The organism is Micromonospora sp. NPDC003816 (assembly GCF_042874705.1).
In the GTDB taxonomy this organism is placed as follows: Bacteria; Actinomycetota; Actinomycetes; order Mycobacteriales; family Micromonosporaceae; genus Micromonospora.
Window position 1 is genome coordinate 170341 of sequence record NZ_JBIANP010000006.1, and the last position, 56271, is coordinate 226611.

The following is a 56271-nucleotide window of genomic DNA, read 5'->3' on the forward strand; positions in this document are numbered from 1 at the left end:
GAACCTCACCGCCATGCAGGCCGGGATCGCGGCGGCCGGTCGGCTCCGTGAGATCGAGGCGGTCGAGGCCGAACCCGGTTCGTCGCCGACCGTCACCGCGTCCGCCGCGCCGGAGCCGGTACCGCCGGTCGTCACCGCCGGCCACCGCGACCGTTCCGGGCCGGTGCTGACGCTGCGGGGCGTCACCGCCCGGTACGCGCCCTCGGCGCCACCCGCCGTGCGCGACATCGACCTGGAGATCCCCCGCGTCGGCCACACCGCGCTGGTCGGGCCCTCCGGAGCCGGCAAGACCACACTCTTCTCCCTGCTGCTGCGCTTCCTCGAACCGGAGCACGGGGAACTGCTGCTCGACGGCCGGCGCTACCCGGACCACACCCCGGCGCAGATCCGTGGGCGACTGGCCTACGTGGAGCAGGAGGCGCCGGTCGTGCCCGGCACCATCGGGGACAACCTGCGCTTCACCCACCCCGACGCGAGCGACGACGAACTCTGGGCCGCGCTGCGGGCGGTGAACCTGCACGAGAAGGTGAGCGGGCTGGAACTCGGGCTGGACACGCCGCTGGCGGCCACCACCGTCTCCGGCGGCGAACGGCAGCGCATCGCGCTGGCGCGGGCGGTGCTGCGGACGCCGGACGTGCTGTTGCTCGACGAGGCCACCTCGCAGGTCGACGGCCTGACCGAGGCGGTGGTGAGCCGGTGCGTCCGGCAGCGGGCCGAGGAAGGGGCGGTGGTGACGATCGCGCACCGACTCTCCACCGTGCTCGACGCCGACCAGATCGTGGTGATGGAGCGGGGCCGGATCCGCGCCGTCGGGGACCACGCCACCCTGCTGCGCACCGACGAGCTGTACCGGGACCTGGTGGCGTCGCTGCGGATCGGCACCGCCGAACCGGTGCCCGCCGGGCCCGCCCCGGACACCGACGGGCGAATCGGGTCGGGCACACTGCTCGTGCCCTTCGAACGTCTCCCCCAGGAGTGAGCCACGCCGATGTCGCTGCTCGCCAGATTCAGCCTCGCCAACCGAGGGCTGGTCGCCCTCATCGCGGTGGTGACCACGGCGTTCGGTGCGTACGCCGTGCCGTCGCTGAAGCAGCAACTCCTGCCCTCGTTGGAGTTCCCCGCCGCGTTCATCGTGGCGTCCTACCCCGGTGCCGGACCCGAGGTCGTCGAGTCCCAGGTGACCGTCCCGATCGAGAACAGCCTCCGGGGCATCCCCGCGCTGGACAGCGTCACCTCCACATCCCGTGAGGGCCTGAGCACCATCCAGGTGCAGTACGAGTTCGGCACCGACCTGGACGACGTGGTCAACCGGATGCAGACCGCGCTCAACCGCACCCGGTTGCCCGACGACGTCGAGCCGCAGGTGATCGCGGGCAGCACGGACGACCTGCCGGCCGTGGTGCTGGCCGCCAGCGGCGGTGACGACGAGCGTGCCCTCGCGGCCAAGCTGCGGGACACGGTGGTGCCCGAGCTGGCGGCCATCGAGGGCGTACGCGGTGTCGAGCTGACCGGCGTCCGTGACGACCTGGTGGTCATCACCCCCGACCCGGCCAAGCTGTCCCGGGCCAAGGTGCAGCCGACCGCGATCGGCACCGCGTTGCAGGCCAACGGGGTGTCGGTGCCCGCCGGGGCGGTCCTGGACGGCAACCGGGCGCTGCCGGTGCAGGTGGGCTCGCCCCTGACCACGCTGGACGACCTGCGGGCCGTCATCGTCGCGCCGCCGAAGGGCAAGACCGGTCCGGTCCGCCTGGGTGACGTCGCCACCGTCTCCGAGCAACTCGCCCCGGCCACCGCGATCACGCGTACCAACGGTCGCGAGAGCCTCGGCATCACGGTCACCGCCGACCCGGACGGCAACGCGGTGCAGATCTCGCACGAGGTGGCCGACCGGCTCGACGGACTGCGGGCCGCCACCGGTGCCGAGTTGACCGTCGTGCTCGACCAGGCCCCGTTCGTGGAGAAGTCGATCAAGACGTTGAGCACCGAGGGTCTGCTGGGCCTGATCATGGCCGTGGTGGTCATCCTGGTGTTCCTGCTGTCGATCCGCTCCACCGTGGTCACCGCGGTCTCCATCCCGCTGTCGGTGGTGGTCGCGCTGCTCGCCCTCTGGATCGGCGACTACTCGCTCAACCTGCTCACCCTCGGCGCGTTGACGGTCGCCGTCGGGCGGGTGGTGGACGACTCGATCGTGGTGCTGGAGAACATCAAACGGCACCTGACGTACGGCGGACCGAAGCGGGAGGCGATCCTCACCGCCGTCCGCGAGGTGGCCGGAGCAGTCACCGCCTCCACCCTGACCACGGTCGCGGTCTTCGCGCCGATCGCCCTGGTCGGCGGCTTCGTCGGCCAGCTCTTCGCGCCGTTCGCGATCACGGTCACGGTGGCGCTGCTGGCCTCGCTGCTGGTCTCGCTGACGGTGGTGCCGGTGCTCGCGTACTGGTTCCTCAAGCCGGTGACCGGCGCCCACGGGGCGACCGTGCGCCGCGCCGCCGAGGAGCGGGAACTGCGCAGCCCGTTGCAGCGGGCGTACCTGCCGGTGATCCGGTTCGCCACCGGCCGGCGGGCGTTCCGCCTGGCCACCCTGGCGGCCGGTCTGGTGGTGCTGCTCGGCACGTTCGGCCTGGCCCGGCAGTTGGAGACCAACTTTCTCGACGACTCCGGCCAGGACACCCTGAACATCCGGCAGGAGTTGCCGGTGGGCACCGGGCTGGGCGGCACCGATGCGGCGGCCCGCCGGGTCGAGGCGGTGCTGGCGGAGACGCCGGGGGTGCGGTCGTACCAGGTCACCGCCGGTGGCGGCGACTCGCCGTGGGGTGGTGGCGCCGGCAACAACGTGGCCAGCTACGCGCTGCTGCTCGGCGAGGGGACCGATGCCAAGGAGATGCGCGGCATCCTGCGGGACCGGATCGGCGCGCTCGGCGCCGACGCGGGCGAGATCACGTTCCCGGCGGGCCAGGGCGGCGCGTCCGCGAACGAGCTGGCCGTGGTGGTGCGGGCCGCCGACCCCGAGGCGCTGACCCGCGCGGCCGAGCAGGCGCAGGCGGTGCTGACCCGCCTGCGGGGCGTCGAGGACGTCTCGTCCACCCTGACCGAGCAGGTGCCACGGGTGGAGGTGACCGTTGACCGGACGGCCGTCAGCCGGGCCGGGCTCACCGAGGCCGCGGTCGGTCAGCTCGTCGCGCAGGCGTTCCGGGGTACGCCGCTGGGCCAGGTGAGCCTGGACGGCGGTGCGCGCGACGTGGTGCTGCGGCTCTCCGCGCAGCCGCCGACGACCGTGACCGAGCTGCGCGAGATGCGGGTCGGCGCGGTCAAGCTGGACGACATCGCCGAGGTCACCGAGACCACCGGACCGCAGCAGGTGCGACGGATCGACGGTGAGCGCAGCGTCTCGGTCACCGGCACGGTCACCGGCTCCGACCTGGGGGCGATCAGCGCCGAGCTGCAACGCGAGCTGGACGCGATCGACGTACCCGGAGCGACCCTGACCATCGGTGGCGTCAGCGCCGAGCAGCGGGACACCTTCGCCGATCTCGGTCTGGCCGTGCTGGCGGCGATCGCGATCGTGTTCCTGATCATGATGGCGACCTTCCGCAGCGTCGTACAGGCGCTGATCCTGCTGGTCTCGATCCCGTTCGCGGCCACCGGCGCGGTCGTCCTGCTGCTGGCCACCGGCACCGCGTTGAGCGTGCCGGCGCTGATCGGCGTGCTCATGCTCGTCGGCATCGTGGTGACCAACGCGATCGTGCTGCTGGACCTGGTCAACCAGTACCGCGCCCAGGGGATGGGCGTGCGGGAGGCGGTGGTCGAGGGTGGACGCCACCGGCTCCGCCCGATCCTGATGACCGCCATCGCGACCATCTTCGCGTTGACACCGATGGCCTTCGGGCTCACCGGCGAGGGCGGGTTCATCTCCCGGCCCCTGGCGATCGTGGTGATCGGCGGTCTGCTCAGCTCCACCCTGCTCACGCTGATCCTGGTGCCCACGCTGTACGCCATGGTGGAGGACACGAAGGAGTCGGTGCTGGCCCGGCGTCGGGGCCGGTCCGGCCCGTCGTCCGAGGACGAGCCGCGCGACGCCGACCCGGACGACGCGCCCGGCGACGAGCCCGCCGGACGGGAGGCGACGGCGACCGCGCCGCCCGCCGAGGAGCGCAGACCGGAGAGCCGGCCGGTGCCGGCGGCACCCTCCGGCGCCCTGATCGAGAGCACCGACCAGTTCGAGGTGCTCCGGCTGCCGAAGACCCGCAACTCACCGTTCCCACCCACCGAGTGAAAGGAGGGGTCCCCTGCTAACGCCTCGTGCATAGCAGGGGACCCCTCCTTACATCCGGGTGTCCGCGCCCCGACTCACCGGGGGAGTACGGCCGGGTAGGGTCCGGCTCGTGGCGTCCACCGTCGGGGTCATCACCCGCAACCGGAACTTCCGCAGTCTCTTCCTGGCTCAACTGGTGGTCTTCGGCGCCGACTGGTTCGTGATGGTGCCGCTGTTGGTCCTGTTGCCGCAGCTCACCGGCAGTGGCGTGTGGGGCGCGCTCGTGTTGGCCGTGGACACCGGCATCGTGGCGCTGCTGCTGCCGTACACCGGGACCGTCGCCGACCGCTTCGACCGTCGTACGATCATGATCGCCGCGAACGTCGCCGCGCTCGTCGGTGCCCTGCTGCTGCTCGGCGTACGCGATGCCGGCACGGCCTGGCTGGCGATGCTCGGTATCGGCGTGATCGCGGTGGCCAAGGCGTTCTACTCCCCGGCCGCGCAGGCGGCCCTGCCGAACGTGCTCGACGCGGACGAGCTGGCGGCGGGCAACGCGGTGGCCGGGTCGGCCTGGGGCACCATGACCGTCGTCGGTGCCTCCCTCGGCGGGGTCCTCAGTGCCGCTGCCGGGCCGTACGTCTGCTTCTGGGTCGCCGCGGTCGCGCTGGTGCTCGCCGCGCTGCTGGCCACCCGCATCCGCCGGCCCCTCCAGGCGGCGCGCGAGCAGGACCAGGCACCGCCGCAGACCTGGGCGGCGATCCGCGAGGCGCTGGGCTACATCGCGCACCGCCCACGGGTGCTGGCCCTGGTGACGGTGAAGTCGGCGGTCGGCCTGGGCAACGGCGTGCTGACCGTCTTCCCGTTGCTGGCCGGGGTGTACGGGGTCGGCGCGCTCGGCACCGGCCTGCTGTTCGCGGTACGCGGCGCGGGCGCGCTGGTCGGCCCGATCCTGATGCGCCGGGTACTGACCAACCGGGCCTGGCTGCTGCCCGGACTGGCACTGTCCATGTCGGCGTACGGGCTGGCCTATCTGGGCACTTCGGTGGTGCCCTGGTTCCCGCTGGTGCTGGTGCTGGTCTTCGTGGCGCACTTCGCCGGCGGCAGCAACTGGGTGATGTCGAACTTCGCGTTGCAGGGCGAGGTGCCGGACCGGTTACGGGGCCGGGTGTTCGCCACCGACATGATGCTGGCGACCCTGGCGATCTCGGTCAGCCAGCTCGCGGTCGCCGCCGTGGTGGACGTGGTGGACGAACGGATCGTGCTGGCCAGTTGCGGCCTGGTCACGTTGACGTACGCGATCGGTTGGCGGGTGGCCACCCGACGGCTCTCGCTCGCCGCCCCGACGCCGACCGTCGCGGAGACCGGGACCCGGTAGAACCGCCCCGTTAGCGCGTAACGGTGGGCGGCCGGTACGGGTCCGCCGAAGGTCCGTACGGGTCGGCCGGCGGCTGGTGCGCGTCCGCCGGAGGTCGGTACGCGTCGGCTGGCGGCGGACCCCAGGCCGTGGGGGCGCCCGGTGCGGCGGTGCCCGGTGCCGGCGCCCTCCGGTGGCCGACCAGCGCGGCCGCGATCAGCAGCCCGACTCCGGCCGGGAAGAGCAGTGCGTTGATCACCCCGACGACCAGGGAGAGCGCGCTGAACCGGGCGGTACCCCCGGTGACCGCCCAGGGCAACGCGACCGACCACACGAGGCTGATCAGCGTGGCGGCCAGCAGGACGGCGAGCCCGGCCAGCAGCAGACGACGGGCCGCTCCCGGCAGCCGCCCCCGGGCGGACGTCGCCAGCACGCCTCCGGTGATCAGCACCATCAACGTCGGCAGATCCATCGCCACCTGCACCAGCAGATATCTGACGTCGCTCACGCAGTCCTCCCGAAGCCGTCGGTCTGGGCAGACTAGGACCTGTGGGCAAGGGTGCCGGGCGCGAGGTGCGTCCCAGGGGGCGGGCAGCGCGTCGGGCGTCGCCGGTGGGGCCCTAGCATGGGTGGCGTGCCGACCACATTCGCCGCCGGCCCGGTCCGGGTCCGGGTCCCCGCCACCAGTGCGAACCTGGGTCCCGGCTTCGACGCCCTGGGCCTCGCCCTCGCGCTCTACGACGACGTCGCCGCCGAGGTGACGGCGGGTGGCGTGACCGTGTCGGTGGCCGGTGAGGGCGCCGACGACCTGCCGGTCGACGACGGACACCTGGTGGTACGCGCCATGCGGGCGACCTTCGACGAGCTCGGCGGCCAGCCGTCCGGGCTGGCGTTGGAGTGTGTCAACCGGATCCCGCAGGCGCGTGGCCTCGGTTCCTCCTCGGCCGCGATCGTGGCCGGTGTGCTGCTGGCCCGTGCCCTGGTGGTCGACGGGGAGCAGCGGCTCGACGAGGACGCCGCGTTGCGGTTGGCCGCCCGGATCGAGGGGCATCCGGACAACGTCGCGCCCTGCCTGCTCGGCGGGTTCACGCTGGCCTGGACGGAGTCCGGCGGTGCGCGGGCGGTGTCGTTGCCGGTGGCCGAGGGCGTACACCCGACGGTGCTGGTGCCGACCGAGCGCGGACTGACCGCGTCGGCGCGGGCGGCGTTGCCGGCGACCGTGCCGCACGCCGACGCCGCGCTCAACGCCGGACGGGCGGCGCTGCTGGTGCACGCGTTGACCACGGAGCCGGGTCTGCTGCTGCCGGCCACCGTCGACCGGTTGCACCAGAGTTATCGCGCATCGTCGATGCCGGGTACGGCCGCAGTGGTCGAGGAGTTGCGTGCGGCCGGTGTGGCAGCCGTGGTCAGTGGTGCCGGACCGACCGTGCTCGCCCTGTCTGAGCTGCCGGAAGGCTTCGACGCGGGAACAGAATGGCAGATTCTGCGGTTGCCGATAGACGTGCCCGGCGCGCAGGTCGAGCAGGGTAGACTCGGACACGCGGAGCGGGACCCTGTTGCCGCAGGTCGGAAGAGTTGATTACGCTCTAGACTTAGCACAGCCGCGAAGCATGCGATCTCCTGCGGGTCGGCGCACCCCCGAAGCTCTCGGCGGTAAGCCCGTCACCCCTGCCTAGGCACACGCCGCACCGCAGTCTTCACTGGTCGCCGCAGACGGCGAAACCCGCTCACCAGCTTCCTGGTGGGTCGGGCGACCGACCGGCTGCTGTGTCACAGACTCCCGCGAAGCGTCATGCGAGGCGGGTGCACCGAGGCCGCCCGGCCACCTGTTAGTCGATTCCGGGCAGTCCCGGCCTTATCGAGGGAAGGAATCCATTGAGCGACACCACCGACGTGACGTCGGATGTTTCCAACGTCGCTGGCGATGCCACCACCGCTGCCCCTGCCCGGCGTCGGCGCAGCGGCACCGGCCTGTCGGCGATGCTGCTGCCGGAGCTACAGAGCCTGGCCGCGTCGCTCGGCATCTCGGGTACGGCTCGTATGCGCAAGGGCGAGCTGATCAGCGCGATCTCCGAGCGCCAGGGCAGCGCCGCCGGGGCCCCTCGACCACGGGCCGAGGTCGCGGCGGCCGCCGCACCGGTCCGCGAGGAGGTTCACGCGGAGGTCCGCGACGCGGGTGAGCGGCCGGAAGCCGAGCGCCGCACCGAGCAGCCGGCGGCGAGCGTCGAGACCGAGGGACGTAGCCGGACCCGGCGCAGCCGGACCGCCGCTGCGGAGCCCCGGACCGAGGAGCCCCGGACCGAGGAGCCCGCCGCCGAGACCGGCGAGCGCACCGAGGGCCGGTCCGGCCGCGAGCGCGGCGCCGAGCGTGCGGAGCGGAGCGACCGCGCCGAGCGTGGCGACCGTGCGGAGCGGGGCGAGCGCAACGAGCGCGGCACCGACCGCGCGGAGAAGACCGACCGCGCCGAGCGTGGCACCGACCGCGCCGAGCGTGCGGAGCGGGGCGACCGTGGCGACCGCACCGAGCGGGGCGAGCGCACTGACCGCACCGAGCGGGGCGAGCGCACCGAGCGGGGCGAGCGCACCGAGCGGGGTGACCGCGGCGAGCGCAACGACCGCAGTGACCGGGGTGACCGCAACGACCGCAACGACCGGGGTGACCGGGGCGAGCGCGGGCAGCGGGTCGATCGGGACAACGACGGTGACGACGACGAGGGCGGCGGCCGGCGTAGCCGGCGCAGCCGCTTCCGGGACCGCCGACGCGGTCGTGGCGACCGTAACGAGGGCGGCGGCACCGACAGCGGTCGTGAGCCGCAGGTCAGCGAGGACGACGTACTCGTCCCGGTGGCCGGCATCGTCGACGTGCTCGACAACTACGCCTTCGTCCGGACCACCGGCTACCTGGCCGGTGCCAACGACGTGTACGTCTCGATGTCCCAGATCAAGAAGTACGGACTGCGGCGTGGTGACGCGATCACCGGCGCGGTCCGCGCGGCACGCGACGGCGAGCAGCGGCGGGACAAGTACAACCCGCTGGTCCGGCTGGACACCATCAACGGGATGGAGCCGGACGAGGCCAAGCGTCGGCCGGAGTTCTACAAGCTCACCCCGCTGTACCCGCAGGAGCGGCTGCGGCTGGAGACCGAGCCGCACATCCTCACCACCCGGGTGATAGACCTGGTCATGCCGATCGGCAAGGGCCAGCGGGCACTCATCGTCTCGCCGCCGAAGGCGGGTAAGACGATGGTGCTCCAGGCGATCGCGAACGCCATCACGCACAACAACCCGGAGTGCCACCTGATGGTGGTGCTGGTGGACGAGCGGCCCGAAGAGGTCACCGACATGCAGCGGTCGGTGAAGGGCGAGGTCATCGCGGCCACGTTCGACCGTCCGCCGCAGGACCACACCACCGTCGCCGAGCTGGCGATCGAGCGGGCCAAGCGCCTGGTCGAGCTGGGTCACGACGTGGTCGTCCTGCTCGACTCGGTGACCCGGCTCGGCCGGTCGTACAACCTGGCGGCGCCGGCCAGCGGCCGGATCATGTCGGGTGGTATCGACTCCACCGCGCTGTACCCGCCGAAGCGGTTCCTCGGCGCGGCCCGGAACATCGAGAACGGCGGCTCGCTGACCATCCTCGCCACCGCGCTGGTGGAGACCGGTTCGATGGCGGACACGGTCATCTTCGAGGAGTTCAAGGGCACCGGCAACGCGGAGCTGAAGCTGGACCGGAAGATCGCCGACAAGCGGACCTTCCCGGCCATCGACATCCACCCGTCCGGTACGCGCAAGGAGGAGATCCTGCTCGCGCCGGAGGAGCTGGCCATCGTGCACAAGCTCCGCAAGGTGCTGCACTCGCTGGACTCGCAGGCGGCGCTCGACCTCCTGCTGGACCGGCTCAAGCAGTCCCGCACCAACATCGAGTTCCTGATGCAGATCGCCAAGTCGACGCCGGGGGAGTGACCTCCACCGGGTGACACTCGTCGAAGGGGCGCGGCCGACACGGTCGCGCCCCTTCGACGTACCCGCCGGGGTTCTCTCCTGCGCCACGGCGGCCCCATCGACCTCTCGCGTACCGCCTCCGGCAGGTCGGAATGCGCGAGCCCGCGCGGGGAATGCCGGGGACGGGTCCGGCGTTGACCTGGTCGATCAGCCGGTACGGCCCGCTTCGCGGGTCTGCCGAGCCCCATGGCAGACTGGTCAATCGGCCACCGGTTCCGGTTCACGCCCCGTTCGCGCGTACTGGCGCGCGAGGGCGACCCGGCGACCACGACGAGAGGACCGAGGCGAGATGAAGTCCAACATCCACCCGGAGTACGTGACCACGAACGTCACCTGCTCCTGCGGCAACACCTTCACCACCCGCAGCACCGCGAAGGGCGGCGCGATCCACGTCGAGACGTGCAGCGCCTGCCACCCGTTCTACACGGGCAAGCAGCGTGTCCTGGACACCGCGGGCCGGGTCGCGAAGTTCCAGCAGAAGTACGCCAAGGTTCAGGCCAAGAAGGCCAAGTAGCTCCTGGTCCGACGCCCGCGTCCGGTTTCTCCCGGACGCGGGCGTCGTCCGTCTGTCGTCCGGTCTCCCCGCCGTCCAAGGAGCGATCCGCAGCATGAGCAGCGAGCGCCTGGCCGCCCTCCTCGACGAGTACGCCGAGTTGGAGAAGCGCCTGGCCGACCCCGCCATCCACGCCGACCAGGGCACCGCCCGTCGGGTCGGCCGCCGGTACGCCGAACTGGTGCCGCTGCACAAGGCCGCCGGGGAGTTGGCGCAGGCCCGGGCCGACCTGGTCGCGGCACGGGAGTTGGCCGCCGAGGACGCGTCGTTCGCGGCCGAGGCGGAGACGATCGCGTCGACGCTGCCGGCCCTGGAGGAACGGCTGGCCGAGCTGCTCATCCCGCGTGACCCGCACGACGCCAAGGACGTCATCGTCGAGATCAAGGCCGGTGAGGGCGGCGAGGAGTCGGCGCTGTTCGCCGGTGACCTGCTGCGGATGTACACCCGGTACGCGGAGCGGCGGGGCTGGCTCACCGAGGTGATCGACGCCCAGGACTCCGACCTCGGTGGGGTCAAGGACGTCTCGCTGGCGATCAAGACCAAGGGCGTACCCGACGGCGGCAACGGCGTCTGGTCCCGGCTCAAGTGGGAGGGCGGCGTGCACCGGGTGCAGCGGGTGCCGGTGACCGAGTCGCAGGGGCGGATCCACACCAGCGCGGCCGGCGTCCTCGTGTTGCCGGAGGCCGAGGAGGTCGACGTCACCATCGACCCGAACGAGCTGCGGATCGACGTGTTCCGGTCGTCCGGTCCCGGTGGCCAGTCGGTCAACACCACCGACTCGGCGGTGCGGATCACCCACCTGCCGACCGGCATCGTGGTCTCCTGCCAGAACGAGAAGTCCCAGTTGCAGAACCGGGAGCAGGCCCTGCGGATCCTGCGCGCCCGGCTGCTCGCCGCCGCCCAGGAGCAGGCCGACGCCGCCGCGTCGGACGCCCGCAAGGCGCAGGTCCGCACGGTGGACCGCTCGGAGCGGATCCGCACCTACAACTTCCCGCAGAACCGGATCACCGACCACCGGATCGGCTACACCGCGTACAACCTGGATCTGGCCCTGGCCGGCGACCTGGACGGCGTGCTCGACGCGCTCAGTGAGGCGGACCGGGCCGCCCGCCTGGCCGGCGACCCGGAGCTGACCCGCCGCTGACGCCGCTCAGGCGCTGCGCGGCCGGACCTTGGCCTGCAACATCTCGCGGTCGGCGGCCTCGAACGCGGCGCCGAGCGCGTCGCGTTGTCCCGGCCCGGCGGCGCCCACCTCGGCGAAGCCGATGCTGACGCCGACCGGCGTGCCGGGCACCAGCGACTCCCAGTCCTCGGTCCGGATCGCGGCGTCGATCCGGCGCGCCACCTCGGCGGCCTCGGACATCCCGGCACCGGCCAGCACCACGACGAACTCGTCGCCGCCGTAGCGGGCCACGAAGTCGCCCCGGCGCATCACCCGGTTGATCACCCCGGCGACGCGCTGGAGGACCAGGTCGCCCGAGTGGTGGCCGTGCCGGGTGTTGACCGCCTTGAAGCCGTCCAGGTCGCAGACGCCGATCACCACCCGTTCGCCCCGGGCGACCACCGCGGCGATGTACCGCTCCAGACGGCGCCGGTTCGGCAGCCCGGTCAGCGGATCGGTCAGCGCCTCGCCCTCGAACCGGGCCGCCTCGCGACGCATCTCCTCGTGGTCGATCCGGGCGGCGATGCCGTCGATGTAGACGTCGCGGAGCCGGTCGTGTCGTTGCGCGGCGAGCCGGAAGGCCAGCCGGTCGGCGCGGTGTGCCGCCGCGTGGTCACCGGCGCGGGCCAACGCGATGCTGCGCAGGCGTGCCGGTTCGGCCGCGCCGAGCGTCTCGGCGGAGACCTGGACGGCGTCCAGGCGGGTGACCGCCTCGATCGGCCGACCGGCCGCCACCGCCAGGCATGCCTGGCCGAGTTGGCGCATGTCGCGGGCCCGGGCGCTGTCCGCGCCGTGGCCGAGCAACCGGGCCGGGTCGGCCCCGGACGGCGAGTCGATCACGTCGCCGAGGGCGGCCCGGCGGGCCGCCGCGTAGCCGTACGCGGCCAGGCTGCTCGGCCGCAGCCGGTCGGCGCGGCCGGCGGTGACGAACCGGTCCAGGTCGGTGGCGACGTCCCGCAGGACCCGCAGGCACCCGTCGCTGTCGCCGGTGTGGTCCAGGGCGACCGCGTTGCGCAGCCGGATCCCGGGGGCGGCGAAGGTCTCCTCCGGGATTCCGGCGGCGGTGCCGAGCTGACGGGCCCGTTCGATCGCACCGAGCGCGTACCCGTGGAAGCTGAGATAGGAGTACGCCATCGCCAGGTCGTGCCAGCCCCAGGCGGTGTCGCGGTCCGGGTCGTCGACCGCGCCCAGCGCCCGGGCGGCCTTCACCAGGTGCGTCACGCAGCGGTCCAGCGCGCCCTGGTGGTGGGCGGCCAGCGCGGCCAGCGCGTTGAGGTGGCCGTGCAGGTACGGCTCGGCGAGGTCGCGGACGGCGGCGGACGCCTCCTCGATCGCCCGGGTGTACTCCGCCGTACGACCGAGATTGATCAACGCCGAGAGCCGCTGGACGAGCGCGTCGGCGCGGACCCGGGAGTCGCTGCTGGTGCACAGCACCCGATCCAGGAGCGCGGACGCCTCGGCCGAGCGGCTCACCTCCTGCAACGCCCGCGCCTTCGTCAGGGCGTCAACCTGGTCATCGACCCGGTCGAGCCAGCCCACCCGCGACCTCCCGTCGGTGTGTCGCCGGATGCACCCGCTTATGCACGTGCACCGCGACGACTCATGATTATGGCGTGACCTCCGTGCCGCAACACCCGTCCGAAGGGACGAGACGTGAGCGCCCCACCGTCGTGCTGGCGTGGGCCGCCCGTGCGCTGGCCGACGCCGGGGTGCCCTCGGCCCGCGTCGAGGCGGAGATTCTGGCCGCGTACGTGCTGGCCGTGCCCCGGGGACGGCTGGCGCTCGCGGACGGCTTCACCGACGAGCAACGGGCCCGCTTCGAGGCGTTGGTGACCCGGCGTGCCCGGCGGGAGCCACTGCAACACCTCACCGGGAGCGCCGGCTTCCGGCATCTGGAACTGGCCGTCGGGCCGGGCGTCTTCGTGCCCCGCCCGGAGACCGAGCTGCTCGCCGGCTGGGGTGTCGAGCGGGCGGCCGAGCGGGTGGCCGACGGGGTGACGCCGGTGGTGGTGGACCTGTGCAGCGGGTCGGGGGCGATCGCGTTGGCGGTGGCGCAGGAGGTGCCGACCGCCCGCGTGGTGGCGGTGGAACGTGCGCCTGCCGCGCTGGCCTGGCTGCGTCGCAACGCGGCGACCCGGGCGGCGGCGGGGGACCGGCCGATCGAGGTGCTGCCGGCCGACGTGACCGCACCGGACCTGCTGGCGGACCTGCTGGCGGAGCTGGTCGGCCGGGTGGATGTGCTGCTCTGCAACCCGCCGTACGTGCCGCTCGCGGTGGTCGTACCGCCGGAGGTGGCCGGGCACGACCCGGCGGAGGCGGTGTTCGGCGGGGACGACGGTCTGACCGTGATCCGTCCGGTGCTGCGGCGGGCGGCGGCCCTGCTGCGGCCCGGTGGTGCGCTCGGGGTGGAGCACGACGACACCCACGGCGCGTCGGTGCCCGACCTGCTCGCCGCCGACGGCCGGTACACCGCGATCACCGCGCACCACGATCTCGCCGGCCGCTCCCGTTTCGCCACCGCGTTCCGTCGCACGGACCACCGGCGACCCGCGACGTCCGACACGTGGCAGACTGGCTCCTCGTGATGCTCTACGACTGCCGGTCCCTCGCCGACCGGGACCGCGGCATCGCTGCGGCCATCGAGGCGGTGCGCAACGGCGAACTGGTCGTCCTGCCGACCGACACCGTGTACGGGGTCGGTGCCGACGCCTTCACGCCGTACGCGGTAAAGGCGTTGGTGGACGCCAAGGGTGGGACGCAGGCGTCGCCGCCGGTGCTGATCGGCTCCCGACACACCCTCGACGGTCTGGTCTACACGCTGCCGCAGGCCGCCCGGGATCTGGTGGAGGCGTTCTGGCCGGGGGCGCTGACCATCCTGGTGAAGCACTCGGCGAGCCTGCGGTGGGATCTCGGTGACGACAGCGGGGTGGTGGCGGTCCGGATGCCGCTGCACCCGGTGGCGCTGGAGGTGCTGCGGGAGACCGGGCCGATGGCGGTCGCCTCGGCCAACAAGATCGGCCGTCCGGCGGCGCAGACCGCCGACGAGGCGCGGGAGCAGCTGGCGTACTCGGTGCGGGCGTACCTGGAGGCCGGACCGGCCGTCGACCCGCTGCCCAGCACGATCGTCGACCTGACCGGCGAGGTGCCGACGATGGTCCGCGAGGGCGCCATCGACCTGGCCCGGCTGCGCGACGTGGTGCCGGAGCTGGTCGAGAGCCGGGTGGCGTGAATGCCTCCGTTCACCGTCCTGCACGTCTGCATGGGGAACATCTGCCGCTCGCCGATGGCGGAGCGGCTGCTCACCCTCGCGGTGGGCCAGCGACTGGCCCGCCGTGACCTGGACCCCGGCCGGGTGGAGGAGCTGCTGCACAGCCACAGTGCGGGCACCGGGGGCTGGCACGCGGGCGAGGAGATGAACCCGCCGGCGGCCCGCCAGGTGACCACCCGTGGCGGCACCGTGAGCGGCTTCGCCGCGCGGAAGCTGCGTTCCGACCACATCGACGCCGCGGACCTGGTCCTGACCGCCACCGCCGACCAGCAGGAGTACGTGGTGGCGTTGCGCCCCGACGCCGCCGCGCGCACCTTCGTGCTGGGTGAGTTCGGTCGGCTGCTGACCGCGCTGGACCGCGACGGGCTGCCCCCGGTCGAGGCCACCCCGGACGCGGTGTACGCCCGGGGCGTGGCGGTGGTGGAGGCCGCGAACGTCGCCCGTCAGGGCACGTCGTTGCTGCCCAGCGACGACCTCGACGATCCGTGGGGACGCGGCGACCAGTGCTTCAGCCGGGTGGCGGACGAGATCGAGGAGACGATCCATCCGCTCGCGGCGATCCTGCTGCCCTGATCGGTGAATTACCTCCGGGTTTGAGCAAAACCGAGGCGTAAAGGGTGGTTAGCGCCATTCTGGGAGGGTCCTGACGGCTCCTGCGGGGAGAGCTGATGACCCGGGCGTTCCTGCCGAAAGTGTTCACCGTTCTGCTGGCCGGCACGCTGGCCGGCCTGGCGCTGGCGGTGGCGGCACTGCCGGCCGCGCTGGTGTTCGGGATCGGCTTCTCGGCGGTGGCCGAGCCGTACACCGAGCTGCCCAACACGCTCCGAACGCCACCCACGGCCCAGCGGTCCAACCTGTACGCCAAGGACGGCACCACCCTGATCACCTCCTTCTATCAGGAGGACCGGGTGGACGTGCCGCTGGACGAGGTGGCCCCGGTGATGCGCCAGGCCATCATCGCCGCCGAGGACGTCCGGTTCCACGAGCACAGCGGCGTCGACCTGCGGGGCGTGGCGCGGGCCTTCGCCGCCAACCAGGGCTCCGGCGGCACCCGGCAGGGTGCCTCCACGCTGACCATGCAGTACGTCCGCAACGTGTTGAGCACGGACCCCCGGTTGACCGAGTCGCAACGGGCGGCGGCCACCGAGGTGAGCACCGCCCGCAAGATCCAGGAGATGCGGTACGCGCTGGCGCTGGAACGGGAGCTGACCAAGGACCAGATCCTGGCCCGGTACCTCAACATCGCGTACTTCGGTGCCGGGGCGTACGGCGTCGCCGCCGCCAGCAAGCGCTACTTCTCCACCTCGCCGGACCGGCTCACGCTGGCACAGGCGGCGATGCTGGCCGGGCTGGTCCGTTCCCCGCACACCGACGACCCGATCAACGGTGACGCGGACGCGGCCACCGCCCGCCGGGGGTACGTGCTGGACCAGTTGGTCGCCACCGGTCAGGTCACCGCCGAGGTGGCGGACGCGGCCCGGGCGGAAGCGCTGAACCTGCGCCCCAGCGAGACGCCGAACGACTGCACGGCGGTGCCCTCGGGACACAACGACTGGGGCTTCTTCTGTGACTGGTTCACCCGCTGGTGGAACGAGCAGAAGGCGTTCGGCGGCACGGTCGACGAGCGGCAGCGCACCCTGCGCCGGGGCGGCTTCACCATCGTCACCTCGCTCGACCCGAGCGTGCAGCGGGCCACCACCGAGCAGGTGCGGCGGGTCTACTCGGTGGACGAGCCGCATGCCATGCCGACGGCGGTCGTCGAGCCCGGCACCGGTCGGGTGCTCGCCATGTCGGTCAACCGCAACTACAGCGTCGCGGCCAACCCGCCCGGCCAGACCAACTACCCGAACACGGTCAACCAGCTCGTCGCCGGGGGCGGCACGATCGTCGGGTACCAGGCCGGTTCGACGTTCAAGCTGTTCACCATGCTGGCCGCGTTGGAGGCCGGGATGCCGCTGCGGACCGTCTACGACGCGCCGACCCGCATCCTCACCGACTACCGGATCAGCGGCGAGACGAACTGCGGCGGGTACTGGTGCCCGTCGAACGCCAGCGCCTCGATGCGCGGCGAGCACGACATGTGGTCCGCGTTCGGCGAGTCGGTCAACACGTACTTCGTCTGGCTGACCGAGCGGGTCGGCGCGGACCGCGTGGTGGAGATGGCCGAGCGGCTCGGCATCGTGCTGCGGGCCGAGGACGACGTCCGGCTGGCCCGGCACGGCGCGCGCGAGTGGGGGCCGTTCACCCTGGGGGTGGCCGCCACCACCCCGCTGGACCTGGCCGGGGCGTACGCCACGCTGGCGGCCGAGGGGACGTGGTGCGCGCCCACCCCGGTCACCTCGATCGTCGACGGCACCGGCCGCCGGGTGACCGCCGGCCAACCGGACTGCCGCCAGGTGCTCGACGTGGACGTGGCCCGCGCGGCGGCGGACGCCGCCCGCTGCCCGGTCGGGGACCAGTCGATGTACCAGGGCTGCCACGGCGGCACCGCCACCGCCCTGCGCGGACAGCTCGGTCGGCCGGTGGCCGGCAAGACGGGCAGTTCCGAGCGGTACGCCACGGAGACCGTGGTGGCCTTCACCCCGCAGCTCGCGGCGGCGGCGATGGCGGCCAACCCGGACGATCCGCAGGACGCGGTCGGCCGGGCGGTGCAGAGCCGGATGGTGGAGGGGGTGGGGGAGATCCTCGCCTTCGCGCTGCGCGACGTGCCGTCCCGGGACTTCGTGCCGCCCAGCGAGACGACCGCGTGGCGGTACACCACCACCCGCAGCGGCGACTGAGCGAGCGGGCGACGGTCAGCGCGCCGCCGGTGGCGCCTCGACGGCGGTCCGCTCGGCGTCGGCGGCGATGTTGCGGGCCATCCCGCCGAAGACCACCGCGTGGAACGGCGCCACCGCCGCCCAGTACGCGTGCCCGGCCAGGCCCCTGGGAATGAAGACGGCCCGCTGGCGGTACCGGACCTGCCCGTCGTCGTCGCGCCGCACCTGCATCTCCAACCAGGCCCGGCCGGGCAGCCGCATCTCGGCCCGCAGCCGGAGCAGCTCACCGGGGAGGATCTCCTCCACCCGCCAGAAGTCCAGCGCCTCGCCCACCCGCAGCCGGTGCGGATTCCGCCGGCCCCGGCGCAGCCCGACGCCGCCCACCAGCCGGTCCAGCCAGCCGCGCACCGACCAGGCCAGCGGGAACGAGTACCAGCCGTGCTGGCCGCCGACCCCCTCGACGACCCGCCACAGCGCCTCCGGCGAGGCCGCCACCGGCTGCTCCCGCACGTCGGTGTAGACGCTGCCGCCGCTCCAGTGCGGGTCGCTGGGCAGCGGCTCGGCCGGGGCGTCCCGGCCCGCCGCCGACGACCAGCGGGTCTCCACCTCGGCGTCGCGGACCTTGGCCAGCGCCAGATCGACCGCCCGGTCGAAGCCGGTCAACCCCTCCGGCGGGTCCGGCAGGTACGCCGCGATGTCGTGCTCGTGCGCCACCGCCTCGTGCACCAGGCTCTCCACCAGCGGACGGGCGAGGGCGTTCGGTACCGGGGTGACCAGACCGACCCAGTGCGAGGAGAGCCGGGGCGTCAACGCGCGGACCGGCAGCAGGACCCGGCGGCTTAGTCCGGCGACCCGGGCGTACCGCTGCATCATGTCGCCGAAGGTGAGCACGTCCGGCCCGGCGATGTCGAAGGCCCGGTTCACCTCCGGCGGCAGGCCCACGCAGCCGACCAGGTAGCGCAGCACGTCCCGGACGGCGATCGGCTGCACCCGGTTCGACACCCAGCGCGGGGTGACCATCACCGGCAGCCGTTCGGTCAGGTAGCGCAGCATCTCGAACGAGGCCGAGCCGGAACCGATGATCACCGCCGCGCGCAGCACCACCGTGGGCACGCCGCTGCCCAGCAGGATCCGGCCCACCTCGGTCCGCGAGCGCAGGTGCGCCGAGGAGGCGTCACCGGCCGCCGGTTCCGGCCCCCCGAGATAGACGATCCGGCGTACGCCCGCCGCGTGGGCCGCCGTCGCGAAGGCCGACGCGGCCTGCCGGTCGGCGTCCTCGAAACCGGCCTGCCCGAGCGAGTGCACGAGGTAGTACGCGACGTCGACGTCGTCGAAGACCCCGGCCAGGCTCTCCGGCCGGCTCAGGTCCCCCTCGGCGATCTCGACCTGCCCGGCCCACGGCACGTCCCGCAGCCGTCCGGCCCGCCGGGCCAGGCAGCGCACGGTGTGTCCCTCGGCCAGCAGGTGCGGCGCCAGCCGCCCGCCGATGTAGCCTGTCGCACCGGTCACCAGACATCTCACGGCCTCCAGTCTGCGGCCGAATAGACTCGGGCGCTGTGGAGACCGGTAAGGGCACCTTCTGGGGGCCCGACTTCGAGCAGCTCAGCACCACGGATCCGGAGATCGCGGAGGTGGTGCTCGGCGAGCTGGACCGGCTGCGCGGCGGTCTGCAACTGATCGCCAGCGAGAACCTCACCTCCCCGGCGGTGCTGGCCGCGCTCGGCTCGACGCTGACCAACAAGTACGCCGAGGGCTATCCGGGTCGGCGCTACTACGGCGGGTGCGCCCAGGTGGACCGGGCCGAGGAACTCGGCATCGCCCGGGCCCGGGAGCTGTTCGGCGCCGAGCACGCCAACCTCCAGCCGCACTCGGGCGCGAGCGCCAACCTGGCCGCGTACGCCGCGCTGGTGCAGCCGGGTGACGCGGTGCTGGCGATGGAGTTGCCGCACGGCGGGCACCTGACCCACGGCAGCCGGGTGAACTTCTCCGGCACGTGGTTCGACACGGTCGGCTACACCGTCCGGCGGGACACCGAGCTGATCGACTACGACGAGGTCCGGGACCTGGCCCGGACGCACCGACCGAAGATGATCATCTGTGGTGCGACGGCGTACCCGAGGCTGATCGACTTCGCCCGGTTCCGGGAGATCGCCGACGAGGTGGGCGCGTACCTGATGGTGGACGCGGCGCACTTCATCGGACTGGTCGCCGGGCAGGCCATCCCCTCCCCGGTGCCGTACGCCGACGTGGTCTGCGCGACCACGCACAAGGTGCTGCGCGGTCCACGCGGCGGGATCATCCTCTGCCGCGAGTCGCTGGCCGAGCGGATCGACAAGGCGGTCTTCCCGTTCACCCAGGGCGGACCGTTGATGCACGCGGTGGCGGCCAAGGCCGTCGCGTTGCGCGAGGCGGCGCAGCCGGAGTACCGCACGTACGCCGCGCAGGTGGTGGCCAACGCGCAGGCGCTCGCCGACGGGTTGGCGGCGGAGGGGATGCGGCCGGTCTCCGGCGGCACGGACACCCACCTGGCCCTGGTCGACCTGCGGGAGACCGGGGTGACCGGGGCGCAGGCGGAGGCCCGCTGCGACGCGGCGACCATCACGCTGAACAAGAACGCCATCCCGTACGACCCGCAGAAGCCGATGGTCGCCTCCGGCATCCGGGTGGGCACCCCGAGCGTCACCACGCAGGGCATGGGCGAGCCGCAGATGCGCCAGGTCGCCGAGCTGATCGCCCGCGCGGTACGCACCGACCCGGCGGCTCCGGGTGGCGCCGACGAGCTGGCCCGCGTCGCCTCCGACGTGGCCGAGCTGGTCGCCGAGTTCCCGGCGTACGCCCGATGACCGCGCCACGTGCGGGGGAGCCCGGCGCCATCCGTGCCCGCCTGCCGCACCTGCGCCTGCCGCTGCTGGCCTGTGCCGGGCTGGCCGTGGTCGGCGTGCCGGTCGCCGCGCTGCTGCGGGGCCCGACCGGCGCGGCCGGGGTGGCCGCCGGGATCGGTCTGGTGATGGTGAGCTACCTGGTCTCCGGGTTCTCGGTGGCCTGGGCGGACGCGGTGAGCCCGAAGATGGTCATGCCGGTGGGGCTGGTCACCTACGCCACCAAGATGGTCTTCCTGGGCGTGGTGATGGCCGCCGTGGCGCGGACCGGCTGGCCCGGGCTGCCCGACATGGGGGTGGCGATCATCGCGGGCGTGCTGGTGTGGATTGTCGCGCACACCACCTGGGCCTGGCGCTCCCCGCTGCCCACCGTCGACCGGGCGTCGGGTCACTGACCGTACGGCCGGTGTTCGCCCGGCGTTTCGCCCCCCTTCCCGGCGGGCCGTGCAGGAGTAAGCTGAGCGCGGCTGAGGCGCCGTATCGATTGCCCGCACGCTGCTCGCAGTGTGGGGGGTGCCGCACACTCGCGAAACCCCCGGCTGATAAAGTTCGCCTCGTCATGGCCGACAACCCTCATCGCGGAAGCTCCGACGAGCACTCGTCGGAAGGCGTTGCCGGAGCCGTTCTTGGCTACCTGCTCGCCGGCATCCTCGTGTGGGGATTCCTCGGCTGGTTGGCGGGGACGCTCCTCGGCCTGCCGACCGGCATCGGGATCGGCGTGGGCATGATGCTCGGCGCAGCCGGAGCGATCTACCTGATCATGAAGAGGCTCGGTGCCTGAGTTTCGGCACGCGCGGGTCTGTCGAGTGCGGAGGATGACACGGTGAGCGCACAGCTTGTCGCCGCTGAAGGGCTGCCCTGGCCCCCGGGGGTCAAGGACTTCTACCTGCCGGAAGTGGCCGGCCCATTCGTCACCAAGTTCACCCTCATGATCTGGCTGGCCGTCGGCCTGCTGATCATCTTTTTCATGGTCACCTATCGGAACCCGAAGCTGGTGCCGACCAAGGGCCAGTGGATGGCGGAGTCGATCTACGGCCTGGTCCGGGACAACATCGCCAAGGAACAGATGGGCAGCGCGGGCGTCAAGTTCGCGCCCTATTTCACGGTGCTCTTCTGTTACATCGCGTTGACCAACCTCTTCGGCATCATCCCGGGGTTGCAGATCTCGCCGAACTCGCACATCGCCTTCCCGATCGTGCTCGCGGCGATCACCTACGTGATGTACATCTACATGGGCATGCGCACGCACGGTGTGGGTGGCTACCTCAAGCAGAGCCTGATCCTGCCGGGCATCCCGTGGCCGATGCACATCCTGCTGATCCCGATCGAGTTTCTGCAGACCTTCATCAACCGGCCGGTCACGCTGGCGGTGCGTCTCTTCGCCAACATGTTCGCCGGTCACCTGATCCTGCTGGTCTTCACCATCGGCGGCTTCGTGCTGCTCGCCTCGGACAACATCTTCATCCAGGCGACCTCGATCTTCTCGTTCATCATGGCGATCGTGATGGCCTTCTTCGAGGTGCTGATCGCGCTGTTGCAGGCATACGTCTTCGTCACGCTGAGCGCCAACTACATGGGATCGGCGCTCGCAACCGAACACTGATCCTTTTCGCGGGGCACCCGCCCAAAGCTTCAGGTACGACCGGTACGCGTGAGATCTCACGTGTCAAACAGGAGGAATACCCGCAATGACTGTTCTTGCCGAGATCAGCGGTAACGTCAACACGATCGGCTACGGCCTCGCCGCTGTCGGCCCCGCGATCGGCGTGGCCCTGATCTTCGTTGCGTACATCAACTCCAGCGCCCGTCAGCCCGAGTCGGCCGGCTACAACCGGACCTGGCTGGTCCTGGGCTTCGCCCTGGTCGAGGCGCTCGCCCTGTTCGGCCTGGTGCTCGCCTTCGCCGTTAACTGACCGTCCGCTTCCCGACCCGGAGGTCTGAAATGTTTGTCGCCGCCGAAGGTGTGGAGCACCACCCGCTCGTGCCGCTGTGGCAGGAGCTGGTCATCGGGACGATCGCCTTCGCCCTGCTCTGCTTCGTGCTGCTGAAGTTCGTCATGCCGCGCATCGAGGCGATGTACCAGGCGCGGGTCGAAGCGATCGAGGGTGGCCTCAAGCGCGCCGAGGCGGCGCAGGCTGAGGCCAACCAGCTGCTCGAGCAGTACCGGGCCCAGCTCGCCGAGGTGCGTACCGAGGCGGCACGGATCCGGGACGACGCCCGGGCCGACGCCGAGTCGATCCGCACCGACATCCTCGCCAAGGCGCGGGAGGAGTCCGACCGGATCATCGCCGCCGGCCGGGACTCGTTGGCTGTGGAGCGTGAGACCATCGTGCGCGAGCTGCGCGCGGAGGTCGGCGGTCTCGCGGTCGACCTGGCCGGCCGGATCGTGGGCGAGTCGCTCGCCGACGAGGCCCGCCGCAAGGGCACCGTCGAGCGGTTCCTCACCGACCTCGAGAGCGCGGGGGCCCGCTGATGCAGGCCGCCAGCCGGGAGTCCTACACCGCCGTGAGTCAGCGGCTGGAGGAGTACGTCCGGGGCGCCGATTCGACGGCTCTCGCCACCACCGGTGCCGAGCTGCTCGCCGTGGCGGACCTGCTGCGGCGGGAGGTCCGGCTGCGTCGGGCTCTCTCCGACCCGGCCCGTTCGGGTGCGGACCGCAGCGGCCTGCTCACCTCGGTGCTCTCCGGCAAGGTCGGCGCGGACACGCTCGACCTGCTCGGTGCACTGGTCGCCGGCCGGTGGTCGGCACCGTCGGAGCTGCTCGACGGTGCCGAGCGTCTCGGTGTGCAGGCGCTGCTCGCCAGCGCGGACCGCGCCGACGAACTCGGTGAGGTGGAGGACGAGCTGTTCCGCTTCGGCCAGGTGGTCGCGGCGGACCGGCGGCTCTCCAACGCCCTGTCCGACCCGGCGGCACCGGTGGCCCAGCGGGCCGAGCTGATCGGGATGCTCCTGACGGGCAAGGCACGGCCGGTGACGGTGCGACTGGTGGAGGCGGCACTGGCCGGCTTCGGCGGTCGGTCGTTCTCCGCCGCGCTGTCCCGGCTGGTGGAGCTGGCGGCCGAGCGCCGTGACCGTCAGGTCGCGTACGTGACCGTCGCGGCCCCGCTGACCGCCGAGGAGGAGAGCCGGCTCACCAACCAGCTCTCGGCCATCTACGGCCGGGCGGTCGCGGTGAAGCTTACGGTTGACCCGACGATCCTCGGCGGAGCGAGCGTCCGGGTGGGTTCGGACCTGTACGACGGGACGATCCTGCGTCGCCTCAACGAGACCCGCAACGCGCTCGCGAAGCGCTGACCAGCACCCCGCGAAGCGCCCGGAATAACAGTCGACCCGAGGACCGGTCGGTACTAGGTATCCCGGGCCCCTGATACTTAAGGAAGCAGAGGATGGCCGAGCTGACCATCTCGACGGAGGAGATCCGCGGCGCCCTGGAGCGCTACGTCTCCTCCTATTCGCCCGACGTCTCCCGTGAAGAGGTCGGTACCGTCGCTGACACCGGCGACGGTATCGCCCACGTCGAGGGCCTGCCCTCGACCATGACCAACGAGCTGCTCGAGTTCGAGGACGGCACGCTCGGCGTGGCGTTGAACCTCGACGTCCGCGAGATCGGTGTCGTCGTCCTGGGCGACTACGCCGGCCTCGAAGAGGGCCAGCGGGTCAAGCGCACCGGCCGGGTGCTCTCCGTGCCGGTCGGTGACGCCTTCCTGGGGCGCGTGGTCAACGCGCTCGGCGTCCCGATCGACGGCCTCGGCGAGATCGCCGACGAGGGCTACCGTGAGCTGGAGCTCCAGGCCCCGAACGTGATGGCCCGGCAGTCCGTCTCCGAGCCGATGCAGACCGGCATCAAGGCCATCGACGCGATGACCCCGATCGGTCGTGGCCAGCGGCAGCTGATCATCGGTGACCGGAAGACCGGCAAGACCACGGTCGCCCTGGACGCCATCCTCAACCAGCGCGAGAACTGGGCCTCCGGCGACCCGACGAAGCAGGTCCGCTGCATCTACGTCGCCATCGGCCAGAAGGCCTCCACCATCGCCTCCATCAAGGGGCAGTTGGAGGAGGCGGGCGCGATGGAGTACACCACCATCGTCGCCTCCCCGGCCTCCGACCCGGCCGGCTTCAAGTACCTCTCCCCGTACACCGGCTCGGCCATCGGTCAGCACTGGATGTACGGCGGCAAGCACGTCCTGATCGTCTTCGACGACCTGAGTAAGCAGGCCGAGGCGTACCGGGCCGTGTCGCTGCTGCTGCGTCGCCCGCCGGGCCGTGAGGCGTACCCGGGTGACGTCTTCTACCTGCACTCCCGCCTGCTGGAGCGCTGCGCGAAGCTCTCCGACGAGATGGGCGGCGGGTCGATGACCGGTCTGCCGATCATCGAGACGAAGGCCAACGACATCTCGGCCTTCATCCCGACCAACGTCATCTCGATCACCGACGGTCAGATCTTCCTGGAGACCGACCTGTTCAACCAGGGCGTCCGGCCGGCGATCAACGTCGGTACCTCGGTCTCCCGGGTCGGTGGCGCGGCGCAGGTGAAGCCGATGAAGAAGGTCTCCGGTTCGCTGCGGCTGAACCTGGCCCAGTACCGCGAGCTGGAGGCGTTCGCCGCCTTCGCCTCGGACCTGGACAAGGCCTCCCGCGCCCAGCTGGATCGTGGTGCCCGCCTGGTGGAGCTGCTCAAGCAGCCGAACTACTCGCCGTACTCCGTGCAGGAGCAGGTCATCGCGGTCTGGTCCGGCACCGAGGGCAAGCTGGACGACGTTCCGGTCGGCGACGTGCGGCGCTTCGAGACCCAGTTCCTGGAGCACCTGCGGCGCAAGCACAACGCCACGCTGCTGGCGATCGCGGACAACAAGTGGGACGACGAGATCATCGCCACCCTCGACGCGGCCGTCGCGGAGTTCAAGCAGGGCTTCCTCGGCCGGGAGGACGAGCGCACGATCAACGAGGCGCCGGCGGCGCCGCTGGAGGGCGAGGCCGAGCAGGAGACGGTCACCCGCTACAGCGCAGCGCCGGCCCAGAAGCGTTAGGGCCGGGCCATGGCGGCGCAGGTACGTGTTCTTCGTCAACGCATTCGCTCGGCGAAGGGGATGAAGAAGATCACCAAGGCGATGGAGCTCGTGGCGACGAGCCGGATCGCCAAGGCCCAGGCCCGGGTGGAGGCGTCCCTGCCGTACGCCCGGGCCATCACCGGCGTGCTCACGGCGCTGGCGTCCAACGCGTCGGTCGACCACCCGTTGCTGACCCCGCGCGAGCGGGTGCGGCGGGCGGGCGTGCTGCTGGTGACCGCCGACCGGGGTCTGGCCGGCGGTTACAGCTCCAACGCCATCAAGACGGCGGAGTCGCTGGTCGCGCGGCTCAAGGAGGACGGCAAGGAGCCGGTGCTCTACGTCGTCGGTCGCAAGGGCGTCTCGTTCTACCGGTTCCGTAACCGGCCGATCGAGGCGAGCTGGACCGGCTTCTCCGAGCAACCGTCGTTCGCCGACGCCCGCGAGGTGGGCGAGACGCTGGTCAAGGCGTTCTCGGCCGGCGCGGACGACCTCGACGGCGGTCCGGGTGCGGACGGGGTGCTCGGGGTGGACGAGTTGCACATCGTCTTCACCGAGTTCAAGTCCCTGATGACCCAGACGCCGGTGACCCGGATCATCGGTCCGCTGCAGGTGGAGGAGCGGCCTCGGTCGGAGGCGGCCCCCGGGCTGCTGCCCGACTACGAGTTCGAGCCGAACCCGGAGGAACTGCTCGACGCGTTGCTGCCGAAGTACATCAACACGCGGATCTACGCGGCGTTGCTGGAGTCGGCGGCGAGCGAGTCGGCGGCCCGGCGGCGGGCGATGAAGAGCGCCACCGACAACGCCGAAGAGATGATCGACAAGTACACGCGTGAGATGAACTCGGCCCGCCAGGCCGGGATCACCCAGGAGATCAGTGAGATCGTCGGCGGCGCCAACGCGCTGGCCGCGTCGGGAAGTGAAGTGTGATGACTGTTTCCACTGCTGGAGGACCAGCCGAGACCACGACCGCCACCGGTCGCGTGGTCCGGGTCATCGGCCCGGTCGTCGACGCCGAGTTCCCGCGCGACGCCATGCCGGACCTCTTCAACGCCCTGCACGTGAACGTGTCCCTCTCCGGTGGCGAGAAGACGCTGACCCTGGAGGTCGCCCAGCACCTGGGTGACAACCTGGTCCGCGCGATCTCGATGCAGCCGACCGACGGTCTGGTCCGGGGCGCCGAGGTGCGGGACACCGCCTTCCCGATCCGGGTGCCGGTCGGCGACGCGGTCAAGGGCCACGTCTTCAACGCGATCGGCGAGTGCCTCAACCTCACCGAGGGCGAGACCATCTCCGCCGACGACCACTGGGGCATCCACCGCAAGGCCCCGGCCTTCGCGGACCTGGAGCCGAAGACCGAGATGCTGGAGACCGGCATCAAGGTCATCGACCTGCTCGCCCCGTACGTCAAGGGCGGCAAGATCGGCCTGTTCGGCGGTGCCGGCGTGGGCAAGACGGTGCTTATCCAGGAGATGATCACCCGAGTCGCCCGGAACTTCGGTGGTACCTCCGTCTTCGCCGGTGTGGGGGAGCGGACCCGTGAGGGCAACGACCTCATCCACGAGATGACCGAGTCCGGCGTCATCGACAAGACCGCGCTGGTCTTCGGTCAGATGGACGAGCCGCCGGGCACCCGGCTGCGCGTCGCGCTCTCCGCGCTGACCATGGCGGAGTACTTCCGTGACGTGCAGAAGCAGGAGGTGCTGCTCTTCATCGACAACATCTTCCGCTTCACCCAGGCCGGGTCCGAGGTCTCCACCCTGCTGGGCCGGATGCCCAGCGCGGTGGGCTACCAGCCGACCCTCGCCGACGAGATGGGCGAGCTCCAGGAGCGGATCACCTCCGTCAAGGGCCAGGCCATCACCTCGATGCAGGCGATCTACGTGCCGGCGGACGACTACACCGACCCCGCCCCGGCCACCACCTTCGCCCACCTGGACGCCACCACCAACCTGGAGCGGTCCATCTCCGACAAGGGCATCTACCCGGCGGTGGACCCGCTGGCGTCCTCGTCGCGGATCCTCGCCCCGGAGTTCGTCGGCCAGGAGCACTTCCAGGTGGCCAGTGAGGTCAAGCGGATCCTCCAGCGCTACAAGGACCTGCAGGACATCATCGCCATCCTCGGTATCGAGGAACTCTCCGAGGAAGACAAGATCACGGTCCAGCGGGCCCGTCGGATCGAGCGCTTCCTGTCGCAGAACACCTACGCGGCGGAGCAGTTCACCGGTGTGCCGGGCTCGACGGTCCCGATCAAGGAGACCATCGAGGCGTTCCGGAAGATCAGCGAGGGTGAGTACGACCACTTCCCCGAGCAGGCGTTCTTCATGTGCGGTGGGCTCGACGACCTGGAGAAGAAGGCCGCCGAGCTGATGAAGGGCTGACCCTTCGGTTCGAACGAAGAAAGGCCGTCCCGGTTCACGCCGGGACGGCCTTTCGTTCATCTACGGGACGTACGATCCTGGCTGCCCGGTTTCCCGTGCTCGGCGATCACGCCGTGCCCGAGATACCGTCTAGTGCAGCTCAGGCGCGGATGAGCGGCGAACGACTTAAACCTTTCGGCTACGCGGACCCGTACACCTCCCGGGGACGCGACGAACGGAGAAGCTTGTGGGCAAGGCCGGCAGGGGCGGTACGCGCGGCACGCGTGGTGGCAAGAAGACGTCGATCTGGCGGGGCGTACCGCTGTGGGCGAAGCTCTGCACCATCTTCGGTGTGGTGCTGATGATGGTCAGCGGCACGTCGCTGGTGGGTGCCGAGGCGCTGATGGCCCGTTACGAGGGGGCGATCGGCAAGGCCGACCTCTTCGGTGACCAGGCGGCGGGCGAGGCCAAGAGCGACATCGAGGGCCCGCTCAACATCCTGCTGGTCGGCATCGATCCGGTCCGGGACGACCGGCCGCCGCTGAGCGACGCCATCATGATCCTGCACGTGCCGAAGGAGATGGACCGGGCGTACCTCTTCTCCCTGCCCCGGGACCTCTACGTCGAGATCCCCGCGTTCCCCAAGGCGAACTTCAACGGCAGCACCACCAAGCTGAACGCGGCGATGTCCTTCGGCAGCCGGGTGCCCGATGGGAAGCCGGACGCCGCGCGCGGCTTCGAGCTGCTCGCCCTCACCGCGCAGAAGGTCACCGGCATCGAGCGGTTCGACGCCGGTGCGATCATCAACTTCTCCGGCTTCCAGAAGATCGTCGACGCGATGGGCGGCGTCACGATGAACATCGAGCGGGAGGTCCGTTCCCGGCACCGCCAGCCGGACGGCAAGCACCGTGAGGGCCGGCCCGGCGGTGGGGGCTACATCGGGCCGCAGGCGATCTATCCGAAGGGCAAGCAGCACCTGCAGGGGTGGCAGGCGCTGGACTACGTCCGCCAGCGCTACCCGGAGAACGGTGTGCCGGACGGCGACTACGGCCGGCAGCGGCACCAGCAGCAGTTCGTCAAGGCGATGGCCGGTCAGGCGCTCAGCGCCGACGTGGTGACCAACCCGGTGAAGCTGGACCGGGTGCTGCGGGCGGCCGGTGAGTCGTTGATCTTCAGCGGCCGGGGGCACAGCGTGATCGACTTCGGCCTCGCGCTCAAGGACATCCGTCCCGGCAACATTCAGATGATCAAGCTGCCGGGTGGCGGGATCCTGCAGAACGGCAACTACCTCGGCGAGCGGTTCGAGCCCGAGGTGGACGACTTCTTCGTCGCGTTGGAGCGGGAACTCCTGGACCCGTTCCTGCTCGAACATCCCAAGTTCGTCAACAAGGGCTGATCGCGGCGTGGCTCCCGGCACCCGCATGAAGCACAGGTCAGGGCCGCGACTAGACTTTCCCCAATCCGCCGCCTCAGCAAGGAGACAGCGTGGCACAACACCTTAACGTCCAGCTCGTGGCCGTCGAGGAGAAGGTCTGGTCGGGCGAGGCCGAGATGGTCATGGCCCGTACGACCGAGGGTGAGCTGGGTGTGCTGCCGGGGCACGCGCCCCTGCTCGGCCAGCTCGCCGACTCCGGCCAGGTCCGCATCAAGCTGCCCGGCGGCGAGCAGGTCGTCTACGAGGTGGCCGGCGGCTTCCTCTCGGTGAACGAGCGGGGCGTGACTGTGCTGGCCGAGACCGCGACCCGGGCCTCCGCCGCTCAGGGCAACTGAGCCGACCCGCCGATGGAGATCGTCGAAGGGGTCGGAATCGGCGTCGCCGTGATCCTCGGCGCGATCCTGGTCCTCTTCGCCCGGCGGGCGCTGGTGACCCGTAGCGGAGGGATCATCCGGCTCAGCGTGCGGACCTCCACCATGCTCGACGGCCGTGGTTGGGCGCCCGGCTTCGGTCGCTTCGCCGGTGACGAGCTCCGCTGGTACCGCCTGGTCAGTTTCGCGGTGCGGCCCAAGCGGGTGCTGTGCCGCGAGGGGCTGACCGTGGATCGACGGCGCCTGCCCGAGGGGCAGGAGCGAATGTCCATGCCCTCGGACTGGATCATCCTCCGGTGTAGCAGCGGACATGCTCCGGTCGAGATCGCCATGGCGCGATCCACCGTCACCGGATTCCTCTCCTGGCTCGAGGCCGCCCCTCCGGGGGCGGCCTCGCCGCGTCTGGCCTCGTCGCAGGACTGGCCCGCCGCCTGATCGATCTCGTGTCTCAACGGCACGCACCGGGTGTGTGCCGTGTCCGGCCGTGTCCCGGTGTGCCACTCCCGCCCGTCTGACCGGTCCCGGTAACCGACCTCAGCGCCACCACCGTGCCCGTGCGGTGGTGGCACATCCGTGCCAGATCTCGCCCGGGTGTCCGGTGGAATCGCCTAGAGATCTTCCCTTCATCGATATCTAGTGATATCAATCTCCGAACGTCCCCCTGCTACCCCGGAGTAACGACGTGCGGAGAACCCGTCTGGCGACGCTTGCCACAAGCATGGTCGTCGCCCTCGCCACCACCCTCAGCCTGACCGCCGCCCCCGCCCAGGCGGCACCGAGCGACCACTACGTGGCCCTCGGCGACTCGTACGCCTCCGGAGTGGGCGCCGGCAGCTACACCTCCGAGAGCGGCTCCTGCCAACGCAGCACCGCCGCCTATCCGGCGCTCTACGCGACCCGTGTCGGCCCGGCGTCGTACCGCTCGGTCGCCTGCTCGGGCGCCACCACCACCAGCGTGGTCAACACCCAGCTCTCGGCGCTGGCCAGTCGGACCACGCTGGTCAGCGTCACCGTCGGCGGCAACGACGTCGGCTTCGGCACCATCATGAGCACCTGCGTGCTCCAGGGCACCACGGAATGCGTCGCCGCGGTCGACGCGGCACAGGCCAAGGCCCGAGCCGACCTGCCGAGGCTGCTCCGGGCCGTCTACGACGGGATCAGGAGTCGGGCACCGTCGGCCCGGGTGGTGGTCACCGGCTACCCGGTCTTCTATCAGCTCGGCACGATCTGCGCGGGACTCAGCGCGACCTCCCGCACGAAGATCAACGAGGGCATCAACCTGGTGAACGACATCATCCGCACCGCCGCCCTGGCCGCCGGCTTCGCGTTCGCCGACGTCCGCTCCCAGTTCGTCGGCCACCAGCTCTGCAGCTACGGCGAGAAGTGGCTGCACGCGCTGAACTTCGCCAACATCGGCGTCTCCTACCACCCGACGGCGGCCGGCCAGTCCGGCGGGTACTACCCGGTCTTCCGTACCGTGGCCGGCTGAGCGAGGCTCGTCCCGGCCGGTCGGGCGGGGGTCACGAGGTGGCGGCGACCAGCTCCACCTCGTACCCCTGCCCGTCGGTCAGGTAGGCGGCGTACGTGTCGGGGCCACCGGCGTGCGGGTGGCGGTCCGGGAACAGCAGCGTCCAGCCGTACCCGGGAGCAGTGGCCACCAGGCGGTCGACGGCGGCCGGCGGGCCGGCGTGGAAGGCCAGGTGGTTCAGGCCGGGCGCGAGACGGTCATGACGCCGCCCGGAGAGCGCGGGGGACTCCTCCAGGACGAGGTACGTCGGGCCGAGCCGCCAGGACCGACCGGCCGGCCACTCCTGGAAAGGGGTCCAGCCCAACTGGCCGAGGAGCCAGCCCCAACTGCGCATCGAGACGCCCAGGTCGGGTACCCAGACCTCCACGTGGTGCAGTGCTCCGAGCGTCAACGACCTCCGCCCGGAACCCATAGCACGTCTCCGTCCGGATTTGCCGTTCTTGCCAGAATAAAGAGTAGATCCGACAACCGGTTGAGATACTTTGCCGGGAGATGGCTGGTCCGGTCGGGGTCGTGTGCGACGAGGGCCCATGCCGACCGCTCGGCGCGCCGGGCGACGGTCCGCGCCGCGTGCAGCAGTGCCGCACCCGCGGTACCGCCGGGGAGGATGAAGGAGTCGAGCTTGCTCAGGCGCCCGTTGTACTCGTCGCACCAGCCCTCAAGGCGCTCGACGTACTCCTCGGTCACCCGCAGGGGCGGGTACTTCGGGTCCGGTTCGACCGGGGTGGACAGATCCGCCCCCACGTCGAACATGTCGTTCTGGATCGGCCCCAGCACCGCTCGCAACCCGTCGTCGAGCCCGCCCAGGGCGAGCGCCATGCCGATGGTGGCGTTGCACTCGTCCACGTCGGCGTACGCGGCGATCCGTGGATCGTTCTTCGGCACCTGCTCGTTGTTGCTCAGCCTGGTCATGCCGGCGTCGCCGGCCTTGGTGTAGATGCGCGTGAGGTGGACGGCCATGACGCACAGCCTACGGATACCGGACCTGACGATCCCGACCCGGCCGACAGCCGGTACGGGCTGGTCCAGCGGGGTCGGCCCGGGTGACGCGGGTGACGCGGCGGTCGCCGACGTCGACGTCATCCGGGTACGCGGCGGAGCCCGGCTCGCCGGCACCGTGCACGTGGTGGGGGCGAAGAACTCCGCGCTGAAGTTGATGGCCGCCGCGCTCCTGGCGCCGGGCCGGACGGTGATCACCAACGTGCCCCGGATCACCGACATCGCCATCATGGGCGAGGTGCTGCGCCGACTCGGCTGCGGCGTGCGCTTCGACGCCGACGAGCCGGTGGACCCGATGGTCGCCGTCGGCGGGGTGGCCCGGTCCCGCTCGGTCACCATCGACGTGCCGGAACAGCCCGGCGTCGAGGCCGACTACGACCTGGTCCGCCGGTTGCGGGCCTCGATCTGCGTACTCGGGCCGCTGCTGGCCCGGCGCGGCTACGTCCGGGTGGCCCACCCGGGCGGCGACGCGATCGGTTCGCGCGGTCTGGACATGCACATCTCCGGGTTGACCCGGATGGGCGCCGACATCTCCGGCGAACACGGCTTCGTGATCGCCGCCGCGCCGGACGGCCTGCGGGGCGCGGAGATCACGCTGGACTTCCCGAGCGTCGGCGCGACCGAGAACCTGGTCATGGCCGCAGTGCTGGCCGAGGGCACCACCGTGATCGAGAACGCCGCCCGCGAGCCGGAGATCGTGGACATCTGCACCATGCTCCAGCGGATGGGCGCGGTGATCGAGGGGGAGGGGACCTCCACGATCACCATCGTCGGCGTACCCCGGTTGCAACCGGTCCGGCACGCCACGGTGGGCGACCGGATCGTCGCCGGGACCTGGGCCTTCGGCGCGGCGATGACCTGTGGCGACGTGACCGTGACCGGTCTCGACCCCGGCTTCCTGGAGGTCGCGCTGGACAAGGTCGTCGCGGCCGGCGGCCTGGTGGAGACGCGGCCGGACGCCTTCCGGGTACGCATGGACGACCGCCCCCGGGCGGTGGACGTGGTGACGCTGCCCTACCCGGGCTTCGCCACCGACCTGTTGCCGATGGCGATCGGGCTCGCCGCGCTCAGCGAGGGCGCGTCCCTGATCACCGAGAACATCTTCGACGGCCGGTTCATGTTCGCCAACGAGATGATGCGACTGGGCGCGGACATCAAGACCGACGGCCATCACGCCGTCGTACGCGGACGCGAGCAACTCTCCGGCGCACCCGTGCGCGCCACCGACATCCGTGCCGGCGCGGGACTGATCATCGCCGGGCTCTGCGCCGACGGGGTGACCGAGGTGTCGCACGTGCACCACGTCGACCGGGGGTACCCCGACTTCGTGGCCGACCTGCGGGCGCTCGGCATCGAGGTGGAGCGGGCCACCGCGCCGGAGGAACCCGAACTGACCATCTGAGCCTCCTTAGCCTTCGTTCAGGCTCGCCGACTAGGGTGCAGGAAGACACTCGAAATCGCAGCGAGGGAGTATCAGATGGCGGGTCGACTCGCGGTCGTGGGCGCCGGGCTGATGGGCTCGGGCATCGCACAGGTGGCGGCACAGGCGGGCTGGCAGGTGGTGCTGCGGGACCTGGACGACGCGGCCACCCGGCGCGGTCTGGACGGCATCCGTACGTCGCTGGGGAAGTTCGCGGAGAAGGGCCGGATCTCCACCGACGACGCCGAGGCGGCGCTGGGACGGATCACGGCCACCACCGACCTGGAGGCGGCGGCCGACGCGGACATCGTGGTCGAGGCCGTCTTCGAGCGGCTGGAGATCAAGCACGAGGTGTTCCGCGCGCTGGACAAGATCTGCAAGTCCGACGCGGTGCTGGCCACCAACACGTCGGCCATCCCGGTCACCCAGATCGCGGCGGTCACCGAACGGCCCGAGGCGGTCGTCGGCACCCACTTCTTCTCGCCGGTGCCGATGATGAAGCTCTGCGAGCTGATCCGGGGCTACAAGACCAGCGACGCCACGCTCGACACGGCGAAGTCGTTCGCCGAGGAGATCGGCAAGACCGTGGTGGTGGTCAACCGGGACATCGCCGGTTTCGTCACCACCCGGCTGATCACCGCACTGGCGATGGAGGCGGTCCGGCTGGTCGAGACCGGCGTGATCTCCGCCGAGGACCTGGACACCGCCTGCAAGCTCGGCTTCGGGCACGCCATGGGGCCGCTCGCCACCGTCGACCTGACCGGCGTGGACGTGCTGCTCAACGCCACCCGCAACATCTACACCGACACCGGTGACGAGAAGTTCTTCCCGCCGGAACTGCTCCAGCGCATGGCCACTGCCGGCGACCTGGGCCGCAAGACCGGCCAGGGCTTCTACTCGTACTGACCGGATGAAAGGAGGGGTCCCCTGCTAACGCCTCGTGCATAGCAGGGGACCCCTTTTAACGGCGCTGCCCGTCGAGGGCTGCCGGGCTGTTAGCAGGGGACCCCTGCTCTACCGCAGGCGTTAACAAGGTGCCCTTCCTTGCACCTCAGCCGTCGCGGCGGGTGGTCCAGCGGAAGGTGGTCAGGCAGAGCACCAGGCCGATCACGCACCAGGCGCCCAGCACCAGCGCGACCCGGGTCAGCTCGAACGAACCACCCGGTTCGTTGGCGCCGAAGCTCTCCGGCAGGAACACCGCCCGCAGCCCCTGGCACATCCACTTGAGCGGGAAGATGGCCGCCACCTGCTGCATCCAGCTCGGCAGGTTGGTGAAGACGAAGAACACCCCGGAGATGAACTGGAGCACCAGGGCGACCGGGGTGACCACGGCCGAGCCGCTGCGTGCCGTACGGGCCAGGGACGAGATGGCGATGCCGCAGAGGGTGCAGGCGGTGATGCCCAGCGCGCTGACCCAGCCGAAGGTGACCCAGGCGGTCGCGGTGGTCGGCAGGTTCAGGTCGAACAGCAGCACCGAGACCGTGAGCAGCAGTGCGGTCATCACCACGCCGGTCACCAGCACCATGATCACCTTGCCGGCGAACCAGACCCACTTCGGCATCGGCGTGCCCCGGTACCGCTTGAGCACGCCCCGGTCCCGCTCGATCGGGATCCAGATGCCGAGGTTCTGGAAGCTGACCGTCATCAGGCCGGTGGCGATCATTCCGGTGATGAAGTACTGCGTGTAGCTGACACCCTCGCCGAGGTCGCCGTCGAAGATCGACGCGAAGATCAGCACCATGATGATCGGGAAGCCCAGCGTGAAGACGACGGACTCCCGGCTGCGCAGGAACTGCCGGATCTCCATGCGGCCCTGGCGCAGGGCGAGACCGCCGGGTCCGGGGCGGCGGGTGGCGGGGGCGGCGACCGGGGCGTCCGGTCGGGTGGTGGTGGTCATGAGTGTCCGATCATCCGCAGGTAGATGTCCTCCAGCGTGGGCCGGGTGACGGTCAGGCCGGGCACCTCGCCACCGAAACGCGCGGCCAGTTCGGCCACCAGCGCCGTCGGCGTCGCGCTCTGCGCGCTCTCCGACGTGCCCTCCGGGGTACGCCAGGAGACCGTGGCCAGCGCGTCCTGCCGGTTGCCCAGCTCGGCGGGTACGGCGACCTCGACCAGCCGGCCGCCGGCGATGACGCCCACCCGGTCGGCGAGCGCCTCGGCCTCGTCCAGGTAGTGCGTGGTGAGCACGATGGTGGTGCCGGCCGCGGAGAGGTCCCGGATCAGTTCCCAGAACTCGCGGCGGGCCTCCGGGTCGAAACCGGTGGTCGGCTCGTCGAGGAAGAGCAGTTCGGGACGGCCGATGATGCCCAGCGCCACGTCCAGGCGACGCTTCTGCCCGCCGGAGAGGGTGTGCGTACGGGCGCCGGCCTTGGCGGTCAGCCCCACCCGGGCGATCACCTTGTCCGGGTCGTCGCCGTCGGGATAGAAGCCGGCGAAGTGGTGGACCACCTCGGCCACGGTCAGCTCGTCGAACTCGCCGGTGCCCTGGAGCACGATGCCGACCCGACCCCGCCAGTCGCGCACCGAGCGGCCCGGTGCGCGGGATCCGCCCGACCGGGAGCCGTGGGCGAAGGAGGGGTCGGCGTCCAGTACGCGTACCTCACCGGCGTCGCGCTGCCGGTAGCCCTCCAGGATCTCCACGGTGGTGGTCTTGCCGGCGCCGTTCGGGCCGAGCAGAGCGAACACCTCGCCCCGCTGGACGTCGAGGTCCAGATCGGCCACGGCGACGTTGTCGCCGTACGCCTTGCGCAGGCCCCGGACGTGGATCGCGACGTCGTCACTCATGCCGTCAAGTGTGCGGGTCGCCCGGGTCCGCCGTCCGCACCGGGGGGTGGTGGTTCCTCCCCGTCACGGGCGACTCGGACCCGGGCGTCACCGTCGTTCCGCTGTGCGGTTCTGCACAGTTCCGGGTCCGTCCGCCCGGCGGACGCCACCCGGAGGTCGATCAGCGGTGGCTGTACGTCATGCAGTCGGCCATGTCGGCGTCCGGGCCGACCTTGATCGACGGGGCCTGGCACTCCAACTGCTGGTTGTGCCGACAGTCGGCCCGTTGGCACGCGCCCACCTGGGCCACCTGGCCGTCGATGCCGGCGCGGACGGCCGGCATCTCGATGAACGTGTGGCAGTGCGCGTGGTCCATGCTGCCGATCGTGATGGCGAAGGCGTTGCAGTCGCCGGTGTGGTTGTACGCGCAGGCGGACACCACGCACTCCTGGACCCGGGGCATCTCCATCGCTGCGGTCATGACCCACCCTCCTCCGTTGATTTGCCCTAATTTTAGGCTTTCGGAGGGCTGGGCTGGACCGATTCGCCGGTCCTCAGGGGCAGACGCGCCACTCGCCGTCCTCGCGGAGCAGGCTGATCGACTCGTTCGTCTCGCCGTTGGCCGTCTCCAGGCGTACCGACGCGGCCCCGGTGGTCCGGCCGTTGTTGGTGGAGACCCGCATCCCGGTGATGTCGTACTCCACCAGTTTCGGCATCGCCTGCCGTTGCCGGGCGAACTCGTCCGCCGTGACCTCGTCGCGTTGCCGCTGGCAGAGACGGTCGTAGGCGCGCTGGTGGTCGCCGTCCCGGAGGGCGTCCAGATACTCGCCGGTGGCGCTGCGGGCCGGACCGACCGCGTCCTGCACGGTCTGGTAGAGGAACCAGCCGCCGACCGCACCGCCCAGGCAGCAGAGGGCGACGACCACCCCCACCACGACGAGCACGATCCGCAGCGGGCGGTTGTTGCGGGGCGGGACCGGAGTCGGGTGGTACGTCATGCGGGGCAGCGTAGATCCACTACGCAACCGGTCTGCCCCGCGTACCTGAGGATCAGACCCGGAAGCCGGCGTCCCGGGCGGCCTGGCGTTCCCGGCGTCGGTCCGCGCGTCGGCGCAGGAACCACGGCAGATAGAGGGCGAACGCGACCAGGAACACCAGCACCAGCACCGGCAGCACGATCGCCACCAGGGACATCACCACGCTGGTCGCGTCCTCGGCGGTGCTCGCCACCGGGGCGCCGAAACCGGCCGTGGTGGCGTTGATGACCGGCCGGGCGGCGGACTTGAGCAGGTGTACGCCGAGCGCGATCAATACCCCGACGACGACCGGTAGCCACTGGCCGCCGTCGGTGAAGAAGCTGTCCGGGTCGCTGACCGTCACCGTCTCCGAGGCGGAGCCGGCACCGAAGGCCAGCCCACCGGCGGTCGGGCGGACCACCGTCTGCACCAGGTCGTTGACGTGGTCCACCACCGGCACCTTGTCCGCGACGACCTCGACGACGAGCAGCACGGCGAGGATGCCCAGCACCCAGTCGTTACCGAGCCACTGCCAGCCGCCGGGCAGGTCGATGACGCTGGTGAAACGGGCCAGACCGCCCATCAACAGCAGCGGGATGTAGGCGTTGAGCCCCGCCGAGGCGGCGAGGCCGGTACCGGTCAGCACTTCGAGCACCATCTCAGCATGGCACCGGCGCGCCAGTGCCGCTCGGCGGCGATGCCCGGCCTCTCCGCTACCCTCGTCGGGTGCGGTTGGTGATTGCGAAATGCTCGGTGGACTATGTCGGACGCCTCTCGGCCCACCTGCCGCCGGCCACCCGGCTGCTCATGGTGAAGGCGGACGGCTCGGTGTCCATCCACGCCGACGACCGGGCCTACAAGCCGTTGAACTGGATGAGCCCGCCCTGTCGGCTGGAGGAGGCGCCCGGGGTGTGGCGGGTGGTCAACAAGGCCGGTGAGGAACTGCGGATCACCCTGGAGGAGATCTTTCAGGACACCTCGTACGAACTCGGCGTCGACCCGGGGCTGCGCAAGGACGGGGTGGAGGCACACCTCCAGGAGCTGCTGGCCGCCAACCCGGAGACGCTGGGCGAGGGGTACACGCTGGTCCGCCGCGAGTACATGACCGCCATCGGGCCGGTCGACCTGCTCTGCCGCGACGCCGACCAGGGCACGGTCGCGGTCGAGGTGAAGCGCCGGGGCGAGATCGACGGCGTCGAGCAGCTCACCCGCTACCTCGAACTGCTCAACCGCGATCCGTTGCTCGCACCGGTGGCCGGCGTCTTCGCCGCGCAGGAGATCAAGCCGCAGGCGCGGGTGCTCGCCCGGGATCGCGGCATCCGGTGCGTGGTGGTCGACTACGACCGGCTGCGCGGCATCGAGCGCGACGAACTGACCCTGTTCTGAGGGTCGGCGGCGCGGTCAGGTGGTGCGTTGGCGGGGGATCGTGGTGCGGACCGCGATCAGCGACTTCGGCAGGCCGCCGACCCGTTCTATCAGAATGCGGGACTGCGGGAAGTAGTGCCGCATCTGGGACCGGTCCAGCAGCTCGGTCCAGAGCACCTGGTGGATGGCCGCGTCGTGGGAGTGGGTGGCCTTGTGCCCGAGCGGCCAGCGCCGGGCGACCGCGGTGCGCAGGCGTACCGGCAGGAACTGCATGCCCGGGGCGATCCAGTGCGGCTCGATCGGGAAGTAGCGGTACGGCGTCTGCACCCAGTGCCGCTCGGCCAGCGTGTGCACCGCCTCGGCGAACCGCAGCCGGCGCTCGTGTCCACCCACGTGTTCCAGCACCGAGTTGGAGAAGACCAGGTCGTAGCGGCGCCCGGTGATGTGGGCCGGCAGGTCGCAGGCGTCGGCCTGGTCGACCTCGGCCCACTCGGGCACGTCGACGGCGGGTCGCTCCAGGTTGACCACGTGTACGCGGGCCGGCCGGACGGCCGCGCGGGTCCAGGTGCCGAGGCGTCCACCAAGGTCGATCACGTTCATCTCGGACAGCCGGGGAAACGTGCGGACCAGCCATTCGGCGCGGCGTTGGCGTTGCCGCGCGGCCCATGAGCCGTCCTTGTCGACGAGATGGAATCGCAATCGATGGGGGCGCATTTAACGGAATGTACCGTCGCGGCTACCGACGCTAAACCTCTGTCCCGTATCGAAGCCGACGATGATCGGCTTTCCGACAGTGGCGGCTTTCGGACCGCCTGCTCACCTGCCGTAGAGCATCTTGACCGCTTTGACGAGACGGGCCACGTCAGCAGGGGTGCGGTCGAAGGTGGTCGACGGCAGGAGCGTCCGGCCCCGGCGACGGGTCACCGCCTTGGCCCGGCCGAACTCGCGCAGCCCGTCCTCGCCGTGGATCCGGCCGAACCCCGACTCGCCGACCCCGCCGAAGGGCAGGGTGGACATGCCGGCGAAGGTGAGCGCCGAGTTGATCGACGCCATGCCGGACCGGAGTCGACGGGCGATCGCCACCGCCCGACGCCGCCCGAAGACCGAACCGCCCAGACCGTAGGGCAGGGCGTTGGCCCGGGCGAGCGCCTCGTCCGCGTCCCGCACCCGGTTGACGGTCAGCGTCGGGCCGAAGGTCTCCTCGCGTACGGCCGCGGAGTCCTCGGGCACGTCCACCAGCACGGTCGGGTGCGCGTACGGCGGCCGGACCGCGTCCCGGCCGCCGAGGGCGGCGCGTCCGCCCCGGGTCAGCGCGTCGTCGATGTGCCGTCGGATGACGTCGAGCTGGCTGGGCATGGTGATCGGGCCGACGTCGGCGTCGTCGGGGCCCACGGTGAGGCGGCCCGCCCGCTCGACCACCTTGTCGACGAACGCGTCGAAGACCGGCTCCACCGCGTAGACCCGCTCGATGCCGATGCACGTCTGCCCGGCGTTGGTCATCGCACCCCAGACGGCGGCCTCGGCGGCGGCGTCCAGGTCGGCGTCCGCGTCGACGATCATCGCGTCCTTGCCGCCGGCCTCCAACAGCACCGGGGTCAGCGACTCGGCGCAGGCCGCCATCACCTTCTTCGCGGTGGCGGTGGAGCCGGTGAAGGCGAGCTTGTCGACGCCGGACCGGCACAGTGCCGCGCCCACGTCGGCGAGGCCGTGCACCGCGCTGAACACCGGCTGCTCGGGCACCACCTCGGCGAACGTGTCGACCAGCCACTGCCCGACCACCGGGGTGTACTCGCTCGGTTTGAGGACCACGGCGTTGCCGGCGGCCAGCGCGTACGCGGCGGAGCCGATGGGGGTGAAGACCGGGTAGTTCCACGGCCCGATCACCCCGACCACCCCGTACGGCTGGTACTCCAGGTGGGCCGAGAACTCGGCCAGGATGAGCCGGGACCGGACCCGGCGGGCGCCGAGCACCCGGCGCGCGTTGTTCGCCGCCCAGTCGACGTGCTCCACCGCGGTCACGATCTCGACCAGCGCGTCCGCGATCGGCTTGCCACCCTCGGCGTGGACCAGCTCCGCCAGCGTCTCCATCCGCTTCGCGAGCAGCCGCCGCCAGCGCAGCAGCCGTTCCCGCCGCCCGTCGAAGCCGAGACCGGCCCACCACAGGCCGGCGGCGCGGGCGTTCGCGACGGCGCGCTCCACCTCCACGCCGGTGGCGACCGGTACGCGTCCCGCCTCGTCGCCGGTGGCCGGGTTGGTCGAGATCAGGTGGCCGCCCTCGATCGTCGGGGTGCCGGGGCGGTGGGGAGCCGTCATGACGGGATTCTAGACCCGAATATTACTCACAGGTAGGGAGTGGTGCGGGGCCGAGCGGGCTGGGCGGCGGATGGTTGAATCGGACTGAGCAGCAGTTTTCGCCGGAAGGCAGGTGCCCTGTCCACCGAAAGGGTCGAACGGAAGGTGTCCGGCCGGTTACTCGGTGATGACTGGCCGGGTGGTGGAGGTGGCCGCCCGGTGGTGGCAGGCTGACGCGGGGGTGGCCGCGCGGGGTGGAGGTCCGACTGTCCATGGAGGAATATCCGCAACTGATGCCGCTGCTGACAGTGGCCGCCGGGCCCATGCGCGGGCTCGGGTTCCGGCTGCGTCGTCAGCCGCAGGTGATCGGCCGCGATCCGGCGGTCGACATCGTCGTGCACGACCCGCATCTGAGTCGTCGGCACGCCGAGATCTGGCTGGCCGGCGAGGGGGTGTCCCTGGTGGACCTCGGCTCGACGAACGGCACCTGGGTGAACGAACGTCGGATCACCGAGCTGACCCGGCTCAGCGACGGCGACGTGGTCCGGATCGGTCGTACCGACCTGCGGTTCTTCGACCCGGGGGTGGCGCTCACCGACCCGGTGGGCTTCAGCTTCGGGGTGCCGCGCCAGGAGCGGCGACCGACGCTGCCGCTGCCGGTCGCGCCCTCCACACGCGCCATCACCGGCGGCTCCTGACCTGTTGCACCCGGCCGCTGGCCTGAGCCCGACCGCCGACCTGTGCCCGGCGCGGTGACAAACCCCACCGCGTCTGGACAGGCCCGCGCCACGTGGCAGACTCGCGCGCATGACCTGAGCGACCGTTAAAGTCCGGTCGCCGGTTCCGCGGACAAGGGGAGGCCGGGCGTGGCGCGCGAGTTCACCAGCGTGGGTGTGGTGGGTCTGGGCACCATGGGTGCCGGCATCGTCGAGGTCTTCGCCCGCAGCGGCGTCGACGTGGTGGCCGTCGAGATCACCGACGACGCCCTGGACCGTGGCCGGGCCACGCTGACCCGCTCGACCGACCGGGCCGTGGCCAAGGGCCGGCTCGCCGCCGCCGACCGGGACGCCCTGCACGGCCGGGTCACCTTCGCCGTCGGGCTGGACGCGCTGCACGCGGTCGACCTGGTGATCGAGGCGGTACCCGAGCGCCTCGACCTGAAGCGGCGGCTCTTCGCCGACCTGGACCGGATCTGCAGGCCCGAGGCCGTCCTCGCCACCAACACCTCGTCGTTGAGCGTCACCGAGATCGCGGTCGCCACCGGCCGGCCCGAACAGGTGATCGGCATCCACTTCTTCAACCCGGCACCGGTGATGAAGCTGGTCGAGGTCGTGCGCACGGTCGTCACCGCCGACGACGTGGTGACCGACGTGGAGGCGCTCTGCGGGCGACTCGGCAAGGTCGACGTCACCATCGGCGACCGGGCCGGCTTCGTCGCCAACGCGCTGCTGTTCGGCTACCTCAACCACGCCGTCACGATGGTCGAGGCGGGGTACGCGACCCGCGAGGACATCGACGTCGCGATGAAGCTCGGCTGCGGACTGCCGATGGGCCCGCTGGCCCTGATGGACCTGATCGGGCTGGACACGTCCTACGAGGTCCTGGACACCATGTACCGCCGTGGCGGCCGGGACCGCCGACACGCCCCGGCGCCACTGCTGCGCCAGATGGTGACCGCCGGGCTGCTCGGGCGGAAGTCCGGCCGGGGCTTCTACACCTACGAGCGGCCCGGCTCCGGCACCGTCGTGCCCGACGCACGGACGCCGGCACCGGCCGGCGAGGCACCCACCGACCCGGTACGCACCGTCGGCGTGGTCGGAGCAGGCGCGTCGGCGCACCGGCTCGTCGCGGTCTTCGCCGCCGCCGGATACCAGGTCGTCGCGGTCGGCCCCGGATTCGGGGATCCCACGACGGCCGGTGCGGCGGTGCGGACCGCACTGGACGAGAACGTCTCCCCCGACCGGTTGAGCGAGGCCGACCGTGCCGCCGCCCTCGGCCGGATCACCTGGTCGACGGCGTCGACGGCGCTGGCCGACGCGGACCTGGTGGTCGAGGCGGTGGCCGACGATCTCGACGTCAAGAAGGCCCTCCTCGCCGAGGTGGCCGCAGTCTGCAAGCCGGGCGCCGTGCTGGCCACCACCACCTCCGCGCTGCCGGTGATCGACCTGGCGATGGCGACCGGGCGCCCGGACGACGTGGTGGGCCTGCACCTCGTGCACCCGGGCACCTCGACGCCGCTGGTCGAGATCGTGCGGACCATCCGGACCTCGGACCAGGTGGTGGACACCGCGCGGGCGGTCTGTGCCACGCTGGGGCGGACCGCAGTGGTCTGCGCCGATCGGGCCGGTTTCATCGTCAACGCGCTGCTGTTCCCGTACCTCAACGACGCGGTGCGGATGCTGGAGGCCGGCTACGCCGGCACCGACGACGTCGACCACGCCATGAGGCTCGGCTGCGGTTACCCCGTCGGCCCGTTCGCCCTGCTCGACGCGGTCGGTCTGGACGTGGCGCTGGCCGTCCAGCGGCGGTTGTACGGGGAACTGCGCGATCCGGGCTTCGCCCCGGCTCCACTGCTGGAGCAGTTGGTGACCGCCGGTCACCTCGGCGACCGCACCGGGCGCGGCTTCCGCTCGCTGCCTTCGTGAAAGGAAGGGCACCTTATTAACGCCTGCGGTATAGGAAGGGTCCCCTGCTAACCGCAGCGCCGGCCAGCCGACGCGAAGCACGGTGCCACCCGGCCTTACGCTGGGTGATGTGAGCCCTCGTCGCAACCGTCCCCGCCGTGACGACGACACGCGTCTGGACGCCGAACGTGCCCGGCACGGAGTCGCCTCGGTGCAGCAGTGGCGGGACGGCGACTGGCAGGTACGCGCGATCAGCGGCGGTGGGTCGACCAAGACGTACCGCTGTCCCGGCTGCGACCAGGAGATCCGGCCCGGCGTGGCGCATCTGGTCGCCTGGCCGGCCGACGACCGGGGCGACCTGACCGACCGGCGGCACTGGCACACCGGCTGCTGGCGCGCCCGGGACCGGCGGACACCGGGGATCCAGCGCGGCCGCAGCGCCCCCCGCCACGGCTGAACGCCGGCGCACGTCCGTCGTCGGCCGCCGGGTCGCCAAGTCGCCCGTCGCCCGTCGCCGGGTTGCCGGTCGCCGGTCGCCGGGTTGCCCGTCGCCGGTCGCCGGGTCGCGGGTCGCCGGGTTGCCGAGTCGCCCGTTGCGGCGGCGCGGGCAGCCTGTACCCGCCTTCCGGCGATCTTTGTCACCTGCCCGCGCGGCCGGGCCGTTGGGACGGGAGGATGGGGGAGTGAGTGCACCCATTCGCGCGTCGTCGATCCTGCCCGGCCGCCGGGAGGACATCGAACTGCACACCGCGGACGGACTGCGGCTGGTCGGTGAGCTGGCCCGCCCGGCCGACCGCGAGCCGGTGGCCACCCTGGTCTGCCTGCATCCGCTGCCCACCCATGGCGGAATGATGGACAGCCACGTGTTCCGCAAGGCGGCCTGGCGACTGCCCGCGCTGGCCGACCTGGCCGTGCTGCGGTTCAACACCCGGGGCACCAGCAGCGTGCGCGGCACCAGCGAGGGCAGCTTCGACTCGGCCGTCGGCGAGCGGTACGACGTGGCCGCCGCCATCGAGTACGCCGAGTTCCACGAGCTGCCGAACATCTGGCTGCTGGGCTGGTCGTTCGGCACCGACCTGGTGCTCAAGTACGGCGGTGACCCGGCCGTGTCCGGCGCGATCCTGCTCTCCCCGCCGCTGCGCTTCTCCGAGCCGGCCGATCTGGCCAACTGGGCCGAGTCGGGTCGACCGTTGACCGCGCTGGTGCCGGAGTTCGACGACTACCTCCGCCCCGAGCAGGCCCGCGAGCGGTTCGCCGCGGTGCCGCAGGCCGAAGTGGTCGGGGTACCGGGGGCAAAGCACCTCTGGGTCGGAGACGCCGAGACGGTGTTGGACGAGGTGGTCCGGCGGGTCAACCCGGCGGTGCCGGTGCCGCTGCCGACGACCTGGGACGGTCCGATGGAGACCGGCGACGCCAGCGCGTACGCCGACCGCACGGTGGCCGCCTTCGCCGACACCCCGGTCACCGGCCCGGAGCAGCGTCGCGCCGACTGAGTCCTGCCGGTCAGCGGCGATCCTGTCGGGGGATCACCACCTCGCGCAGGACGATCTGGATCGCGGCGACCGTCGGGATGGCGATCAGCGCGCCGATGACCCCGAGCAGTGACACCCCGAGGAGCGCGGCGACCAGTGCCGCCACCTCGTTGACGTGTACCGACCGACGCATGATCTTGGGGTAGAGCAGGTAGTTCTCGATCTGCTGATAGATCACGAAGAACACGATGCAGGCGATGCCGACGGACGGCTCGGTGGCGAATCCGACCAGGCTGACGACCACCGCGCCGAGCGTCGCGCCGATCTGCGGGATGAGGTCCGTGATCGCCACGACCACGGCGAGCGCGAACGGGTACGGCAGGCCCACCGCGAGCGCGAAGACGAAGGCGGCGACACCGGCCAGCACGGCGATGGAGAGCGCGCCGACCATGTACGCGCCGACCTTGGTCAGCATCTCGTCCCCGATGAGCTGCACCCGCTCCCGACGCGAGCGCGGCACCAGGGCGTACGCGAGGTCGCGCATCCGGTCGAAGTAGACCAGGAAATAGATCGTCAGCACCAGCACGGTGAGCACCCGGAACAGCGTGCCGAAGAGGAACTGGGCACCGCCGAGCACACCGCCCAGCGCCCGACCGACCACGTCGGCGCTGGCCAACTCCTGCGCCCGCCGCATCAGGTCGAACTGTTCCACCAGATCGTTGACCGTCTCGTTGCGACGCAACGACTCCAGGTAGCTCGGCAACTGGTCGATGAACTGCGTCGTCTGGGTGACGATCGGCGGCACCAGGGCCAGCACGCCCGCACTCAGCAGCGCCACCACGACGAGCGCCACGAGCGCCACGGCCAGGCCGCGCGGCACCCCCCACGACCGCAGGCGCACGACCGCCGGGTGCAGGCCCACCGCGAGGAACAGCGCGATGACCACCAGCACGACCATCCCGGCCGCGTTGCGCAACCCCAGATAGACGGCGTACGCGAGCAGCACGCCGAGCGCACCGGTGAACCCGACCAGGAAGCTGTTGCGCCGCAGCGGTCGCCCCGGCGTACCGAACCGACCCGCCTCCGCTCCGGCCGGACCGTCCATTGCCCCAGAGGCCGACGTTTCCCTGGCCATCTGGGCAGTCGACGAACTCTCGTGGTCGGAGCTCACCGCCATCGCCCTGGGTCGCCCCGCCGCAGGCTGTTCCCCGGCACGCTGGCCCGCTCGGGGCTGGTCCCTGTCGTCCTGGCTCGCGCTGTCGTGCTGGCCCGCCCTTGGTTGCACACGTTTGGGTTGCTCTCGTTCGGGCTGCTCCGGCCCGTCCTGCGCCATTCGGTCTCTCCCCGCTCTGGCCCGGGCTGATCGCTGCCTGAGCCGTGTCGGTCCCGCCCAGCCTCGCTGGCCGTCGGATCCTGCTCGGCAGGGTAATGCGGGGTCGGCGGACCGAGCCAGCAGATGCGTCATATCGGGGGCTGCTGATCCGCCCGACCGCTCGTGGGCCGGGATGACTCGACCAGGTCGGTGGGGCTTTGCTGCTGGTCACCGCCCCGCGAGGTCGCTGACCCTCGCGGTTGTCTCCGGCTCAGCGCTGTTTGACCTGCCGGATGAACGAGCGCCAGATCTGCGGGGCGAATGCGAGCACCGGGCCCTGCCGGTCCTTGCTGTCGCGGACCGCGACCACGCCGGGCAGGTTGTCGGCCACCTCCACACAGTCGGTGTTGCCGCTGCGGCTGGCGGTGCGCCAGGTCGCGCCGTTCAGGTCCATGACTTCGCCACCCTGTCGAGGAGTTCGATCGACTGCTGGCGGGACAGCGCCTCGTTGCGCACCGTCTCCCAGCGCGCCAACAGCGTAGCCAGGTCCGCCTCGCTGTCGGTCGGCGTGGCGGTCAGTTGGTTCTCCATGATCGCCACCCAGCCGCCCTCCTCGCTGCGGGCCAGCGAGAACGGCCCGGAGAGCCCGATGTGCACCCCGACGCCGAGCGGGACGACGTTGATGCTGACGTTCGGTCGCGCGGCAGAGGCGATCAGGTGCTCGATCTGGTGCACCATCACCGGCCAGAAGCGTTCCTCCCTCCGATGCAGGACGGCCTCGTCGACGACCGCGATGAGCTGGGGTGGGTCGGGCTGGGTGAGGATGCCCTGCCGGTCCAGCCGGGCGGCGACCCGCCGGTCCACCTCCTCGTCGCTGAGCAGGTCGTCGCAGCGGATCACCGCGCGGGCGTAGCCCTCGGTCTGCAACAGGGCCGGGATCAGCGTGGGCTGGAAGACCCGGAGTTGCCGGGCCATGCGTTCGGCGTCCAGCCACGGCAGGAACCACGAGGGCTGCCCCTCCCGCTCGGCGATCCGTTGCAACGCCACCAGCAGCCCGCCGGAGCGCAGCACCTCGTCGGCGCGGGCGAGCAACGACCGGTCGTACGGTCGGCTGCCGGTCTCGACGGCCGAGACCATCGACGGCGAGTAGTGCACCTGCTTGCCGAACTCCTCCTGACTGAGCCCGGCGGCCACGCGCAGTCGGCGAAGCTGGGCCCGGATCAGGTCCGCCGTCGTTCCCTCCACAGTGCCTCCACAGTCTGCGCCCGAGAAACGCTCGGGATTTCCGGTCGGGGGCGGGACTTCGCAGCGGTACGACGACCAGCCTCGATGCCTTCCGACAGTAGTGGTTTGCTCAGCAGACTGTCAGCCATGCCGGACTGGTTCGTAGCCGAGGGGGCGCGGGCTGGTCCAGGCCGGGGCCGCCCCCGCCTTCCCCCCGCGTGGGCGGCCCCTCCCGCAGTCCTGGCCGCATCCGTCGTCGCGTGAGCGGCAGATGTGTCCGGGCTTTCCCGAGGGAGGTCGATGTGCGCAGTCAGCGTTGCCAGTGCCCGACGAGGTGGCGGGCGAAGGGCAGTTCGCCGGGCGGCCGGTCATGATCACGACACGCCTGCCCGTACCGGGGGACGGTCCCCGTCCCGAGCGCCCCCGCTCCGTCGGCAGTCGGCCCCCGCACACCCCGCTCCGGCCGACCTGGTGTTGCCGCGCCGACGGGCAGCCGTGGCCCTGCGGAGAGGCCCGCCTGCTGCTCCGATCGGAGTACGACGCCAACAGCGCCGGCCTCACCATCTATCTGGCCGGTCTGATGTACGAGGCGATGCGGGACCTCTACCACCTGAACCCGCACGACGGCCCTGAACCCCGGACGCTGTTCGACCGGTTCGTCGCCTGGGGCGCGGCCCGTCGACCGATCGCCCACCGCCGCCCCGACTCACTCTGACCGCCGAGCACCGAGCACCGGGTGCTGAGCATCGGGTGCCGGGTGGTAGGTGCCTTACCGGGTGCCGGAAGCCGGAGTTCGGGACGCGGCGCGGTGTTCAGCCCTCGGCGGGCCGGGGCAGGGCCGCGTCGCCCCGCATCCGGCTCAGTCCGAGGTGACCTTGCTCGGCTTGGCGCTGCGTTCGTCAGTGGTCGGCTTGGTCGGGCGCTTGCCGTTCTCGCCGGTGCTGGTGATCTTCGTCGGGGTGGCGCTGCGTCCGCCGGTGCCGGGCACCGCCGCCACCGTCGGTTCGCCGTCCACACCGGCGCTCGCCGTACTGCCGTCGACCGAGGTGGGCTCGGTGGCCGGCTTCGCCGTCGCGTCCTCGACCGTGGTGACCGGCTCCGCGACCGGCTTCGTCGCCGGCCCGTCGTCGTCCGTGATCGCCGACGTCGTGGCCAGTTCGTCGTCACCTGCGGTCGCGGGCTCCGTGGCCGGTCCGTCGCCACCCATGGCCGCCGACCCGTCGTCACCTGAGGTCGCGGGCCTGGTGGCGGTGTCGGCCGCGCCACCCGGTCCGCCCGCCGCACCGACGACGCCGTTGATCGGGCGGTTGCCGTTGACGGCGACCGGCGCCGTGGCGGAGGCAGCCGGGACAGACGCGGTGGTGACGGAGGCACCCGTGGTGGAGGCGGCCATGGCGGGCGCGGCCACGGTGGCGGGAGCACCCGGACCGTCGGGGCCCGCCGCCGCCGTCAGCCGCAGGTCGAGCAGCTTGCGCTGCAGTTCGTCGGACTCCTGCCGGGACTTCCAGGTCTCCTGACGCAGGTCGGCGAGCTGCTGCTGAGCTTTGGCGATCTCCAGCATCACCTGGGCGAGCTGCTGGCGGCTCGCCGCCGCCTCCTGCTGCGTCGCGGCCAGGTGCTGTTGCGTGGTGGCCAGGTGCTGCTGGGTGGTGGCGGCGTACTCCTCGAACTGGCGGCGGGAGGAGGCGACGTACTCGTCGGCCTCGCGGCGCGCACCGGTGACGTGCTCGTCGGCCTCGCGGCGGGTGACGGTGGCGTACTCGTCGGCCTCGCGGCGCTTGTCGGCCGCCTCGGTGCCGGCGTCGCGCAGCAGCGCGGTGGCCCGCTCCTCGGCCTCGGCGCGTACCGTCGCGGCCTCCTCCTCGGCGGCCTGGCGGATCGCGTCGGCGCCCTGCTCGATCTCGTTCTTCCGGGTGGTGTACTCCGATTCGAGCTCGGTGCGGCGGGTCTCGAAACCCGACTCCAACTCGACGGTACGGGCCCGGAACTGCTCGTCCAGCTCGGCGTTGCGCGTCGTGTACTGCTTCTCCAGCTCCTCGCGACGGCCGGTGAACTCACGCTCGGCGGTCGCCCGTCGCTCGGCCAGTTCCCGGTCCGCAGCCTCCCGCCGGCCGTTGACCTCCTTCTCCACCCCGGCCCGCCAGGCACCCAGTTCCTGCTGCGCCTGGGCGCGGGCGTGCTGCACGTACGCCTCGGTCTCGGTGCGCATGCGCTGCGCGTACGCCTCGGTCTCGGTGCGGGTGCGACGGGCGGCCTCGGTGGTCTGCGCGGTCAGCCGATCGGCCTCCTGGCGAGCCTTGTCGCGCGCGGCGCGACCGGCCGTGGCGGCGTCGTCGATGATCTGCTTGGCCTCCTGCTGGGCCTTGGCGTGCGTGGCGCGACCCGCCTCGGTGGCCTGGTCGACCAGTCGCTTGGCCTCCTGCTGCGCCTTGGCGTGCACCTCCTTGGCCGCGTCGCGGAGCTGGGTGGCCTCCTGCTGGGCGGTGGCGTGCACCTCGCGGGCCGCCTCGCGGAGCTTGGTCGCCTCCTGCTGGGCCCGGGTGTGGATCTCCTTGGCGGCGTCGCGGAGCTGGGTGGCCTCCTGCTCGGCCTTGGCCAGCGCCTCCTGGGCGACCTTGCGCAGCCGGGCGGCCTCCTCGCGGGCGGCCCGGGCGGCGGCCTCGGACTCCGCCTTACGGGCGGCGGCCTGGCGCTCCTCCTCGGCCCGCCGGGTGGCCAGCGCGATCTCGAAGTCCTTGAGCGCCTTGGCGGCCTCGGCGCGCGCCTCGTCGATGATGTGTTCGGCGGTGGCCCGGCGCGCCTCGATCTCCTCGTGGGCGGCACCGAGAATGTCCTCGGCCTGCTCCTCGGCCAGAGCGAGGATCTGCTCCACCCGGGGGCCCAGATGACGGAACGCGGCCCGATCGACCACGCCGACCTGTTTACGGACCTGGGCGAGGTCACGCTGGAGCACCTCGACCTGACCGGCCAGCTTGTGGATCTGGGTGTAGGCCTGTTCCCGTTCGGCCGCCAACGCCGAGATCTCGTGCTCCGCACGAGCGACATACCGGTCGACCTGCCGTTTTTCGTACCCTCGCAGGGCGGACTCGAAGCTGGGCTCCGTGGTCACATCCCCGCCGAGAGAGAACAGTTCCTCGCCGTGCGACATGCTCCCATCCTCACACGCAACGGCCACTCCTGGGGCGATACGGACGCCCCTGTTGGGAGCTACTTCACGTGCCGGGGGAGCGGGATGCCGACACGTCCCGCGTATGCAGGGCGGCGCGGGGTGGCACCGTCACCCGGTGTCACCCCGCGCCGTCGATCATGCCCCGATCCGCCGGATCAGCTGGTGGTCTCCGCAGCGACCTTCTCGTCGGCCTCGTCGGCCTTCTTGGCCGCCGGCTTGTCGGCTGCGGCGGCGTTCGCGTTGTTCGGTACGCCCGGCACGATGCCGGCCAGTCCCGAGAGCATCTGCCCGAGCTGCGAGGTGACCGCGTCCTTCTGCCGGGTGAGGTCCTCGACCTCGCGGCGGGCCGCCTGGGTGGTCAGCTCGGCCTCGGTGCGCGCCTCGTTGAGCAGACGCTGCGACTCGGCGCGAGCCTCGCTGAGGGTCCGCTCGGAGAGCGCCTTGGCCTTCTCGATCGTCTCGGTGGCGTTGCGCTCGGACTCGACCCGCCGGGCCTCGGCGCGCTGCTCGATCTCCTTGGCGCGCTCCTGCGCGGCCCGGGCACGCTGCTCGGCCTCGCTGACCAGCTTCTGGGTCTGCGCGACCTGGGCGGCGTGCCGCTCGGACTCCTCGCGCTCTGCCTTCTCCCGCCGCTCGGCGAGCTGCAGCTCCAGCGCCTGAAGGTCCTTGTCGCGCTTGTCGCGGGCGTCGGTGAGCAGCTTGGTCGCCTCGGCGCGCTTCTCCTCGGCCTCACGGGCGGCCTTGGCCCGCTGCTGGGTGATCTCCCGCTCGGCGGTGGCCCGCAGCGTGGCAACCTCACGCTCGACGGTCGACTTCAGCTCGGCGACCTCGTGCGCGGTCACCGTACGCAGCTGCTTGGTCTCCCGCTCCGCGTCGGCGCGCAGCGTGTCGGCCTCCCGGCGTGCCTGCACCCGGACCTCGGCCGCCTCGCGCTCGGCGGCGGTGCGGACGTTGCCCGCCTCCCGCTCGGCGCTGGCCTTCATGGCCGCGGCCTCGGCGCGGGCCTTGTCGGTGATCTCCCGCGCCTCGAGGCGGGCGGCGGAGAGGATGCCCTCCGACTCGCGCTTGGCCTCGTTGCGGTGGTCGTTGGCCTGCTCCTCGGCGAGCCGGAGGATCTGCTCGACCCGGGTGCCGAGACCGGAGAGCGTCGGGCGGCTGTTCTCCTCCAGCTGCTTGCTGGTGTCGGTGAGCTTCTGCTCCAGGGCGGTGAGCCGCTGCTCGGACTGCCGGAGCCGGCGCTGGGCGTCGTTGAGCGCCTGCTCGGCGTCAGCGCGATCCTTGTTGGCCTGGCTCAGGGCGGCGTTGAGCCGGCCGATGAAGTCGTCGACCTGACCGGTGTTGTATCCGCGCAGGCCAACCGTGAAATCGGGCTGCGAGTTCGCGTTATCGAAGAACGCGAGAGGGGAGGACTGCTGCTGGGGCATTGGGACATACTGGCAGACCCCCCGGGGTGCTTCGCAAGAGCGTGCCGCCCTTTGCCGTCCTCATTACATGGTCAACTCGACAGCGCGCCGGACCGCCGGGGGAAGTGGCGATCTTGCCAGCTCCGAGGCGAGCGTGATGGCACGCAGCGTGACGCGGAAAAGGGGCCCGGTGTCCTTATGTTTCCGGCCGCCCCCGTCCCACTCGAATGGGTGTCGGCGTACCTCTGGGAAAGCCAAAGGCGGTTCACCGAATGGCCACCGGGACCTCGTCCGTGAGGTCAGCCGTCGCGTCCGCTCCGCCGTACCCGGGCACAGCGACCGCCCGCACCCGAGCCGCGTCGTCCCGGCGAGCTGCGGCTGCATCCGCTGCGCTGCGTGTGCGTACGGGCGAGCTGCGTGTGCGTACGGGCGAGCTACGCGAGGGTACGGCGCGGCTCGGGTGTGGGTGACGGCGAGCTGCGTATGCGCACGGCGCACTGCGTATGCGCACGGCGCACTGCGGGTGCGCACGGCGCGGTGCGGGTGCGTGCGGCGCGGTGCGGGTGCGTGCGGCGCGGTGCGTGCGGCGCGCTGCGTGTTAGGAGGGGACCCCTGCTATGCACGAGGCGTTAGCAGGGGGCCCTTCCTTACACCGCACCCCCGGCGTCGGGCCTCGACACGGCGCGCTCGACCACGGCGCGCTCGACGTCGGGTACTCAGGCGGGTTGGACCAGCTCGATCAGGACGCCGCCGGCGTCCTTGGGGTGCACGAAGTTGATCCGGGAGTCGGCGGTGCCGCGTCGGGGCGTCTCGTACAGCAGGCGTACGCCGCGCTCGCGCAGGGCCGCGCAGGCCACGTCGATGTCGGCCACGGTGTACGCGACCTGCTGCACGCCGGGGCCGTTGCGGTCGAGGAACTTCCCGATCGTCGACTCCGGGGTCAGCGGGGCGAGTAGCTGCACGCACCCGCCCTCGGCGGTCGGCCCGACCGTCAGCATCGCCTCGCGTACCCCCTGCTCGGCGTTGACCTCGGTGTGCATGCAGCGCATGCCGAAGGTCCGTTGGTAGAAGTCGATCGCGGCGTCGAGGTCGGCGACCGCGATCCCGACATGGTCGATGCGGCGTAGACCGATGTCTGTGACATAGTCGGCAGCGGGCTCGGCGGGGGAGTTCTCAGGCATGACGCTAGTCTGGCCGAACGATAGTTAAGGCGTACAGGTCGGCACCCCCTCGGAGGCAGTCATGGCTTCGGTGATCGTCAGTGGCGCGCGGACCCCGATGGGGCGCCTGCTGGGCAACCTGAAGGACCTACCCGCGACGAAACTGGGCGGTATCGCCATCTCCGCGGCACTGGAACGTGCCGGCGTGGCCCCGGACCAGGTCCAGTACGTGATCATGGGGCAGGTGCTCCAGGCCGGTACCGGCCAGATCCCGGCCCGCCAGGCGGCGGTGGAGGCGGGCATCCCGATGTCGGTGCCCGCGTTGACCATCAACAAGGTCTGTCTCTCCGGCCTGGACGCGATCGCGCTGGCCGACCAGTTGATCCGGGCCGGCGAGTTCGACGTGGTGGTGGCCGGTGGCATGGAGTCGATGACCAATGCCCCCCACCTGCTGCTCGGTCAGCGGGGCGGCTACAAGTACGGCGACGTGGTGGTCAAGGACCACATGGCGCTCGACGGGTTGACCGACGCGTGGGACTGCTGCTCGATGGGGGAGTCCACCGAGCGCCACGGCGCCGAGCGGGAGATCAGCCGCGAGGAGCAGGACGCCTTCGCCGCCGCCAGCCACCAGCGGGCCGCCGCCGCGCAGAAGAACGGTCACTTCGCCGACGAGATCACCCCGGTCGTCATCCCGCAGCGCAAGGGTGACCCGCTGGTGGTCAGCGAGGACGAGGGCATCCGTCCGGACACCACCGTCGAGACGTTGGGCAAGCTCCGTCCGGCCTTCGTCAAGGACGGCACCATCACCGCCGGCAGTTCGTCGCCGATCTCCGACGGCGCCGCCGCGGTGGTCGTGATGAGCAAGGCGAAGGCCAAGGAACTCGGGCTGACCTGGCTGGCCGAGGTGGGCGCGCACGGCAACGTGGCGGGCCCGGACAACTCCCTGCACTCGCAGCCGTCCAACGCCATCCAGCACGCGTTGCGCAAGGGCGGGCTGGGCATCTCCGACCTCGACCTGATCGAGGTCAACGAGGCGTTCGCCCAGGTCGGTATCCAGTCCACCCGTGATCTCGGGATCAGCCCGGACAAGGTGAACGTCAACGGTGGCGCGATCGCGCTGGGGCACCCGATCGGCATGTCCGGCGCCCGGCTGGTGCTGACCCTGGCGATGGAGCTGAAGCGGCGCGGCGGCGGCACCGGCGCGGCGGCGCTCTGCGGCGGCGGCGGCCAGGGCGACGCATTGATCATCCACGTCCCCGCCCCTACCGAGACCGACCTGTGAGCACGAGGAGCACGCCGGTCCGGCGAGCCCGGCAGTCGGGAACGACGAGTGGCGCGGTGCGCGGGCGGGTCGTGCGGTCGAGGGCGGCTGCATGAGCGAGGCGAGGGGGAGCGCGCCGGCCGCGGCTGGTTCGGTGCGACGCAGTCGGGACGTACCGATGCTGGTCGAGCGGGCCCGCGAGGGTGACCCGCGCGCGGTCGCCCGCCTGATCACCCTGGTCGAGTCGGGTGACGAGACGCTGCCGCGCATCGCGGCGGCGCTCGCACCGCACACCGGCCGGGCCCAGGTGGTCGGGTTGACCGGTTCGCCGGGGGTGGGCAAGTCGACCACCACCAACGAGCTGGTCCGCGCGCTGCGGGCGCGGGGGCACCGGGTCGGCGTGCTGGCGATCGACCCGTCCAGTCCGTTCACCGGTGGGGCGATCCTCGGTGACCGGGTACGGATGCAGGACCACGCCACCGACCCCGGTGTGTACATCCGGTCGATGTCCAGCCGGGGTCACCTGGGCGGGCTGTCGGCGGCCACCCCGCAGGCGGTGCGGGTGCTGGAGGGCGCCGGCTGCGACGTGGTGCTGGTGGAGACCGTCGGGGTCGGGCAGGCCGAGGTGGAGGTGGCCTCGCTCGCCGACACCACGCTGGTGCTGCTCGCGCCGGGCATGGGCGACGCGATCCAGGCGGTGAAGGCCGGCATCCTGGAGATCGCCGACATCTTCGTGGTGAACAAGGCCGACCGGGACGGCGCCGACGCGACGGTCCGGGACATCCAGGGCATGATCGCGCTCGGTGAGCGCGGCCCGGGGCAGTGGCGGCCACAGGTGGTGCGGGCGGTCGCCGTGCGGGGCGAGGGCATCGACGACGTCGCCGCCGCCGTCGACAAGCACCGTGACTGGTTGGTCGCGCACGACGAGCTGCGCCGCCGCCGGGAGGCGCGGGCCGCCGCCGAGGTCGAGGCGATCGCGCTCGGCGCGCTGCGCGCCCGGATCGGCTCGCTTCGCGACGGTACGCAGTTGCCGGCGCTCGCCGCCGAGGTCGCCGCCGGTGCGGTCGATCCGTACGCCGCTGCGGACACCCTGCTGGCCCAGCTCTCCGGCTGAACGTAGTCCACTGCGGACCGTCTCCGGCGGTTACGCTCGCACCGCCTTCGCAGAGCGCGTGGGGTGGTGTGACGGCTGCTGGAGAGAGATGGACCACGAGATGACGCAGGAGTTGCCGATGACGCCGGACGCGGTGCCGGGCGGTCGTACCGACATCTCGGACGAGGTGGTGGAGAAGATCGCGGTGGCCGCGGCGAAGGCCGTGCCCGGTGTGGTCGAGCTGGGCGGTGACGTGGCGCGGTTCTTCAACGCGGTGCTCGACCGGGTCGGGCTGGACCAGGTGGGTGACGCCCGGCGCGGGTGCTCGGCGCACGTCACCAACGGCGCGGCGGTGGTCAACCTGGTGATCGTGATCGACGCCGGGCACGCGGTGCCCGAGGTGACCTCGGCGGTGCGGGTCGGGGTGACCCAGGCGATCGAGGCGTACGGCCTGGGGGTCGACGAGATCAACATCCGGGTGGACGACGTCGCCATCGGTGGTCCCGCCGTCTGAGGGCGGTTCGACATTACCGACCGGTAGGCGTTTCCTTAGCGATCGTTCAGGTAAGGGCTCTACACTCGACGTGCTGTCGAGGACTCGAGGAGGAGCCCGGGGATGAACGCCGACGAGATCGCCGCCGGACGGGCCCGCTGGCAGGCCCGGTACGACGCCGCGCACAAGCGGGACGCGGACTTCACCACGCTCTCCGGGCTGCCCGTCGAGCCGGTC

Annotated in this window: 55 protein-coding genes (2 of these 55 cut by a window edge); 37 read left to right on the top strand and 18 right to left on the bottom strand. The window is 71.5% G+C overall.

The genetic code is table 11. From position 1 onward, the window contains the following. From ACFYTT_RS20730 to ACFYTT_RS20740, 3 genes are all read left to right on the top strand, one after another. Nucleotides 1–979: the 3' portion of an ABC transporter ATP-binding protein gene (locus ACFYTT_RS20730; RefSeq protein WP_254876970.1), read on the top strand. It extends 920 nt beyond the left edge of the window; 979 of the gene's 1899 nt are visible here — the last part of the coding sequence; the start codon falls outside the window, past its left edge; its stop codon occupies nucleotides 977–979. A 9-nt stretch (nucleotides 980–988) separates the two neighbouring features. Next, complete coding sequence (locus ACFYTT_RS20735; protein WP_387261212.1) at nucleotides 989–4273, top strand: efflux RND transporter permease subunit; 3285 nt, start codon at nucleotides 989–991, stop codon at nucleotides 4271–4273. Between the two features lie 109 nt (nucleotides 4274–4382). Next, nucleotides 4383–5627, top strand: a complete 1245-nt coding sequence (locus ACFYTT_RS20740) for an MFS transporter (RefSeq protein ID WP_387261215.1) — start codon at nucleotides 4383–4385, stop codon at nucleotides 5625–5627. Between the two features lie 10 nt (nucleotides 5628–5637). On the opposite strand, the gene ACFYTT_RS20745 is transcribed toward ACFYTT_RS20740, so the two are convergent. After that, nucleotides 5638–6114, bottom strand: coding sequence for a hypothetical protein (locus tag ACFYTT_RS20745; protein WP_387261218.1), 477 nt, complete (start codon nucleotides 6112–6114; stop codon nucleotides 5638–5640). 126 nt (nucleotides 6115–6240) lie between these two features. Between ACFYTT_RS20745 and thrB the strand changes: the two genes are divergently transcribed. The 4 genes from thrB (at nucleotide 6241) to prfA (ending at nucleotide 11302) form a co-directional block, all read left to right on the top strand. After that, the gene (gene thrB, locus ACFYTT_RS20750) at nucleotides 6241–7185 is read left to right on the top strand and encodes a homoserine kinase (RefSeq protein ID WP_387261221.1); all 945 of its coding nucleotides are present in this window, start codon (nucleotides 6241–6243) and stop codon (nucleotides 7183–7185) included. 296 nt (nucleotides 7186–7481) lie between these two features. After that, entirely contained in the window at nucleotides 7482–9566 is a 2085-nt protein-coding gene (rho, locus tag ACFYTT_RS20755) for a transcription termination factor Rho (RefSeq protein WP_387261224.1), read from the top strand. A 328-nt stretch (nucleotides 9567–9894) separates the two neighbouring features. After that, on the top strand, nucleotides 9895–10119 hold the full coding sequence (gene rpmE / locus ACFYTT_RS20760) for a 50S ribosomal protein L31 (RefSeq protein ID WP_131056839.1): 225 nt from the start codon (nucleotides 9895–9897) through the stop codon (nucleotides 10117–10119). A gap of 94 nt (nucleotides 10120–10213) precedes the next feature. Beyond that, complete coding sequence (gene prfA, locus ACFYTT_RS20765; protein WP_131056837.1) at nucleotides 10214–11302, top strand: peptide chain release factor 1; 1089 nt, start codon at nucleotides 10214–10216, stop codon at nucleotides 11300–11302. A gap of 6 nt (nucleotides 11303–11308) precedes the next feature. Here the strand turns inward: prfA and ACFYTT_RS20770 are convergent, their stop codons facing one another. Continuing rightward, nucleotides 11309–12859: a GGDEF domain-containing protein gene (locus tag ACFYTT_RS20770; RefSeq protein ID WP_357210728.1), complete on the bottom strand. Its 1551-nt coding sequence runs from the start codon at nucleotides 12857–12859 to the stop codon at nucleotides 11309–11311. An 83-nt stretch (nucleotides 12860–12942) separates the two neighbouring features. Between ACFYTT_RS20770 and prmC the strand changes: the two genes are divergently transcribed. The 4 genes from prmC to ACFYTT_RS20790 all read left to right on the top strand — a co-directional run bounded on the left by prmC (nucleotide 12943) and on the right by ACFYTT_RS20790 (nucleotide 17368). Continuing rightward, nucleotides 12943–13905 (top strand): peptide chain release factor N(5)-glutamine methyltransferase, encoded by a 963-nt coding sequence (gene prmC, locus ACFYTT_RS20775; RefSeq protein ID WP_387261660.1) that lies wholly within the window; start codon nucleotides 12943–12945, stop codon nucleotides 13903–13905. After that, nucleotides 13905–14549, top strand: a complete 645-nt coding sequence (locus ACFYTT_RS20780; protein WP_176095993.1) for an L-threonylcarbamoyladenylate synthase — start codon at nucleotides 13905–13907, stop codon at nucleotides 14547–14549. Before prmC ends, ACFYTT_RS20780 begins: the two co-directional genes overlap by 1 nt. Next, nucleotides 14550–15161 (top strand): phosphotyrosine protein phosphatase, encoded by a 612-nt coding sequence (locus tag ACFYTT_RS20785; protein ID WP_176095107.1) that lies wholly within the window; start codon nucleotides 14550–14552, stop codon nucleotides 15159–15161. 95 nt (nucleotides 15162–15256) lie between these two features. Continuing rightward, nucleotides 15257–17368, top strand: coding sequence for a transglycosylase domain-containing protein (locus ACFYTT_RS20790; protein WP_176095106.1), 2112 nt, complete (start codon nucleotides 15257–15259; stop codon nucleotides 17366–17368). Nucleotides 17369–17383: 15 nt separating this feature from the next. Here ACFYTT_RS20790 and ACFYTT_RS20795 read toward each other — a convergent pair whose 3' ends face one another. Next, entirely contained in the window at nucleotides 17384–18868 is a 1485-nt protein-coding gene (locus tag ACFYTT_RS20795; protein ID WP_387261233.1) for an SDR family oxidoreductase, read from the bottom strand. Between the two features lie 35 nt (nucleotides 18869–18903). Between ACFYTT_RS20795 and glyA the strand changes: the two genes are divergently transcribed. From glyA to ACFYTT_RS20865, 14 genes are all read left to right on the top strand, one after another. Continuing rightward, entirely contained in the window at nucleotides 18904–20190 is a 1287-nt protein-coding gene (gene glyA / locus ACFYTT_RS20800; RefSeq protein ID WP_387261236.1) for a serine hydroxymethyltransferase, read from the top strand. Next, nucleotides 20187–20621, top strand: a complete 435-nt coding sequence (locus ACFYTT_RS20805; protein ID WP_387261238.1) for a hypothetical protein — start codon at nucleotides 20187–20189, stop codon at nucleotides 20619–20621. The genes glyA and ACFYTT_RS20805 overlap by 4 nt, the downstream gene beginning before the upstream one ends. Nucleotides 20622–20785: 164 nt before the next feature. Further along, nucleotides 20786–21007 carry a hypothetical protein gene (locus ACFYTT_RS20810; protein ID WP_131052266.1) on the top strand — a complete coding sequence of 74 codons (222 nt, stop codon included), beginning with the start codon at nucleotides 20786–20788 and terminating at the stop codon, nucleotides 21005–21007. 42 nt (nucleotides 21008–21049) lie between these two features. Next, on the top strand, nucleotides 21050–21829 hold the full coding sequence (atpB, locus tag ACFYTT_RS20815) for a F0F1 ATP synthase subunit A (RefSeq protein ID WP_176095104.1): 780 nt from the start codon (nucleotides 21050–21052) through the stop codon (nucleotides 21827–21829). A gap of 85 nt (nucleotides 21830–21914) precedes the next feature. After that, nucleotides 21915–22139 carry an ATP synthase F0 subunit C gene (gene atpE, locus ACFYTT_RS20820; RefSeq protein ID WP_117225978.1) on the top strand — a complete coding sequence of 75 codons (225 nt, stop codon included), beginning with the start codon at nucleotides 21915–21917 and terminating at the stop codon, nucleotides 22137–22139. 29 nt (nucleotides 22140–22168) lie between these two features. Next, the gene (locus tag ACFYTT_RS20825) at nucleotides 22169–22699 is read left to right on the top strand and encodes a F0F1 ATP synthase subunit B (protein WP_131052264.1); all 531 of its coding nucleotides are present in this window, start codon (nucleotides 22169–22171) and stop codon (nucleotides 22697–22699) included. Beyond that, nucleotides 22699–23520, top strand: coding sequence for a F0F1 ATP synthase subunit delta (locus ACFYTT_RS20830; RefSeq protein WP_131052263.1), 822 nt, complete (start codon nucleotides 22699–22701; stop codon nucleotides 23518–23520). The genes ACFYTT_RS20825 and ACFYTT_RS20830 overlap by 1 nt, the downstream gene beginning before the upstream one ends. A 92-nt stretch (nucleotides 23521–23612) precedes the next feature. Further along, nucleotides 23613–25256: a F0F1 ATP synthase subunit alpha gene (gene atpA / locus ACFYTT_RS20835; RefSeq protein WP_387261244.1), complete on the top strand. Its 1644-nt coding sequence runs from the start codon at nucleotides 23613–23615 to the stop codon at nucleotides 25254–25256. Between the two features lie 9 nt (nucleotides 25257–25265). Beyond that, on the top strand, nucleotides 25266–26204 hold the full coding sequence (locus ACFYTT_RS20840; RefSeq protein WP_131052261.1) for a F0F1 ATP synthase subunit gamma: 939 nt from the start codon (nucleotides 25266–25268) through the stop codon (nucleotides 26202–26204). Then, nucleotides 26204–27655 carry a F0F1 ATP synthase subunit beta gene (gene atpD, locus ACFYTT_RS20845; protein ID WP_117225973.1) on the top strand — a complete coding sequence of 484 codons (1452 nt, stop codon included), beginning with the start codon at nucleotides 26204–26206 and terminating at the stop codon, nucleotides 27653–27655. The genes ACFYTT_RS20840 and atpD overlap by 1 nt, the downstream gene beginning before the upstream one ends. Before the next feature lie 226 nt (nucleotides 27656–27881). Next, nucleotides 27882–29030 (top strand): LCP family protein, encoded by a 1149-nt coding sequence (locus tag ACFYTT_RS20850; protein WP_131052260.1) that lies wholly within the window; start codon nucleotides 27882–27884, stop codon nucleotides 29028–29030. Between the two features lie 89 nt (nucleotides 29031–29119). Next, entirely contained in the window at nucleotides 29120–29404 is a 285-nt protein-coding gene (locus ACFYTT_RS20855) for a F0F1 ATP synthase subunit epsilon (RefSeq protein WP_131052259.1), read from the top strand. 12 nt (nucleotides 29405–29416) lie between these two features. After that, a complete protein-coding gene (locus ACFYTT_RS20860; RefSeq protein ID WP_131052258.1) occupies nucleotides 29417–29875 on the top strand; it encodes a DUF2550 domain-containing protein in 459 nt (152 codons plus the stop codon). Nucleotides 29876–30122: 247 nt separating this feature from the next. Then, on the top strand, nucleotides 30123–30929 hold the full coding sequence (locus tag ACFYTT_RS20865) for an SGNH/GDSL hydrolase family protein (protein ID WP_387261249.1): 807 nt from the start codon (nucleotides 30123–30125) through the stop codon (nucleotides 30927–30929). A gap of 31 nt (nucleotides 30930–30960) precedes the next feature. Here the strand turns inward: ACFYTT_RS20865 and ACFYTT_RS20870 are convergent, their stop codons facing one another. Together ACFYTT_RS20870 and ACFYTT_RS20875 are read right to left on the bottom strand one after the other, a co-directional pair. Next, entirely contained in the window at nucleotides 30961–31380 is a 420-nt protein-coding gene (locus ACFYTT_RS20870; RefSeq protein ID WP_131052256.1) for a VOC family protein, read from the bottom strand. Next, nucleotides 31356–31928 (bottom strand): cob(I)yrinic acid a,c-diamide adenosyltransferase, encoded by a 573-nt coding sequence (locus ACFYTT_RS20875; RefSeq protein ID WP_131052255.1) that lies wholly within the window; start codon nucleotides 31926–31928, stop codon nucleotides 31356–31358. Before ACFYTT_RS20875 ends, ACFYTT_RS20870 begins: the two co-directional genes overlap by 25 nt. Here ACFYTT_RS20875 and murA point away from each other — a divergent pair. Together murA and ACFYTT_RS20885 are read left to right on the top strand one after the other, a co-directional pair. Beyond that, nucleotides 31927–33369 (top strand): UDP-N-acetylglucosamine 1-carboxyvinyltransferase, encoded by a 1443-nt coding sequence (gene murA, locus ACFYTT_RS20880; protein ID WP_131052254.1) that lies wholly within the window; start codon nucleotides 31927–31929, stop codon nucleotides 33367–33369. The two genes, ACFYTT_RS20875 and murA, sit on opposite strands and share 2 nt — an antisense overlap. Nucleotides 33370–33444: 75 nt before the next feature. Next, nucleotides 33445–34293, top strand: coding sequence for a 3-hydroxyacyl-CoA dehydrogenase family protein (locus ACFYTT_RS20885; protein WP_131052253.1), 849 nt, complete (start codon nucleotides 33445–33447; stop codon nucleotides 34291–34293). 145 nt (nucleotides 34294–34438) lie between these two features. Here ACFYTT_RS20885 and ACFYTT_RS20890 read toward each other — a convergent pair whose 3' ends face one another. The 5 genes from ACFYTT_RS20890 to ACFYTT_RS20910 all read right to left on the bottom strand — a co-directional run bounded on the left by ACFYTT_RS20890 (nucleotide 34439) and on the right by ACFYTT_RS20910 (nucleotide 37821). Then, nucleotides 34439–35284: an ABC transporter permease gene (locus tag ACFYTT_RS20890; protein ID WP_387261254.1), complete on the bottom strand. Its 846-nt coding sequence runs from the start codon at nucleotides 35282–35284 to the stop codon at nucleotides 34439–34441. Then, entirely contained in the window at nucleotides 35281–36171 is an 891-nt protein-coding gene (locus tag ACFYTT_RS20895; RefSeq protein WP_387261257.1) for an ABC transporter ATP-binding protein, read from the bottom strand. The genes ACFYTT_RS20890 and ACFYTT_RS20895 overlap by 4 nt, the downstream gene beginning before the upstream one ends. Before the next feature lie 160 nt (nucleotides 36172–36331). Continuing rightward, nucleotides 36332–36631 (bottom strand): DUF1540 domain-containing protein, encoded by a 300-nt coding sequence (locus ACFYTT_RS20900; RefSeq protein WP_131052250.1) that lies wholly within the window; start codon nucleotides 36629–36631, stop codon nucleotides 36332–36334. A gap of 73 nt (nucleotides 36632–36704) precedes the next feature. Then, nucleotides 36705–37148, bottom strand: a complete 444-nt coding sequence (locus ACFYTT_RS20905; protein ID WP_131052249.1) for a DUF4878 domain-containing protein — start codon at nucleotides 37146–37148, stop codon at nucleotides 36705–36707. A 52-nt stretch (nucleotides 37149–37200) separates the two neighbouring features. Further along, on the bottom strand, nucleotides 37201–37821 hold the full coding sequence (locus tag ACFYTT_RS20910; RefSeq protein WP_131052268.1) for a DUF4126 domain-containing protein: 621 nt from the start codon (nucleotides 37819–37821) through the stop codon (nucleotides 37201–37203). A gap of 71 nt (nucleotides 37822–37892) precedes the next feature. On the opposite strand from ACFYTT_RS20910, the gene nucS reads away from it, so the two are divergent. Next, on the top strand, nucleotides 37893–38552 hold the full coding sequence (nucS, locus tag ACFYTT_RS20915; protein ID WP_131052248.1) for an endonuclease NucS: 660 nt from the start codon (nucleotides 37893–37895) through the stop codon (nucleotides 38550–38552). Nucleotides 38553–38567: 15 nt separating this feature from the next. Here nucS and ACFYTT_RS20920 read toward each other — a convergent pair whose 3' ends face one another. Next, nucleotides 38568–39245, bottom strand: coding sequence for a methyltransferase domain-containing protein (locus ACFYTT_RS20920; RefSeq protein WP_131052247.1), 678 nt, complete (start codon nucleotides 39243–39245; stop codon nucleotides 38568–38570). A 102-nt stretch (nucleotides 39246–39347) separates the two neighbouring features. Then, a complete protein-coding gene (locus ACFYTT_RS20925) occupies nucleotides 39348–40844 on the bottom strand; it encodes an aldehyde dehydrogenase family protein (RefSeq protein ID WP_387261261.1) in 1497 nt (498 codons plus the stop codon). Nucleotides 40845–41116: 272 nt separating this feature from the next. Here ACFYTT_RS20925 and ACFYTT_RS20930 point away from each other — a divergent pair, with 272 nt between their 5' ends. The 4 genes from ACFYTT_RS20930 to ACFYTT_RS20945 all read left to right on the top strand — a co-directional run bounded on the left by ACFYTT_RS20930 (nucleotide 41117) and on the right by ACFYTT_RS20945 (nucleotide 44940). Next, nucleotides 41117–41521, top strand: coding sequence for an FHA domain-containing protein (locus ACFYTT_RS20930; RefSeq protein ID WP_236145640.1), 405 nt, complete (start codon nucleotides 41117–41119; stop codon nucleotides 41519–41521). Between the two features lie 213 nt (nucleotides 41522–41734). Beyond that, a complete protein-coding gene (locus tag ACFYTT_RS20935; protein ID WP_387261664.1) occupies nucleotides 41735–43468 on the top strand; it encodes a 3-hydroxyacyl-CoA dehydrogenase family protein in 1734 nt (577 codons plus the stop codon). A 109-nt stretch (nucleotides 43469–43577) separates the two neighbouring features. After that, the gene (locus ACFYTT_RS20940) at nucleotides 43578–43904 is read left to right on the top strand and encodes a hypothetical protein (RefSeq protein WP_131052243.1); all 327 of its coding nucleotides are present in this window, start codon (nucleotides 43578–43580) and stop codon (nucleotides 43902–43904) included. Between the two features lie 226 nt (nucleotides 43905–44130). Beyond that, nucleotides 44131–44940 (top strand): alpha/beta hydrolase, encoded by an 810-nt coding sequence (locus tag ACFYTT_RS20945; RefSeq protein WP_176095097.1) that lies wholly within the window; start codon nucleotides 44131–44133, stop codon nucleotides 44938–44940. 10 nt (nucleotides 44941–44950) lie between these two features. On the opposite strand, the gene ACFYTT_RS20950 is transcribed toward ACFYTT_RS20945, so the two are convergent. From ACFYTT_RS20950 to ACFYTT_RS20960, 3 genes are all read right to left on the bottom strand, one after another. Next, entirely contained in the window at nucleotides 44951–46024 is a 1074-nt protein-coding gene (locus ACFYTT_RS20950) for an AI-2E family transporter (protein ID WP_387261266.1), read from the bottom strand. A gap of 478 nt (nucleotides 46025–46502) precedes the next feature. After that, nucleotides 46503–46685, bottom strand: coding sequence for a DUF397 domain-containing protein (locus ACFYTT_RS20955; protein ID WP_387261269.1), 183 nt, complete (start codon nucleotides 46683–46685; stop codon nucleotides 46503–46505). After that, nucleotides 46676–47476, bottom strand: a complete 801-nt coding sequence (locus tag ACFYTT_RS20960; RefSeq protein WP_387261272.1) for a helix-turn-helix transcriptional regulator — start codon at nucleotides 47474–47476, stop codon at nucleotides 46676–46678. Before ACFYTT_RS20960 ends, ACFYTT_RS20955 begins: the two co-directional genes overlap by 10 nt. Before the next feature lie 349 nt (nucleotides 47477–47825). Between ACFYTT_RS20960 and ACFYTT_RS20965 the strand changes: the two genes are divergently transcribed. After that, the gene (locus ACFYTT_RS20965) at nucleotides 47826–48170 is read left to right on the top strand and encodes a hypothetical protein (protein WP_176095094.1); all 345 of its coding nucleotides are present in this window, start codon (nucleotides 47826–47828) and stop codon (nucleotides 48168–48170) included. A gap of 144 nt (nucleotides 48171–48314) precedes the next feature. Here ACFYTT_RS20965 and ACFYTT_RS20970 read toward each other — a convergent pair whose 3' ends face one another. From ACFYTT_RS20970 to mce, 3 genes are all read right to left on the bottom strand, one after another. Continuing rightward, entirely contained in the window at nucleotides 48315–50603 is a 2289-nt protein-coding gene (locus ACFYTT_RS20970) for a hypothetical protein (protein WP_176095093.1), read from the bottom strand. A gap of 176 nt (nucleotides 50604–50779) precedes the next feature. Further along, nucleotides 50780–52048, bottom strand: coding sequence for a DivIVA domain-containing protein (locus ACFYTT_RS20975; RefSeq protein WP_131055905.1), 1269 nt, complete (start codon nucleotides 52046–52048; stop codon nucleotides 50780–50782). A 695-nt stretch (nucleotides 52049–52743) separates the two neighbouring features. Next, complete coding sequence (mce, locus tag ACFYTT_RS20980; RefSeq protein ID WP_387261277.1) at nucleotides 52744–53208, bottom strand: methylmalonyl-CoA epimerase; 465 nt, start codon at nucleotides 53206–53208, stop codon at nucleotides 52744–52746. Nucleotides 53209–53269: 61 nt separating this feature from the next. On the opposite strand from mce, the gene ACFYTT_RS20985 reads away from it, so the two are divergent. The 4 genes from ACFYTT_RS20985 to ACFYTT_RS21000 form a co-directional block, all read left to right on the top strand. Next, nucleotides 53270–54469: an acetyl-CoA C-acetyltransferase gene (locus ACFYTT_RS20985; RefSeq protein WP_387261280.1), complete on the top strand. Its 1200-nt coding sequence runs from the start codon at nucleotides 53270–53272 to the stop codon at nucleotides 54467–54469. Nucleotides 54470–54560: 91 nt separating this feature from the next. Next, entirely contained in the window at nucleotides 54561–55562 is a 1002-nt protein-coding gene (gene meaB / locus ACFYTT_RS20990) for a methylmalonyl Co-A mutase-associated GTPase MeaB (protein ID WP_387261283.1), read from the top strand. Nucleotides 55563–55650: 88 nt separating this feature from the next. Beyond that, nucleotides 55651–56055: an Asp23/Gls24 family envelope stress response protein gene (locus tag ACFYTT_RS20995; RefSeq protein ID WP_131056813.1), complete on the top strand. Its 405-nt coding sequence runs from the start codon at nucleotides 55651–55653 to the stop codon at nucleotides 56053–56055. A gap of 102 nt (nucleotides 56056–56157) precedes the next feature. Further along, on the top strand, nucleotides 56158–56271 hold the 5' end (the start) of the coding sequence (locus ACFYTT_RS21000) for a methylmalonyl-CoA mutase (protein WP_131056815.1). The gene runs 1575 nt beyond the window's last position; 114 of the gene's 1689 nt are visible here — the first part of the coding sequence; its start codon is at nucleotides 56158–56160; the stop codon falls past the right edge of the window.

Coding starts and splice junctions, on each gene's coding strand:
- ACFYTT_RS20875 (WP_131052255.1), bottom strand. CDS start 31,928: ATGGCCGTCCACCTCACGCGCATCTACACCAAGGCCGGCGACGCCGGC.
- ACFYTT_RS20785 (WP_176095107.1), top strand. CDS start 14,550: ATGCCTCCGTTCACCGTCCTGCACGTCTGCATGGGGAACATCTGCCGC.
- ACFYTT_RS20890 (WP_387261254.1), bottom strand. CDS start 35,284: ATGACCACCACCACCCGACCGGACGCCCCGGTCGCCGCCCCCGCCACC.
- ACFYTT_RS20735 (WP_387261212.1), top strand. CDS start 989: ATGTCGCTGCTCGCCAGATTCAGCCTCGCCAACCGAGGGCTGGTCGCC.
- atpA (WP_387261244.1), top strand. CDS start 23,613: ATGGCCGAGCTGACCATCTCGACGGAGGAGATCCGCGGCGCCCTGGAG.
- ACFYTT_RS20805 (WP_387261238.1), top strand. CDS start 20,187: ATGACCGCGCCACGTGCGGGGGAGCCCGGCGCCATCCGTGCCCGCCTG.
- ACFYTT_RS20900 (WP_131052250.1), bottom strand. CDS start 36,631: ATGACCGCAGCGATGGAGATGCCCCGGGTCCAGGAGTGCGTGGTGTCC.
- meaB (WP_387261283.1), top strand. CDS start 54,561: ATGAGCGAGGCGAGGGGGAGCGCGCCGGCCGCGGCTGGTTCGGTGCGA.
- ACFYTT_RS20965 (WP_176095094.1), top strand. CDS start 47,826: ATGATCACGACACGCCTGCCCGTACCGGGGGACGGTCCCCGTCCCGAG.
- murA (WP_131052254.1), top strand. CDS start 31,927: ATGACGCACAGCCTACGGATACCGGACCTGACGATCCCGACCCGGCCG.
- ACFYTT_RS20840 (WP_131052261.1), top strand. CDS start 25,266: ATGGCGGCGCAGGTACGTGTTCTTCGTCAACGCATTCGCTCGGCGAAG.
- atpD (WP_117225973.1), top strand. CDS start 26,204: ATGACTGTTTCCACTGCTGGAGGACCAGCCGAGACCACGACCGCCACC.
- atpE (WP_117225978.1), top strand. CDS start 21,915: ATGACTGTTCTTGCCGAGATCAGCGGTAACGTCAACACGATCGGCTAC.
- ACFYTT_RS20975 (WP_131055905.1), bottom strand. CDS start 52,048: ATGCCCCAGCAGCAGTCCTCCCCTCTCGCGTTCTTCGATAACGCGAAC.
- ACFYTT_RS20780 (WP_176095993.1), top strand. CDS start 13,905: ATGCTCTACGACTGCCGGTCCCTCGCCGACCGGGACCGCGGCATCGCT.
- prfA (WP_131056837.1), top strand. CDS start 10,214: ATGAGCAGCGAGCGCCTGGCCGCCCTCCTCGACGAGTACGCCGAGTTG.
- ACFYTT_RS20860 (WP_131052258.1), top strand. CDS start 29,417: ATGGAGATCGTCGAAGGGGTCGGAATCGGCGTCGCCGTGATCCTCGGC.
- ACFYTT_RS20790 (WP_176095106.1), top strand. CDS start 15,257: ATGACCCGGGCGTTCCTGCCGAAAGTGTTCACCGTTCTGCTGGCCGGC.
- ACFYTT_RS20895 (WP_387261257.1), bottom strand. CDS start 36,171: ATGAGTGACGACGTCGCGATCCACGTCCGGGGCCTGCGCAAGGCGTAC.
- ACFYTT_RS20930 (WP_236145640.1), top strand. CDS start 41,117: ATGCCGCTGCTGACAGTGGCCGCCGGGCCCATGCGCGGGCTCGGGTTC.
- rpmE (WP_131056839.1), top strand. CDS start 9,895: ATGAAGTCCAACATCCACCCGGAGTACGTGACCACGAACGTCACCTGC.
- ACFYTT_RS20830 (WP_131052263.1), top strand. CDS start 22,699: ATGCAGGCCGCCAGCCGGGAGTCCTACACCGCCGTGAGTCAGCGGCTG.
- ACFYTT_RS20925 (WP_387261261.1), bottom strand. CDS start 40,844: ATGACGGCTCCCCACCGCCCCGGCACCCCGACGATCGAGGGCGGCCAC.
- ACFYTT_RS20825 (WP_131052264.1), top strand. CDS start 22,169: ATGTTTGTCGCCGCCGAAGGTGTGGAGCACCACCCGCTCGTGCCGCTG.
- ACFYTT_RS20870 (WP_131052256.1), bottom strand. CDS start 31,380: ATGGGTTCCGGGCGGAGGTCGTTGACGCTCGGAGCACTGCACCACGTG.
- mce (WP_387261277.1), bottom strand. CDS start 53,208: ATGCCTGAGAACTCCCCCGCCGAGCCCGCTGCCGACTATGTCACAGAC.
- ACFYTT_RS20995 (WP_131056813.1), top strand. CDS start 55,651: ATGGACCACGAGATGACGCAGGAGTTGCCGATGACGCCGGACGCGGTG.
- ACFYTT_RS20810 (WP_131052266.1), top strand. CDS start 20,786: ATGGCCGACAACCCTCATCGCGGAAGCTCCGACGAGCACTCGTCGGAA.
- ACFYTT_RS20920 (WP_131052247.1), bottom strand. CDS start 39,245: ATGCGCCCCCATCGATTGCGATTCCATCTCGTCGACAAGGACGGCTCA.
- ACFYTT_RS20950 (WP_387261266.1), bottom strand. CDS start 46,024: ATGGACGGTCCGGCCGGAGCGGAGGCGGGTCGGTTCGGTACGCCGGGG.
- ACFYTT_RS20970 (WP_176095093.1), bottom strand. CDS start 50,603: ATGTCGCACGGCGAGGAACTGTTCTCTCTCGGCGGGGATGTGACCACG.
- ACFYTT_RS20935 (WP_387261664.1), top strand. CDS start 41,735: ATGGGTGCCGGCATCGTCGAGGTCTTCGCCCGCAGCGGCGTCGACGTG.
- ACFYTT_RS20955 (WP_387261269.1), bottom strand. CDS start 46,685: ATGGACCTGAACGGCGCGACCTGGCGCACCGCCAGCCGCAGCGGCAAC.
- ACFYTT_RS20905 (WP_131052249.1), bottom strand. CDS start 37,148: ATGACGTACCACCCGACTCCGGTCCCGCCCCGCAACAACCGCCCGCTG.
- ACFYTT_RS20885 (WP_131052253.1), top strand. CDS start 33,445: ATGGCGGGTCGACTCGCGGTCGTGGGCGCCGGGCTGATGGGCTCGGGC.
- ACFYTT_RS20985 (WP_387261280.1), top strand. CDS start 53,270: ATGGCTTCGGTGATCGTCAGTGGCGCGCGGACCCCGATGGGGCGCCTG.